The organism is Streptomyces nogalater (assembly GCF_039532885.1).
Taxonomy (GTDB): Bacteria; Actinomycetota; Actinomycetes; order Streptomycetales; family Streptomycetaceae; genus Streptomyces; species Streptomyces nogalater.
Genome location: NZ_BAAASM010000031.1, coordinates 115,344 through 172,169 on the forward strand (window position 1 = coordinate 115,344; position 56,826 = coordinate 172,169).

At 72.3% G+C, this 56,826-nt stretch carries 51 protein-coding genes (2 of these 51 running past the window's edge); 25 read left to right on the plus strand and 26 right to left on the minus strand.

What is annotated here, in order from left to right:
- From ABD350_RS21120 to ABD350_RS21130, 3 genes are all read right to left on the minus strand, one after another.
- Nucleotides 1–660 carry the 5' portion of a transcriptional regulator gene (locus ABD350_RS21120; protein WP_344349793.1) on the minus strand. 156 nt of this gene lie to the left of the window's left edge, so 660 of the gene's 816 nt are visible here — the first part of the coding sequence; it begins with the start codon at nt 658–660; its stop codon lies off the left edge, out of view.
- Nucleotides 657–1,040: a hypothetical protein gene (locus ABD350_RS21125; RefSeq protein ID WP_344349794.1), complete on the minus strand. Its 384-nt coding sequence runs from the start codon at nt 1,038–1,040 to the stop codon at nt 657–659. Before ABD350_RS21125 ends, ABD350_RS21120 begins: the two co-directional genes overlap by 4 nt.
- A 188-nt stretch (nt 1,041–1,228) precedes the next feature.
- Entirely contained in the window at nt 1,229–2,587 is a 1,359-nt protein-coding gene (locus tag ABD350_RS21130; protein WP_344349857.1) for a type III PLP-dependent enzyme domain-containing protein, read from the minus strand.
- Between the two features lie 258 nt (nt 2,588–2,845).
- Here ABD350_RS21130 and hutU point away from each other — a divergent pair, with 258 nt between their 5' ends.
- The 4 genes from hutU to hutI are packed head-to-tail and all read left to right on the plus strand — an operon-like array spanning nt 2,846 to nt 8,386.
- Nucleotides 2,846–4,510 (plus strand): urocanate hydratase, encoded by a 1,665-nt coding sequence (gene hutU / locus ABD350_RS21135; protein WP_344349795.1) that lies wholly within the window; start codon nt 2,846–2,848, stop codon nt 4,508–4,510.
- Entirely contained in the window at nt 4,507–5,856 is a 1,350-nt protein-coding gene (locus tag ABD350_RS21140) for an allantoate amidohydrolase (RefSeq protein ID WP_382466657.1), read from the plus strand. Before hutU ends, ABD350_RS21140 begins: the two co-directional genes overlap by 4 nt.
- On the plus strand, nt 5,853–7,190 hold the full coding sequence (locus tag ABD350_RS21145; RefSeq protein WP_344349797.1) for a formimidoylglutamate deiminase: 1,338 nt from the start codon (nt 5,853–5,855) through the stop codon (nt 7,188–7,190). Before ABD350_RS21140 ends, ABD350_RS21145 begins: the two co-directional genes overlap by 4 nt.
- A gap of 20 nt (nt 7,191–7,210) precedes the next feature.
- Nucleotides 7,211–8,386 carry an imidazolonepropionase gene (gene hutI, locus ABD350_RS21150; protein ID WP_344349798.1) on the plus strand — a complete coding sequence of 392 codons (1,176 nt, stop codon included), beginning with the start codon at nt 7,211–7,213 and terminating at the stop codon, nt 8,384–8,386.
- Nucleotides 8,387–8,492: 106 nt separating this feature from the next.
- Here the strand turns inward: hutI and ABD350_RS21155 are convergent, their stop codons facing one another.
- The gene (locus tag ABD350_RS21155) at nt 8,493–9,389 is read right to left on the minus strand and encodes an RNA polymerase sigma factor SigF (protein WP_344349799.1); all 897 of its coding nucleotides are present in this window, start codon (nt 9,387–9,389) and stop codon (nt 8,493–8,495) included.
- Nucleotides 9,390–9,637: 248 nt separating this feature from the next.
- Between ABD350_RS21155 and ABD350_RS21160 the strand changes: the two genes are divergently transcribed.
- Nucleotides 9,638–10,015: an STAS domain-containing protein gene (locus ABD350_RS21160; RefSeq protein WP_344349800.1), complete on the plus strand. Its 378-nt coding sequence runs from the start codon at nt 9,638–9,640 to the stop codon at nt 10,013–10,015.
- Between the two features lie 321 nt (nt 10,016–10,336).
- Nucleotides 10,337–10,906 (plus strand): ATP-binding protein, encoded by a 570-nt coding sequence (locus tag ABD350_RS21165; protein ID WP_344349801.1) that lies wholly within the window; start codon nt 10,337–10,339, stop codon nt 10,904–10,906.
- A gap of 971 nt (nt 10,907–11,877) precedes the next feature.
- On the opposite strand, the gene ABD350_RS21170 is transcribed toward ABD350_RS21165, so the two are convergent.
- On the minus strand, nt 11,878–13,383 hold the full coding sequence (locus ABD350_RS21170) for a peptide MFS transporter (protein ID WP_344349802.1): 1,506 nt from the start codon (nt 13,381–13,383) through the stop codon (nt 11,878–11,880).
- 491 nt (nt 13,384–13,874) lie between these two features.
- Between ABD350_RS21170 and ABD350_RS21175 the strand changes: the two genes are divergently transcribed.
- Nucleotides 13,875–14,552, plus strand: a complete 678-nt coding sequence (locus ABD350_RS21175) for a response regulator transcription factor (protein WP_030615631.1) — start codon at nt 13,875–13,877, stop codon at nt 14,550–14,552.
- Between the two features lie 181 nt (nt 14,553–14,733).
- A complete protein-coding gene (locus ABD350_RS21180; RefSeq protein ID WP_344349804.1) occupies nt 14,734–16,008 on the plus strand; it encodes an ATP-binding protein in 1,275 nt (424 codons plus the stop codon).
- A gap of 90 nt (nt 16,009–16,098) precedes the next feature.
- On the opposite strand, the gene ABD350_RS21185 is transcribed toward ABD350_RS21180, so the two are convergent.
- Nucleotides 16,099–16,602 carry a GtrA family protein gene (locus tag ABD350_RS21185; protein WP_344349805.1) on the minus strand — a complete coding sequence of 168 codons (504 nt, stop codon included), beginning with the start codon at nt 16,600–16,602 and terminating at the stop codon, nt 16,099–16,101.
- Between the two features lie 194 nt (nt 16,603–16,796).
- Here ABD350_RS21185 and ABD350_RS21190 point away from each other — a divergent pair, with 194 nt between their 5' ends.
- The 4 genes from ABD350_RS21190 to ABD350_RS21205 all read left to right on the plus strand — a co-directional run bounded on the left by ABD350_RS21190 (nt 16,797) and on the right by ABD350_RS21205 (nt 20,881).
- Nucleotides 16,797–17,936: a 5-(carboxyamino)imidazole ribonucleotide synthase gene (locus tag ABD350_RS21190; protein WP_344349806.1), complete on the plus strand. Its 1,140-nt coding sequence runs from the start codon at nt 16,797–16,799 to the stop codon at nt 17,934–17,936.
- A complete protein-coding gene (gene purE / locus ABD350_RS21195; protein ID WP_344349807.1) occupies nt 17,933–18,454 on the plus strand; it encodes a 5-(carboxyamino)imidazole ribonucleotide mutase in 522 nt (173 codons plus the stop codon). Before ABD350_RS21190 ends, purE begins: the two co-directional genes overlap by 4 nt.
- A gap of 5 nt (nt 18,455–18,459) precedes the next feature.
- The gene (locus tag ABD350_RS21200; protein ID WP_344349808.1) at nt 18,460–19,653 is read left to right on the plus strand and encodes a dipeptidase; all 1,194 of its coding nucleotides are present in this window, start codon (nt 18,460–18,462) and stop codon (nt 19,651–19,653) included.
- 127 nt (nt 19,654–19,780) lie between these two features.
- Nucleotides 19,781–20,881: a dipeptidase gene (locus tag ABD350_RS21205; RefSeq protein ID WP_344349809.1), complete on the plus strand. Its 1,101-nt coding sequence runs from the start codon at nt 19,781–19,783 to the stop codon at nt 20,879–20,881.
- Nucleotides 20,882–20,885: 4 nt separating this feature from the next.
- On the opposite strand, the gene ABD350_RS21210 is transcribed toward ABD350_RS21205, so the two are convergent.
- Together ABD350_RS21210 and ABD350_RS21215 are read right to left on the minus strand one after the other, a co-directional pair.
- Complete coding sequence (locus tag ABD350_RS21210; protein WP_344349810.1) at nt 20,886–21,278, minus strand: VOC family protein; 393 nt, start codon at nt 21,276–21,278, stop codon at nt 20,886–20,888.
- Between the two features lie 29 nt (nt 21,279–21,307).
- Entirely contained in the window at nt 21,308–21,667 is a 360-nt protein-coding gene (locus tag ABD350_RS21215) for a VOC family protein (RefSeq protein WP_344349811.1), read from the minus strand.
- An 84-nt stretch (nt 21,668–21,751) separates the two neighbouring features.
- On the opposite strand from ABD350_RS21215, the gene ABD350_RS21220 reads away from it, so the two are divergent.
- Complete coding sequence (locus ABD350_RS21220) at nt 21,752–22,258, plus strand: CGNR zinc finger domain-containing protein (protein WP_344349812.1); 507 nt, start codon at nt 21,752–21,754, stop codon at nt 22,256–22,258.
- A gap of 95 nt (nt 22,259–22,353) precedes the next feature.
- On the opposite strand, the gene ABD350_RS21225 is transcribed toward ABD350_RS21220, so the two are convergent.
- Nucleotides 22,354–23,697: a UDP-glucose dehydrogenase family protein gene (locus ABD350_RS21225; RefSeq protein WP_344349813.1), complete on the minus strand. Its 1,344-nt coding sequence runs from the start codon at nt 23,695–23,697 to the stop codon at nt 22,354–22,356.
- Between the two features lie 188 nt (nt 23,698–23,885).
- On the opposite strand from ABD350_RS21225, the gene ABD350_RS21230 reads away from it, so the two are divergent.
- Nucleotides 23,886–25,043, plus strand: a complete 1,158-nt coding sequence (locus ABD350_RS21230; protein WP_289971978.1) for an acyl-CoA dehydrogenase — start codon at nt 23,886–23,888, stop codon at nt 25,041–25,043.
- 201 nt (nt 25,044–25,244) lie between these two features.
- Here the strand turns inward: ABD350_RS21230 and ABD350_RS21235 are convergent, their stop codons facing one another.
- Nucleotides 25,245–26,336 (minus strand): tyrosine-type recombinase/integrase, encoded by a 1,092-nt coding sequence (locus ABD350_RS21235; RefSeq protein ID WP_344349859.1) that lies wholly within the window; start codon nt 26,334–26,336, stop codon nt 25,245–25,247.
- Here ABD350_RS21235 and ABD350_RS21240 point away from each other — a divergent pair.
- The gene (locus ABD350_RS21240; protein WP_425584194.1) at nt 26,307–26,432 is read left to right on the plus strand and encodes an Lsr2 family DNA-binding protein; all 126 of its coding nucleotides are present in this window, start codon (nt 26,307–26,309) and stop codon (nt 26,430–26,432) included. The genes ABD350_RS21235 and ABD350_RS21240 overlap by 30 nt on opposite strands.
- A gap of 88 nt (nt 26,433–26,520) precedes the next feature.
- A complete protein-coding gene (locus ABD350_RS21245) occupies nt 26,521–27,780 on the plus strand; it encodes a DUF3987 domain-containing protein (RefSeq protein WP_344349815.1) in 1,260 nt (419 codons plus the stop codon).
- Nucleotides 27,781–27,985: 205 nt separating this feature from the next.
- On the opposite strand, the gene ABD350_RS21250 is transcribed toward ABD350_RS21245, so the two are convergent.
- From ABD350_RS21250 to ABD350_RS21270, 5 genes are all read right to left on the minus strand, one after another.
- Nucleotides 27,986–28,456 (minus strand): hypothetical protein, encoded by a 471-nt coding sequence (locus ABD350_RS21250; RefSeq protein ID WP_344349817.1) that lies wholly within the window; start codon nt 28,454–28,456, stop codon nt 27,986–27,988.
- A gap of 93 nt (nt 28,457–28,549) precedes the next feature.
- Nucleotides 28,550–28,774 carry a DUF397 domain-containing protein gene (locus ABD350_RS21255; RefSeq protein WP_344349818.1) on the minus strand — a complete coding sequence of 75 codons (225 nt, stop codon included), beginning with the start codon at nt 28,772–28,774 and terminating at the stop codon, nt 28,550–28,552.
- A gap of 523 nt (nt 28,775–29,297) precedes the next feature.
- Nucleotides 29,298–30,128 (minus strand): helix-turn-helix domain-containing protein, encoded by an 831-nt coding sequence (locus tag ABD350_RS21260; protein WP_344349819.1) that lies wholly within the window; start codon nt 30,126–30,128, stop codon nt 29,298–29,300.
- The gene (locus tag ABD350_RS21265; RefSeq protein WP_344349821.1) at nt 30,125–30,649 is read right to left on the minus strand and encodes a DUF6879 family protein; all 525 of its coding nucleotides are present in this window, start codon (nt 30,647–30,649) and stop codon (nt 30,125–30,127) included. The genes ABD350_RS21260 and ABD350_RS21265 overlap by 4 nt, the downstream gene beginning before the upstream one ends.
- Nucleotides 30,633–30,824, minus strand: coding sequence for a hypothetical protein (locus ABD350_RS21270; RefSeq protein ID WP_344015933.1), 192 nt, complete (start codon nt 30,822–30,824; stop codon nt 30,633–30,635). The genes ABD350_RS21265 and ABD350_RS21270 overlap by 17 nt, the downstream gene beginning before the upstream one ends.
- Nucleotides 30,825–31,369: 545 nt before the next feature.
- Between ABD350_RS21270 and ABD350_RS21275 the strand changes: the two genes are divergently transcribed.
- Entirely contained in the window at nt 31,370–31,735 is a 366-nt protein-coding gene (locus ABD350_RS21275; RefSeq protein WP_344349822.1) for a four-helix bundle copper-binding protein, read from the plus strand.
- 73 nt (nt 31,736–31,808) lie between these two features.
- Here ABD350_RS21275 and ABD350_RS21280 read toward each other — a convergent pair whose 3' ends face one another.
- Nucleotides 31,809–33,131, minus strand: a complete 1,323-nt coding sequence (locus tag ABD350_RS21280) for an LCP family protein (protein ID WP_344349823.1) — start codon at nt 33,129–33,131, stop codon at nt 31,809–31,811.
- 118 nt (nt 33,132–33,249) lie between these two features.
- Here ABD350_RS21280 and ABD350_RS21285 point away from each other — a divergent pair, with 118 nt between their 5' ends.
- The gene (locus ABD350_RS21285) at nt 33,250–33,798 is read left to right on the plus strand and encodes a hotdog domain-containing protein (protein ID WP_030788039.1); all 549 of its coding nucleotides are present in this window, start codon (nt 33,250–33,252) and stop codon (nt 33,796–33,798) included.
- Nucleotides 33,799–33,913: 115 nt separating this feature from the next.
- Here ABD350_RS21285 and ABD350_RS21290 read toward each other — a convergent pair whose 3' ends face one another.
- Nucleotides 33,914–35,404 (minus strand): LCP family protein, encoded by a 1,491-nt coding sequence (locus ABD350_RS21290; protein ID WP_465270407.1) that lies wholly within the window; start codon nt 35,402–35,404, stop codon nt 33,914–33,916.
- Between the two features lie 129 nt (nt 35,405–35,533).
- On the opposite strand from ABD350_RS21290, the gene ABD350_RS21295 reads away from it, so the two are divergent.
- The gene (locus ABD350_RS21295; protein WP_344349825.1) at nt 35,534–36,556 is read left to right on the plus strand and encodes a glycosyltransferase family 2 protein; all 1,023 of its coding nucleotides are present in this window, start codon (nt 35,534–35,536) and stop codon (nt 36,554–36,556) included.
- Between the two features lie 44 nt (nt 36,557–36,600).
- Here ABD350_RS21295 and ABD350_RS21300 read toward each other — a convergent pair whose 3' ends face one another.
- The 4 genes from ABD350_RS21300 to ABD350_RS21315 all read right to left on the minus strand — a co-directional run bounded on the left by ABD350_RS21300 (nt 36,601) and on the right by ABD350_RS21315 (nt 42,447).
- The gene (locus ABD350_RS21300; RefSeq protein ID WP_344349827.1) at nt 36,601–38,247 is read right to left on the minus strand and encodes an LCP family protein; all 1,647 of its coding nucleotides are present in this window, start codon (nt 38,245–38,247) and stop codon (nt 36,601–36,603) included.
- Nucleotides 38,248–38,327: 80 nt separating this feature from the next.
- The gene (locus tag ABD350_RS21305) at nt 38,328–40,103 is read right to left on the minus strand and encodes an LCP family protein (protein ID WP_344349828.1); all 1,776 of its coding nucleotides are present in this window, start codon (nt 40,101–40,103) and stop codon (nt 38,328–38,330) included.
- A 239-nt stretch (nt 40,104–40,342) separates the two neighbouring features.
- On the minus strand, nt 40,343–41,530 hold the full coding sequence (locus tag ABD350_RS21310; RefSeq protein ID WP_382466655.1) for an LCP family protein: 1,188 nt from the start codon (nt 41,528–41,530) through the stop codon (nt 40,343–40,345).
- Nucleotides 41,531–41,691: 161 nt separating this feature from the next.
- Nucleotides 41,692–42,447 (minus strand): TIGR03089 family protein, encoded by a 756-nt coding sequence (locus ABD350_RS21315; protein ID WP_344349831.1) that lies wholly within the window; start codon nt 42,445–42,447, stop codon nt 41,692–41,694.
- Nucleotides 42,448–42,558: 111 nt separating this feature from the next.
- On the opposite strand from ABD350_RS21315, the gene ABD350_RS21320 reads away from it, so the two are divergent.
- Nucleotides 42,559–44,013, plus strand: a complete 1,455-nt coding sequence (locus ABD350_RS21320) for a peptidoglycan recognition protein family protein (RefSeq protein WP_382466654.1) — start codon at nt 42,559–42,561, stop codon at nt 44,011–44,013.
- Between the two features lie 148 nt (nt 44,014–44,161).
- Complete coding sequence (gene manB / locus ABD350_RS21325) at nt 44,162–45,244, plus strand: mannose-1-phosphate guanylyltransferase (RefSeq protein WP_344349833.1); 1,083 nt, start codon at nt 44,162–44,164, stop codon at nt 45,242–45,244.
- 153 nt (nt 45,245–45,397) lie between these two features.
- Here the strand turns inward: manB and ABD350_RS21330 are convergent, their stop codons facing one another.
- The 4 genes from ABD350_RS21330 to ABD350_RS21345 all read right to left on the minus strand — a co-directional run bounded on the left by ABD350_RS21330 (nt 45,398) and on the right by ABD350_RS21345 (nt 49,317).
- Nucleotides 45,398–46,411: a DNA-3-methyladenine glycosylase family protein gene (locus ABD350_RS21330; RefSeq protein WP_344349834.1), complete on the minus strand. Its 1,014-nt coding sequence runs from the start codon at nt 46,409–46,411 to the stop codon at nt 45,398–45,400.
- Nucleotides 46,412–46,491: 80 nt separating this feature from the next.
- A complete protein-coding gene (locus ABD350_RS21335) occupies nt 46,492–47,832 on the minus strand; it encodes a coenzyme F420-0:L-glutamate ligase (RefSeq protein ID WP_344349836.1) in 1,341 nt (446 codons plus the stop codon).
- The gene (gene cofD, locus ABD350_RS21340) at nt 47,829–48,788 is read right to left on the minus strand and encodes a 2-phospho-L-lactate transferase (protein WP_344349837.1); all 960 of its coding nucleotides are present in this window, start codon (nt 48,786–48,788) and stop codon (nt 47,829–47,831) included. The genes ABD350_RS21335 and cofD overlap by 4 nt, the downstream gene beginning before the upstream one ends.
- A 34-nt stretch (nt 48,789–48,822) precedes the next feature.
- Nucleotides 48,823–49,317: a cysteine dioxygenase gene (locus tag ABD350_RS21345; RefSeq protein ID WP_344349838.1), complete on the minus strand. Its 495-nt coding sequence runs from the start codon at nt 49,315–49,317 to the stop codon at nt 48,823–48,825.
- Nucleotides 49,318–50,007: 690 nt separating this feature from the next.
- Here ABD350_RS21345 and ABD350_RS21350 point away from each other — a divergent pair.
- The 3 genes from ABD350_RS21350 to ABD350_RS21360 all read left to right on the plus strand — a co-directional run bounded on the left by ABD350_RS21350 (nt 50,008) and on the right by ABD350_RS21360 (nt 55,619).
- Entirely contained in the window at nt 50,008–50,271 is a 264-nt protein-coding gene (locus ABD350_RS21350; RefSeq protein ID WP_003975777.1) for a WhiB family transcriptional regulator, read from the plus strand.
- A gap of 180 nt (nt 50,272–50,451) precedes the next feature.
- Nucleotides 50,452–54,087: a glycosyltransferase gene (locus ABD350_RS21355; protein ID WP_344349839.1), complete on the plus strand. Its 3,636-nt coding sequence runs from the start codon at nt 50,452–50,454 to the stop codon at nt 54,085–54,087.
- The gene (locus ABD350_RS21360; RefSeq protein ID WP_344349840.1) at nt 54,084–55,619 is read left to right on the plus strand and encodes a DUF5719 family protein; all 1,536 of its coding nucleotides are present in this window, start codon (nt 54,084–54,086) and stop codon (nt 55,617–55,619) included. Before ABD350_RS21355 ends, ABD350_RS21360 begins: the two co-directional genes overlap by 4 nt.
- Nucleotides 55,620–55,677: 58 nt before the next feature.
- On the opposite strand, the gene ABD350_RS21365 is transcribed toward ABD350_RS21360, so the two are convergent.
- Nucleotides 55,678–56,064, minus strand: a complete 387-nt coding sequence (locus tag ABD350_RS21365) for a metallopeptidase family protein (protein WP_344349841.1) — start codon at nt 56,062–56,064, stop codon at nt 55,678–55,680.
- Between the two features lie 350 nt (nt 56,065–56,414).
- Here ABD350_RS21365 and ABD350_RS21370 point away from each other — a divergent pair, with 350 nt between their 5' ends.
- Nucleotides 56,415–56,826, plus strand: partial view of a DUF3499 domain-containing protein gene (locus ABD350_RS21370; protein ID WP_344349842.1) — the 5' portion only. Its footprint extends 14 nt past the window's final position; 412 of the gene's 426 nt are visible here — the first part of the coding sequence; the start codon lies at nt 56,415–56,417; its stop codon lies beyond the right edge, outside the window.

Sequence of the window (56,826 nt, forward strand, 5' to 3'; positions counted from 1 at the left end):
GTGGAAGGCCTGCCGGCCCAGGTCCCGGGCCAGGCCGGCGGCCGTGCGGACGCCGTCCACGCGGTCCAGGACGGCCCGCTGCCGGGGGGTGACCGGCGCGGCGGGGGCGGGGCCGGGCGCCGGGTCGGCGCGGATCAGCGGGGCGCTGTCGGCGGCCGGGTCCGGCCACAGCCGGTGCAGCAGCAGCCGGCGGCGCAGCGTCTCGTGCTCCAGCGCGACCACCGGCACCGAGGGCAGCGGGCCGAGCCGGGGCCCGGGGCCGTACCGGAACCGGCCCGGGGTGCCGCTCGGCGCCAGCGCGAAGTACCCGGCGTCGTACAGCGCGTCGAGATGGCACAGTTCCAGCGCGCCGGTGGGCAGCACCCCGGAGCGCAGCAGCAGCTCCGCCGCGTGCGCGGGGTCCGGTGCCCGGGCGGCGGCCCGCTGCCAGGCGGCGGCCGCGAGGGTGCCGTGGGCCGTGAGGAGCACGCCGAGATCCGGGGCGAGGGGGCTCTCGGCGTGCACCACCCGGCCCTCGGCGAGGTGCAGGACGCCGTGTTCGCGGACCAGGACGCCGGTGGCCCGTTCCTCGGCGAGCCGGGTCAGCATCGGGGACAGGGCGCGCGCGGCCCGCCTGTCCCGCACCGGCAGGGCCGGCGGAGGGATCCGGACCATGGTCATCCCAGCACCAGGCGGGCGGCCATGTCGCCGAGCCGGATCCGGGCGAGCGCGAGGTTGCCCTCCTCGCGGCCGAGCCACAGGTGCAGGAACACGCTGCTGTCGAAGGAGGTGTCCACGAACCGCAGCAGGTGGTAGCTGTCACCGTTGCTGACGATCAGGTCCTCCACGGGCGGCAGCCCCTCGCGGGCCGTGGCGAAGGTGCCGTGCTCGGCGGCCAGCCGGGCCAGTTCGGCGGCCTCCGCGGCACTCGTCTCGTGGTCGCCGCCGGGGGCCTCGCCGACCGTGCCGAGGGCCAGCCCGCTCGTCCAGTCCACCAGCGCGGCCCCCCGGGCACCGGGCAGGCGCATCGCTTCCAGTAAGCACTCGTCGATTCCGGGCACCGTGGCTTCCTCCCGCCTGGGACTCCGGCTGAGTGACGCCGACACTACGCAACGTGTGTGCGGGAGGTGGGGCCTTTGGCATTTTCCGATGGAACATGCGTCCTACGTACTAGTGTTGGTCAACTGGCCTGTGTTCCACGGCCGTTGATCCACGTGTTCGACCGACGGCCCACCGGCGGCCGGGCGCGTCAACGGCTCCGGGGGGCGTGGAGGGTGGTGAGCGCGGACGCGTGCGCTCCGCCGGACTCGGCCACCACCTCGGCGACGGTCTGGGCACGCCGCACGGTCGCGAAGGCCGTGCCGCCGTACCCGTCGGGGGCGTAGCCGTAGATCCCCGGCCGGACGAGGGAGTTGTAGGCGTAGTGGTGGGCGAAGCAGTACGCCCCCGTGTCCAGCGCCACCGCGTAGTCGCCCTGCTCCAGCGGGGGCAGCGCGCGCCCCTCGGCGAGCAGGTCGCCCGCGAAGCAGGCCGGTCCCGCGATGTCCTGCACGGCCCCCGGACCCGTCTTCGGCCGCCCTTCGGCGTCGTACGCGGCGATCCTGAGCGGCCACGCGTCCGGCGCGTACACCGTCCGCGCCGCCACCTGCGCGCCCGCGTGCGTCACCGCGATCCGCCGCCCGCCGGCGTGCTTGGTGTACTCCACCCGGGCCACCACCGCCCCGTGCCGGGCCAGCAGCGACCGCCCGAACTCGGTCACCAGCCCGTACCGCCCGTCGAACAGCCCCGGCACCCGCGCGGCCAGCAGCCGCGCGTACTGCGCGTACGTCGGCGCCGTCTCCTCCGAGGCGGGGTCCACCGGCAGCCCGCCGCCGATGTCGACGGTGTCCACCTGGCGGCGCCCGGCGGCGGCGTTGATCTCCTCGGCGAGCGCGTAGACCTCCGCCACCCCCTGGGCCAGCAGCGGCAGCGGGATGCCCTGCGAGCCGGTGTGCGTGTGCAGCCGGGTCAGCCACGGCCGCCGCGTGTACGCCTCCACGACCCAGGCGCGCGCCCCCTCGTCCCGCAGGGCCACCCCGAACTTCGAGGTCCGGGTCGCCGTCGAGGTCGCTCCGATGGTGCCGTTGCCGATCTGAGGATTGACCCGGAGGCCGAGCGGGGACCGGGAGGGGAAGGCGCGCACCAGCGCGTCGAGCCGGTCCAGCTCCTGCGGGTTGTCCGCGTTGACGGCGACACCGAGGGCGAGGGCCTCGCGCAGCTCCGCCGGGGTCTTCGCCGGCGAGTCCAGCACCGTCCGCGCGGCCGGCACCCCCGCCGCCCGGGCCAGCGCCAGCTCCCCGGGGCTCGCCACCTCCGCGCCCAGACCCGCCGTGTGCAGCAGCCGCACCACCGGCACCAGCGGGCACGCCTTCACCGCGAAGGCGTGCAGCACCGGCGTCCCCGGCGCCACGACCGCCCCGAACGCCGCCCGCAGCGCCGCCGCCGACTCCCGGATGCCGGTGACGTCCAGCAGCCCCACCACGGCCGCGTCCGGCCCCAGCAGCCCCTGCTCCACGGCCGCCCGCACCGCCCGGTCCCGCCGGGCCGCCCGCACCCGGGCCTCGTGCACGGGCTGCCGTACGCCCCCGGGCTGCCGTACGACCCCGTGGCCCTGTACGGCGGCCCCCTGCTCCTGTGTGCCCCGGATGTTCCGCGCGGCCCCGGCGTCCTTCACGCGCCTCTCCGTCCTGTCCCGGCCTGCTGTCCCCGGCTTTCCGGTGTCACCAGCGGGATACCCGCCACGCCCGGACCGGACCGCGCCATGTATTGACTAGCTCTATTCAGACCTACAGGATGTGAATAGTCGTAGGCATAGGAGGAGACAGAGATGTCGGGACCCCGCCCCGTACGAGCACCGCGCGGCACGGAACTCAGCGCCCTGGGATGGCAGCAGGAAGCCGCCCTGCGCATGCTGCAGAACAACCTCGACCCCGAGGTCGCCGAGCACCCCGACAAGCTCGTCGTCTACGGCGGCACCGGCAAGGCCGCCCGCGACTGGCGCTCCTTCGACGCCATGGTCCGCACCCTGAAGACCCTCAAGCAGGACGAGACCATGCTGGTCCAGTCCGGCCGCCCGGTCGGTGTGATGCGGACCCACGAGTGGGCCCCGCGCGTCCTCATCGCCAACTCCAACCTCGTCGGCGACTGGGCCAACTGGGAGGAGTTCCGCCGCCTGGAGGCCCTCGGCCTGACCATGTACGGCCAGATGACCGCCGGCTCCTGGATCTACATCGGCACCCAGGGCATCCTCCAGGGCACCTACGAGACCTTCTCCGCCGTCGCCGCGAAGAAGTTCGGCGGCACGCTCGCCGGGACCATCACGCTGACCGCCGGCCTCGGCGGCATGGGCGGCGCCCAGCCGCTCGCCGTCACCATGAACGACGGCGTCGCGATCTGTATCGACTGCGACCCGCGCGCCATCGAGCGCCGCATCGAGCACCGTTACCTCGACGTCAGGGCCGACTCCCTCGACCACGCGCTCCAGCTGGCGGTTCAGGCCCGCGACGCCCGCCGCCCGCTGTCCATCGGCGTCCTCGGCAACGCGGCCGAGCTGGTCCCGCAGCTGCTCGCCATGAACGCCCCCATCGACATCGTCACCGACCAGACCTCCGCCCACGATCCGCTGTCGTACCTCCCGGCCGGCGTGGCCTTCGAGGACATGGCCGACGAGGCGGCGAAGGACCCGGCCGGCTTCACCACCCGTGCCCGCGAGTCCATGGCCCGGCACGTGGAGGCCATGGTCGGCTTCCTGGACGCCGGCGCCGAGGTCTTCGACTACGGCAACTCCATCCGGGGCGAGGCCGAACTCGCCGGCTACGACCGGGCGTTCGCCTTCCCCGGCTTCGTCCCCGCCTACATCCGCCCGCTGTTCTGCGAGGGCAAGGGCCCCTTCCGCTGGGCCGCGCTGTCCGGCGACCCGGCCGACATCGCCAAGACCGACAAGGCGATCCTGGACCTGTTCCCGGAGAACGAGTCCCTGGCCCGCTGGATCAGGATGGCCGGCGAACGCGTCCACTTCCAGGGCCTGCCCGCGCGCATCTGCTGGCTCGGCTACGGCGAGCGGGACAAGGCCGGCGAGCGGTTCAACGACATGGTCGCGAGCGGGGAGCTGGCCGCGCCGCTGGCCATCGGGCGGGACCACCTGGACTGCGGGTCGGTCGCCTCGCCGTACCGCGAGACCGAGGCCATGCTCGACGGGTCCGACGCGATCGCCGACTGGCCGCTGCTGAACGCCATGGTCAACGTGGCCTCGGGCGCGTCCTGGGTGTCCATCCACCACGGTGGCGGCGTGGGGATGGGGCGGTCCATCCACGCGGGTCAGGTGACGGTGGCCGACGGCACCAGGCTGGGCGGCGAGAAGATCCGGCGCGTTCTCACCAACGACCCCGGCATGGGCGTCATCCGGCATGTGGACGCCGGGTACGACATCGCCGAGTCCGTCGCGGGGGAGCGGGGGGTCCGGGTGCCCATGCGTGAGGGTGACGAGGCGTGACGGCGGGTCAGGGCGGGCGCGGCGGCCCTCCGGTGGGGGCCGGCCTCTCGTCGCCGCCCGCGGGTGCCGCTGCGCCGGGCGACGGCCCGCGGCCCGGGCGGGGAGAGGACCCACAGCCGGTACGCGGCGCCTCCTTCCAGGAGATGTGGCGCGAACTGCTGCCCATCGGGCGGCACCCGGACTCCGGTGGCTACCGGCGCTACGCCTGGACCGGGGCCGATGCCGAGTGCCGGGACTGGTTCAGGGAGCAGGCCGCGGCGCGCGGGCTGGCGTACGAGGTCGACCGGAACGGGAACCAGTGGGCCTGGCTGGGGGACCCGGCCGCCGGGAACGCCGTCGTCACCGGCTCGCACCTGGACTCGGTGCCGGACGGCGGGGCCTTCGACGGGCCCCTCGGCGTGGTCTCCTCCTTCGCCGCGCTGGACGAACTGCGCGGCCGGGGTGTGGAGTTCGCCAAGCCGCTCGCCATCGTCAACTTCGGTGACGAGGAGGGGGCCCGGTTCGGGCTCGCCTGTGTCGGGTCACGGCTCACCGCCGGGCAGCTGACCGTCGAGCAGGCGCACCGGCTCACCGACGGCGACGGGGTCCGCCTGCCCCACGCCATGGAGGCGGCCGGATACGACCCCGAGGCCATCGGGCCCGACCCCGGACGGCTGGCCCGGATCGGCGCCTTCGTGGAGCTGCACGTCGAACAGGGGCGGGCGCTGGACCTGTCCGGCGACCAGGTGGGCGTCGCCAGCGCCATCTGGCCGCACGGACGGTGGCGGTTCGACTTCCGGGGCGAGGCCAACCACGCCGGCACCACCCGGCTGGCGGACCGGCGCGACCCCATGCTGTCGTACGCCGAGACCGTGCTCGCCGCCCGCCGCGAGGCCGGACTCGCCGGTGCCGTCGCCACCTTCGGCAAGATCGTGGTGGAACCGAACGGCGTCAACGCGATCCCCTCGCTGGTGCGCGGCTGGCTCGACTCCCGCGCCGCCGACCAGGACACCCTGGACACGGTGGTGGGCGGCATCGAGAAGGCGGCCCGGGAGTACGCCGACGCCCACGGCATCGATCTCGACGTGGTCCGGGAGTCCTTCACCCCGGTGGTCGAGTTCGACCACGCCCTGCGCGACGAACTCGCCCGCATCCTCGGCAAGGACACCGGCCTGACCGTGCCCGTCCTCGGCACCGGAGCGGGACACGACGCCGGGATCCTCTCCGGGAGCGTCCCGACCGCCATGCTGTTCGTGCGCAACCCCACGGGTGTCTCGCACTCCCCGGCCGAGTCCGCCGCCGAGGACGACTGCGTGGCCGGGGTGCGCGCGCTCGCCGACGTACTGGAAGGGCTGGCCTGCCGGTGACCAAGGGAACCTACTGGCTGGAGCACGCCTGGCTCGGCGACCGCGTCGAGCCGGGCGTGGCCGTGGACGTGGCCGACGGCCGCATCAGCGCCGTGCGCACGGACGTGGACGCCCCGCCGCCGGGCGCGGAGGTGCTGCGCGGGCTGACCCTGCCGGGGCTCGCCAACGCCCACTCGCACGCTTTCCACCGCGCCCTGCGCGGCACCGTTCAGGTCGGTTCCGGCACTTTCTGGACCTGGCGCGAGGTGATGTACTCCGTCGCCGACCGCCTGACCCCGGACGGCTACCACGCCCTGGCCCGCGCGGTGTACGCCGAGATGGCCCTCGCCGGCATCACCTGTGTCGGCGAGTTCCACTACGTGCACCACGCCCCGGGCGGCACCCGCTACGCCGACCCCAACGCCATGGGCGAGGCGCTGATCGAGGCCGCCGCCGAGGCCGGCATCCGGATCACCCTCCTCGACACCTGCTACCTCTCCGCCGGCTTCGGGGAGCCGCCCAACGCGCACCAGAGGCGGTTCTCCGACGGCAGTGCCGCGGACTGGGCCGAACGCTGTGCAGTTCTCAAGGAACGGGATCACGCGCGGATCGGGGCGGCGATCCACTCCGTACGGGCCGTGCCCGCCGGGCAGTTGGCGACCGTGGCCCAGTGGGCCGGGGAGCGGCGGGCCCCGCTGCACGTGCACCTGTCGGAGCAGACCGCCGAGAACGAGGCCTGCCTGGCCGCGCACGGCCGTACCCCCACCCGGCTGCTCGCCGACCACGGTGTCCTCGGGCCGCGCACCACCGGCGTGCACAACACCCACCTCACCGAGGAGGACATCGCCCTGCTCGGCGGCTCGGGCACCGGCACCTGCATGTGCCCCACCACCGAGCGGGACCTGGCCGACGGCATCGGCCCGGCCGTCGCCCTCCAGCGGGCCGGCTCCCCGCTCTCCCTCGGCTCCGACAGCCACGCCGTGATCGACCTGTTCGAAGAGGCGCGCGCGATGGAGCTGAACGAGCGGCTGCGCACCCGCACCCGGGGCCACTGGACGGCCGCCGCCCTGCTGCGGGCCGCCACCGCCGACGGCCACGCCGCCCTCGGCTGGGACGAGGCCGGCACCATCGAGCCCGGCGCGCTCGCCGACCTGACGACGATCGCCCTGGACTCGGTCAGGACGGCCGGACCACTGCCCCGGCTGGGCGCCGAGACGGCCGTATTCGCGGCGGGCGCGGCGGACGTGCGGCATACGGTCGTGGGCGGCCGGCAGGTCGTACGCGACGGGGCGCACACGCTCGTCCCCGATGTGCCGCAAGCCCTGGCGCGGGCCGTCGAAGCCCTCCGCGCCTGACGACCACCCACGAGGACACCATGAGCAGCAGCACCGTCATCACCAACATCGCCACGCTGGTCACCAACGATCCCTCCCTCGGTGACGGCTCCCCTCTCGGTCTGGTCCGGGACGCGGCCGTCGTCATCGACGGCGACCGGATCGTGTGGACCGGTGAGTCAAGCAAAGCACCCGCCACTGACAACCGGGTCGACGCGGGCGGCCGGGCGGTGCTGCCGGGCTTCGTGGACTCCCACTCCCACCTGGTCTTCGCCGGTGACCGGACGCAGGAGTTCAACGCCCGCATGTCCGGCCGCCCCTACACCGCGGGCGGCATCCGCACCACGGTCGCGGCCACCCGCGCCGCGAGCGACGCGGAACTGGAGGCGAACCTCACCCGCCACCTCGCCGAGGCCCTGCGCCAGGGCACGACCACGTTCGAGACCAAGTCGGGCTACGGCCTCACGGTCGAGGACGAGGCCCGCGCCCTGCGCCTCGCCGCCCAGCACACCGAGGAGGTGACGTACCTCGGGGCGCACGTCGTCAGCCCCGACTACGCCGACGACCCGGCGGCCTATGTCGCCCTGGTCACCGGCGAGATGCTGGACGCCTGCGCGCCGCACGCCCGCTGGATCGACGTGTTCTGCGAGAAGGGCGCCTTCGACGGCGACCAGGCCCGCGCCATCCTCACGGCGGGCAAGGCGAAGGGCCTGCACCCGCGCGTCCACGCCAACCAGCTCTCCTATGGCCCCGGCGTCCAGCTGGCCGTGGAACTGGACGCGGCCAGCGCCGACCACTGCACCCACCTGACGGACGCGGACGTCGACGCCCTGGCGCACAGCCGTACGGTCGCCACGCTGCTGCCCGGCGCCGAGTTCTCCACCCGCGCCGAGTGGCCGGACGCCCGTCGGCTACTGGACGCGGGCGTGACGGTCGCCCTGTCCACCGACTGCAACCCGGGCTCGTCCTACACCTCGTCCGTGCCCTTCTGCGTCGCCCTGGCCGTCCGCGACATGCGGATGACCCCGGACGAGGCGGTCTGGTCGGCGACGGCGGGCGGCGCCGCCGCCCTGCGCCGCACCGACATCGGCCGGCTCTCCCCGGGCGCCCGCGCGGACCTGCTCCTGCTCGACGCCCCGAGCCATGTCCACCTGGCCTACCGCCCGGGCGTGCCGCTGGTCGACGCGGTGTGGCGCGCGGGCGTACGCGTGATCTGACCGGCCACCGACCACCGGACGATCCGGCCCGTGCCGGACGGCCCCGAGGAGCGGTCCGGCCGGAGGGGCCGGGCCGCTCACCGCGGTGCGCGCGGTGCCGCGCGGATCACTCCTCCAGGGTCAGCCCCTTGCGCAGCCGTACCAGCGTGCGCGACAGCAGCCGGGACACGTGCATCTGGGAGATGCCCAGTTCCTCGCCGATCTCGGACTGGGTCATGTTCGCCACGAAGCGCAGGGAGAGGATCTTCCGGTCCCGGGGCGGGAGCGAGGCGATCAGGGGCTTGAGGGACTCGATGTACTCGATGCCTTCGAGCCCGTGGTCCTCGTAGCCGATGCGGTCCGCCAGCGCGCCCTCGGTGTCGTCCTCCTCGGGCTGGGCGTCCAGCGAGGAGGCGGTGTAGGCGTTCGAGGCGGCCATGCCCTCGACGACCTCCTCGCTGGAGATGCCGAGGCGTTCGGCGAGTTCCGCGACCGTGGGCGCGCGGTCCAGCTGCTGCGCCAGCTCGTCGCCCGCCTTGGCGAGGTCGAGACGCAGCTCCTGGAGCCGGCGCGGGACCCGCACGGACCACGAGGTGTCACGGAAGAACCGCTTGATCTCGCCGATGATGGTGGGCATCGCGAAAGTGGGGAACTCGACACCGCGGGAGAGTTCGAAGCGGTCGATGGCTTTGATCAGGCCGATGGTGCCGACCTGGATGATGTCCTCCATCGGCTCGCTGCGGGAGCGGAAGCGGGAGGCGGCGAACTTGACGAGCGCGAGGTTGAGCTCGACGAGGGTGTTGCGGACGTACGCGTGCTCGTACGTCCCTTCCTCCAGCGACTCCAGCCGCTCGAAGAGGGTCTTGGACAGGGCCCGCGCGTCGACCGGGCCGATCTCGTCGTAAGGGGGGATCTCCGGGAGTCCCTCGAAGGGGTCCAGGGGATCGATGGGATGGTCCAGTTGTACCGGTGGGGGTGTCGACGTCGCGATCGGGGTATGCGATGCGTCGAGCCGGGGTGACATGGGTGTCCTCCATCGTTCTCGGCATATGGCTGCCGAAGCCAGTACGTGCACTGCGGTGTGCGGCGCCTCCAAAGCCGGCGTGTAGGGGTGTGTGTCCTTACTAGCCCTACCCGGTGCACCGAGCGAGTCGCAAGTGCGTTCTGTTGCGGTATGTCCGATTGTGTGCGGATGTTCGGGTGTCGGAGTGCGCAGGGAAGGCGTAATGTTCGAGGGCATCAGCAGCCACGACCTCGGGAGAGAGAGACGGCATGGACCACGGGACGGTCGGCAGCGCACAGTCGGGCCGGCTTCTGGTGGAGGTGCGGGAAGAGGGCTCCAGCGCCGTTGTGACACCGGCGGGCGAGCTCGACCACCACACCGCCGATCTTCTGCGTGAGCCCCTCGACGACCTGCTCGGCAAGGGCTTCACACGGCTCGTCGTGGACTGCTCCCGCCTGGAGTTCTGCGACTCCACGGGGCTGAACGTCCTGCTCGGCGCCCGGCTGAAGGCGGACGCCGCCGGCGGCGGGGTCCACCTGGCCGGCATGCTGCCGGTGGTGGCCCGGGTGTTCGAAATCACCGGGGCCGAGACGGTCTTCACCGTCCACGACTCCGTGGAGGCCGCCCTGGCCGACGGTGCCGACTGAGCCGCCGTGTCCTGCCGTACGGACCGGTCCGTGCCCGGCCCCCGCGGGCGTCGCGCGGGTCACCCCGAACACGGGGGTGTTCCCCGGGATCGGTCGGGCAGGAGAGGGCAGAAGAAGGCGGGGACGGCCCAGCCGCTACGCGGGGGGCGCGCACGGGACGCGCGTCCGGCGGACGAGCGGCCGGCCCCCGGGTGGTGCGACGGCCGACGCGGCCGGTCCCGTCGTCCGGTCCCTCGACCGGATCATGGGCAGCGGTGCCGTCCGGACCGCTGACCGGACTTTTGTAATCGTGAACTGGTGAATCGGTGAGGTGAAGCGCTGATGAGCACCACCCGGCCTTACTCGCCGGGCGAGCGCGGCCCGGAGCCCAGCGGCGCTTCCGGGGCGTCCGAGGGGGTCGCGCCGGCCGTTGGCGCGGCCGCGGGGGCAGCCGTGCCGTCCGTGCCGTCCGTGCCGACCGACGGCACTCCGCGGAGCCGCGAGCGGCAGGTGCGCAGACTCCGCCTCGAAGGCGAGAGCGGGGTCGTCCCGCTCGCCCGCGACTTCACCCGCCAGGCGCTGTACGCGTGGGGCTGGCTGCCCGCCGCCACCGCCGACCGGCGGGCCGCCGCCGAGGATGTGCTGCTCGTCGTCTCCGAACTGGTCACCAACGCCTGCCTGCACGCCGAGGGCCCCGACGAACTGCGGCTCACCTGCGACAACAAGGTGATCCGGATAGAGGTCTCCGACCGGGGCGCCGGCCAGCCGGCCCCACGCACCCCGCACCGGGCCGGACGGCCCGGCGGCCACGGCATGTTCATCGTGCAGCGGCTGTGCCTGGACTGGGGCGTCATCCGGGTCACCGGCACGCCGGGCAAGACGGTGTGGGCAGAACTGGGCGCCCCGGCCTGACGGCAGCCGACGGCCACCCCGCCCCCCCGCCGCAGCCGGTACGGGCCCGGGCCCGACCGGAGGCGGCGTCCCCTCCTGCCCGACAGGCAGCCGGTGGACACCCGGCCCCGGCGGCAGCCGGTGCGCACCCAGGCCCAACCCGAAGGTGGCGTCTCCTCCGCCCGACAGGCTGCCGGTGGACACCTGGTCCGGCGGTATCCGGTGCGTGCCCGGGCCCGACCGGAGGTGGCGTCCTCTCCGGTCCGACAGGTAGCCGGTGGACACCCTGTCCGGCGGTATCCGGTGCGTGCCCAGGCCCGACCGGAGGTGGCGTCTCCTCCGCCCGACAGGCAGCCGGTGGACCCCCGGCCCGGCCGTATCCGGCACGCGCCCTGCCCCGGCGGTTCCGGTACGCGTCCCCGCCCGGCAGGCGTCCGTACGCCCTCTGGCCCGGCCCTACCCCAGGGCCCCCCGGCCCGGCCGTACCCGCAGGGCGCCCCGGCCCGGCCGTACCCGCAGGGCGCCCCGGCCCGGCCGTATCCCATGGTGTACGGCCCCGGCCGTGCCGGATGGCGCACGCCCCCCCGGGCCGCCACTCCGGCGTCCCGCCGCAACTCCGGACCTCGACGGCCGAACCTGACGCTCCATCACCAACCGGCCTGGCCGGCGCGGCGGTGTCGGTGGGTCCGCCGGCGGCACCCGCCGCCGTGACCGACGTTCGACTACCGCTGCCGGACCCCGATCGGCGACAAGAGCGCGACCTCGCCGGTGCGGACCGGTGCGCGGAAGGCCGGCGTGAGCTGCGGCCTCACCGGCACTTACCAGCACGGCGCTCCGCGGGCCCTGGCCTGGTGGCCGGCGCGGTGATCCTGCCGGGCGGCGCGGCCGCTCGTGCTCGCGCCCCGGGGAAGGGCGCGCCGGGCACGCCGCCGAAACGCGGAGGGCCGCCGCACCCACCCGGGTGCGGCGGCCCTCACGGCCTGGGCCGACGACTAGTTGACGTTGCCCATCAGCTTCTTGACCTTGCTGCGGTACATCCACACCGCCACACCCGCGACCACGGCGAGCACGGCCTCCAGGGCGACGAAGCCCTTCTTGTCGAGGTTGACACCACCGACGGCCGGGTTCGACAACAGGGCGGTGACGGAGTCGCCCGCGGTCACCGCGAGGAACCAGACACCCATCATCTGGGAGGCGTACTTCTGCGGCGCCATCTTCGTCGTCACCGACAGACCCACCGGCGACAGCGTCAGCTCACCGACGGTCTGCACGAAGTAGATCGCGACCAGCCACAGCGCCGCGGCCTTGTGACCGCCCTCCGCGACCGACAGCGGGGCGAGGAAGACGAAGAACGACACACCGACCAGCACCAGGCCGGAGGCGAACTTCACGATGGTGCTCGGCTCCTTGCCGCGCTTGTTCAGCCACAGCCACAGCCAGGCGAAGACCGGCGCCAGCGCCATGATCAGGACCGGGTTGACCGACTGGTACCAGGAGACCGGGAAGTCCCAGCCGAGGACCGAGTTCTCGGCGCTGTCCTTCGCGAACAGCGACAGCGTCGAGCCACCCTGGTCGTAGATCATCCAGAAGACGGCGGCGGCGACGAAGAACCAGATGTACGCCGACACCTTCGAGCGCTCGCCCGCGTCCAGGTCCTTGTCCCGCAGGATCCGGGCGATGACCAGGATCGGCACGATCAGGCCGATGAGGGTGAGCGGGATCAGCGCCCAGTTCAGGGTGAAGTGACCGGTGCCGCCGACGACGCCGTAGAACACCGCGGCGACGGCCAGCCAGATCAGGCCCTTGCGCAGCGTGGCGGCCTTCTCCTCGGCGGACAGCGGGGTCGGGACCTCGCTGCTCTTCGGGTTCAGGTGGCGGCCGCCCAGCAGGTACTGGACCAGGCCCAGCGCCATGCCGAGCGCGGCCAGCGCGAAGCCCAGGTGCCAGTTGACGTTCTCGCCGATGGTGCCGATGACCAGCGGGGCGACGAAGGCGCCGAGGTTGATGCCGATGTAGAAGAGCGTGAAGCCACCGTCCCGGCGCGGGTCCTCCGGGCCGTTGTAGAGGTGGCCGACCATCGTGGAGATGTTGGCCTTCAGCAGACCCGAACCGATGGCGACGAGCACCAGGCCGACGTAGAAGCTCGCGGCGAAGGGGACCGCCAGGCACAGGTGACCCAGCATGATGACAGCGCCCGCGACGGCGACCGTCTTGCGGGGGCCGAGCAGGCGGTCGGCGAACCAGCCGCCGGGCAGGGCGAGCAGGTACACGAGCGACAGGTACACCGCGTAGATCGCGCTCGCCGTGCCGCCGTTGAGGTGCAGGCCACCCGGAGCCACCAGGTACAGCGGGAGCAGGGCCCTCATGCCGTAGTAGGAGAAACGCTCCCACATCTCGGTCATGAAGAGAGTGGCCAGTCCGCGGGGGTGGCCGAAGAAGGTCTTCTCGGAACCGGGGGTGCCCGGTCGGACCGAGTCCTTCGTCAGGCTGGACGCCATGGTCGTTCCTTGCTGGTCGGGACGCGCGATTGAGCGTGCGCGCCCGGTGGGGGTGTGGCCGGCACCGGCGGGTCGGTCGTCCACCCCCACGCCCAGGGGGAGCCCGCCTCCGGATCACGGAAGCGGCGGACGGCGACCACCGGGATCCACGCCCCACACGCGTCGCTGCGCCCGGAGCCCGGCCAGAGGTCATTCCTTTCAAGGCTGATCGATCAGCCCGTACACAAAAGAGACCTTCAGCGTCGACTGCTCGCCAAAGGTCCCCGGTGCGTACTACAGGCGTTCAGGTCACCATACGGCAGGACACCGCCGGAAATGGAAGGACTTGAGACGCGGATCACAGGTGTCGCGGGAACCACACAACCGGTTTCGAAGGTCTCTTCCACGATCCCATCCCCAGTGCAATGGTTCGTACCAGCAGCGTACGAAGGTAAGAAGCCGGGAAGGCGATCACGCCCCGGCACCGTGGACGGGCGGACTACCATCACCTCATGACCCGTGTACTGCTCGCCGAGGACGACGCGTCCATCTCGGAGCCGCTGGCCCGCGCCCTGCGCCGGGAAGGTTACGAGGTCGAGGTGCGCGAGGACGGACCCGCCGCGCTCGACGCCGGAATGCAGGGCGGCGTCGACCTGGTCGTGCTGGACCTGGGCCTGCCCGGCATGGACGGCCTGGAGGTCGCCCGCCGGCTGCGGGCGGACGGTCACACCGTGCCGATCCTCATCCTCACCGCGCGGGCCGACGAGGTGGACACCGTCGTCGGCCTCGACGCGGGCGCCGACGACTACGTCACCAAGCCCTTCCGGCTCGCCGAACTGCTCGCCCGGGTGCGGGCGCTGCTGCGGCGCGGATCCGCCGAGCCGCAGCAGCCGCCGGCCACGCACGGGGTGCGCATCGACGTCGAGTCGCACCGCGCGTGGATGGGCGACGAGGAGCTCCAGCTGACCGCCAAGGAGTTCGACCTGCTGCGGGTCCTGGTGCGCGACGCCGGCCGCGTGGTCACCCGCGACCAGCTGATGCGCGAGGTCTGGGACACCACCTGGTGGTCGTCCACCAAGACCCTCGACATGCACATCTCCTGGCTGCGCAAGAAACTCGGAGACGACGCGGCGAACCCCCGGTACATCGCGACGGTGCGCGGCGTGGGCTTCCGCTTCGAGAAGAGCTGAGGGCTGCCGCTGGGGCCCGGCCGGCACGACGGATCGCGCCGCGGGGGCTCGGGCGGACGTCCGGCCGCCGGTCCGCCGTGACCGGCCGCGTCCGCGCGGCGGAGCCGCGTATCGATACGGCCCGCGCCCCCTTGGGCCGTCGCCCCGCTGGTACCGATAAAGCCGCCCCCCGGAGAATCCCGTGCGCCGACGTCTCATCCAGTCCACCCTCGCCGTCGTGCTGGTGGTGATCGCCGTCTTCGGTGTCTCGCTCGTCGCCGTCGAGACCCGCACCATCAGCGACAGCGCCCAGGAGCGGGTGGAGTCGGAGGCGGTTCGGCTCGCCAGCATCGTGGACAGCCGGCTCCTGGCCGCGGAGAACGTCAACGCGGACGTGCTGCGCAATCCGGTCAGCAAGGACCAGTACGCGGTCATCCGCATGCCCGGCCAGCCGCCCATAGAGATCGGCAGCAAGCCCGAGGGCGACACCATCCACTTCACGCAGCGGGGCGAGGAGGGCGAGACGGTCACCGTGCAGGAGCCCCGCTCCGCGGTGACCCGCGAGGTCGGCCGGACGCTGCTGATCATCGGGCTGGTCGCACTCCTCGCGGTGATCGCGGCCGTGCTGCTCGCCCTCAGGCAGGCGGGCCGGCTCGCCTCCCCGCTGACCGACCTCGCCGAGACCGCCGAGCGCCTCGGCTCCGGCGACCCGCGCCCGCGGCACAAGCGGTACGGCGTGCCCGAGCTGGACCGGGTCGCCGATGTGCTGGACGCCTCCGCCGAGCGGATCGCGCGCATGCTGACCGCCGAGCGGCGCCTCGCGGCCGACGCCTCGCACCAGCTGCGCACCCCGCTCACCGCCCTGTCCATGCGGCTGGAGGAGATCACCCTCACCGACGACCCGGAGACGGTGAAGGAGGAGGCCACCATCGCGCTGACGCAGGTGGAGCGGCTGACCGATGTGGTGGAGCGGCTGCTGACCAACTCGCGCGATCCGCGCACCGGCTCCGCGGTCGCCTTCGACCTGGACGAGGTCATCCAGCAGCAGCTCGCCGAGTGGCGGCCCGCCTACCGCAGCGCCGGCCGGGCCATCGTCAGCTCCGGCAAGCGGCACCTGACGGCGGTGGGCACGCCGGGAGCGGTCGCCCAGGTGCTGGCCGCGCTGATCGAGAACTCACTGATGCACGGCGGCGGCACGGTGGCCCTGCGCACCCGGGTCACCGGCAACCAGGCCGTGATCGAGGTGACGGACGAGGGGCCGGGGGTGCCGGCCGACCTCGGCGCGCGGATCTTCGAGCGGACGATCAGCGGGCGGAACTCCACGGGCATCGGCCTGGCCGTCGCGCGGGACCTCGCGGAGGCCGACGGCGGCCGGCTGGAGCTGCTCCAGGCGCAGCCCCCGGTCTTCGGCCTGTTCCTCTCCCGCACGCCCCCGGAGCGCCAGGCGCAGGAGGAGCACCGCACGACGGTCCGCTGAGGGCCGGGCGCGGCGCCGCACGTGACCCGGCCCGGAGGCCGCGGCCGCAGACCGCCGGGAAAGGTCCCCTCCGGGACCGCTCAGGGACCGTTACGGAACCCGCTGGCGCGGCGCGGACCGCCGCGGCTCCTGCTTCAGAATCGATTCCGCACTCGCCACGGCCTCCCCGGCCGGCAGCGCCCGGAACACCCAGGTGCGGTAGGACCAGAACCGGAACAGCGTCGCCACGCCGATGCCGACGAACTTGAAGATGTTGCTCTGCAGCGGGGTGTCCCACCCGAAGCTGTACGTCGCCAGGTACAGCAGACCGTTCTCGATCACCAGGCCGGCCGCGCTGAACAGCAGGAACAGCACCAGTTCCCGGGTGCGCCGGCCCTTGTCGCGGTCGCGGTAGGTCCAGTACCGGAAGCCGACGTAGTTGAAGACGATGGCGACGACGGTCGCGACGACGCTCGCCCGGACCACCGGCAGGTCGGAGAGGTTCCGGACCAGGTTGAACACACCGAGGTTGACGAGGACCCCGGCGCCGCCGACGGCGCCGAATTTGACCAACTCGCGTACGAGCCGTTGCAGCCTCGCGGAACGAGGTTCCATGGCTGGGCAGCTCCCGTCGGTAGGGTTCGTCAACCCCGTCATGCTAGCCGTGCGGGCCCCCTCGTGCCCATGGACCGGCCCACACCCGGGGAACCGGTCGGAAAACAGGCCGGGAAGAGGCGGGAAAGCGTCGGGTAAGAGTTCGGGTGAGGGATGCGATCCGGCCGCCCCCGTGTGGCCGATACGCTAGGGGGGTGACGTTCCCGGTAGTCGGCATGGTCGGCGGGGGGCAGCTCGCGCGTATGACGCACGAGGCGGGCATCCCGTTGGGCATCAGGTTCAAGCTTCTCAGTGACACCCCTCAGGATTCCGCGGCGCAGGTCGTGAGCGATGTCGTCATCGGCGACTACCGCGACCTGGACACGCTGCGCGAGTTCGCGCGCGGATGTGACGTGATCACCTTCGATCACGAGCACGTCCCCACCGAGCATCTACGGGCCCTGGAGGCGGACGGCATTCCCGTGCGTCCGGGGCCCGAGGCGCTGGTGCACGCCCAGGACAAGGGCGTGATGCGCGCGAAGCTCGACGCGATCGGCATCCCGTGCCCCCGGCACCGGATCGTGGCCGACCCGCAGGACGTGGTGCGGTTCGCGGCCGAGGGCGACGGCTTCCCCGTCGTCCTCAAGACCGTCCGCGGCGGCTACGACGGCAAGGGCGTGTGGGTCGTGGAGAGTGCCGAGGAGGCGGCCGAGCCGTTCCGCGCCGGCGTCCCCGTCCTCGCCGAGGAGAAGGTCGACTACGTCCGCGAGCTGGCCGCCAACGTCGTCCGCTCCCCGCACGGCCAGGCCGTCGCCTACCCGGTGGTGGAGTCCCGGCAGGTGAACGGCGTCTGCGACACCGTGATCGCGCCCGCCCCCGACCTGCCCGAGGAGCTGGCCCTGCACGCCGAGCGGCTGGCCCTGACCATCGCCAAGGAACTGGGCGTAGTCGGACACCTCGCCGTCGAGCTGTTCCAGACCCGCGACGGCCGCATCCTGGTCAACGAGCTGGCGATGCGCCCGCACAACTCCGGCCACTGGTCCATGGACGGCGCGATCACCTCGCAGTTCGCCAACCACGTCCGCGCGGTCCTGGACCTGCCGCTGGGCGACCCCCGTCCGCGCGCCAAGTGGACGGTCATGGTCAACGTCCTGGGCGGCGACTTCCCGGACATGTACTCCGCCTACTTGCACTGCATGGCCCGCGACCCCAAGCTCAAGATCCACATGTACGGCAAGGACGTGAAGCCCGGCCGCAAGGTCGGACACGTCAACACCTACGGCGACGACCTGGACGACGTGCTGGAGCGCGCCCGTCACGCAGCCGGCTACCTGAGAGGCACGATCACCGAATGAGCCCCGTTGTTGGCATCGTCATGGGGTCGGACTCGGACTGGCCCGTCATGGAGGGCGCCGCCAAGGCCCTGGACGAGTTCGAGATCGCCTACGAGGTCGACGTCGTCTCCGCGCACCGCATGCCCCGCGAGATGATCACCTACGGCGAGCAGGCCGCCGACCGCGGACTGAAGGCGATCATCGCGGGCGCGGGCGGCGCCGCCCACCTGCCCGGCATGCTCGCCTCCGTCACCCCGCTGCCGGTCATCGGCGTGCCCGTGCCGCTGAAGTACCTGGACGGCATGGACTCGCTGCTGTCCATCGTGCAGATGCCGGCCGGTGTCCCGGTCGCCACGGTCTCCGTCGCCGGCGCCCGCAACGCCGGTCTGCTCGCGGCCCGGATGCTCGCCGCGCACGACGAGGAGCTGCTGCACCGGATGCGCGACTTCCAGCAGGACCTCAACGACCAGGCCACCGAGAAGGGCAAGCGGCTGCGCGCCAAGGTCGAGGGCACGAGCGGCTTCGGCTTCGGGAAGTGACCGGCATGGGCGCGCTGGAGGAGGCCCGGGAGCTGCTGCGCGAGTTCCCGGTCGTCGACGGGCACAACGACCTGCCGTGGGCGCTGCGCGAGCAGGTCCGCTACGACCTCGACGCCCTGGACATCGCCGGGGACCAGCGCGACCGGCTGCACACCGACCTGCCGCGGCTGCGCGCCGGCGGGGTCGGCGCCCAGTACTGGTCGGTGTACGTGCCGGCCGAGCAGCCGGACCCGGTCGCGGCCACCCTGGAGCAGATCGACTGCGTCCACCGGATGCTCCGGCGCTACCCGGCGGACCTGGCGCCCGCGCGGGCCGCCGCCGACCTGGAGACGGCCCGTGCCGAGGGCCGGATCGCCTCCCTCATGGGTGCCGAGGGCGGCCACTCCATCGCCAACTCCCTGGGCACCCTGCGCGCCCTGTACGCGCTCGGCGTGCGCTACATGACGCTCACCCACAACTCCAACGTGGACTGGGCGGACTCCGCGACCGACGAGCCCAGGGCGGGCGGCCTGACCGCCTTCGGCCGCGAGGTGGTCCGCGAGATGAACCGGCTCGGCATGCTGGTCGACCTCTCCCATGTGGCCGCCACCACCATGCGGGACGCGCTGGACGCCTCCGCCGCGCCGGTGATCTTCTCGCACTCCTCGTCCCGCGCGGTCTGCGACCACCCGCGCAACATCCCCGACGACGTCCTGGAGCGGCTGCCCGCCAACGGGGGCGTGGCGATGGTGACGTTCGTGCCCAAGTTCGTGCTCCAGGCCGCCGTCGACTGGACGGCCGCCGCCGACGACAACCTGCGCGCCCACGGTCTGCACCACCTGGACACCGGCCCGGAGGCGATGCGGCTGCACCGCGCCTTCGAGGAGCGCCACCCGCGCCCGGTCGCCACGGTGTCCACGGTGGCCGACCACCTGGACCACATGCGCGAGGTGGCCGGCATCGACCACCTGGGCATCGGCGGCGACTACGACGGCACCGCGTTCACCCCGGACGGCCTGGACGACGTGTCCGGTTACCCGAACCTCCTCGCCGAGCTGCTGGACCGCGGCTGGTCCCGGACCGACCTGGCCAAGCTGACCTGGCGGAACGCGGTACGGGTACTGGGCGCGGCGGAGGACGTGGCCCGCGATCTCCAGACCGCCCGCGGCCCCTCCCTCGCCACCATCGAGGAGCTGGACGGCACACCCGGCGGGAGCTGACCGGGGTACCCCGAACGCCCCACTCACCAGGAGGTCCCGCGCGCTCCGTGCGACCGTGTCGGTACGCCGGCCACAGCCCGCCGTAGCTCGCGACCGGCGTTGCCGCCGCCGACGTACGGAGCCCGCCATGGCCGACCTCCAGGACGACATCCCCCGCACGACCGAGGTGGGCGAGGACGACGGCCTGCCGGACGACCCCTTCCGCCTCCCGCCGGCCGGGGACCTGCTGGAGCGGGCCCGCGCCCTGCTCGCCGGGCACCCGGTCGCCGACGGCTACAGCGGCCTGCCCTGGGCCCTGCGCCATCTGCCCGGCTACGACCTCCAGCTGGGCGAGGCCGCCGTCGACACGGACGTGCCCCGGATGCGCGCCGGGCACGTCGGCGCGCTGTTCTGGTCGCTGCACCTGCCCGAACGGCCGGCCGGCGAGCGCCCGGTGGCGGCGACCCTGGAACAGCTGGACCTGGTGCGCTCGGTCGTCGAGGCGCACCCCGAGGGCCTGCGCCTGGTGCGCACCGCCGGGCAGGTCATCGACGCCCGCAACCGGGGCCGGGTCGCGGTGCTGCTCGGCCCCGCGCACGGCGCCGCGCTGGACGGCTCCCTCGCCGTCCTGCGCGTCCTGCACGCCCTCGGCCTGCGCGTCCTCACCCTCGCCGGCACCGCCTGGGCGGGGCCGTCCGGGCTCACCCGGTTCGGGGAGGAGGTGGTGCGCGAGATGAACCGGCTCGGGGTGCTCGCCGATGTCACCGGCGCCTGCCCGGCCACCGTCCAGCGCGCCCTCGCCCTGTCCAAGACCCCGGTGCTGTGGACCCGCTCGGCCGCCCGCGCCCTGCGCCCGCACCCCGCCAATCTGCCCGACGAGCTGCTGGCCGCCCTGGGCCGGGCCAAGGGCCTGTGCATGGTGCCGCTGACCGCCGAGCAGACCGGCCCGGCCGTCCCGGACGTCGCCGACCACCTCGACCACATCCGTGACGTGGCAGGCCCCGAGTGCGTCGGCCTGTCCGGTACCTACGACTCCGGGGCCGTCCACCCCCGCGAACTCGCCGATGCCTCCCGCTACCCGCACCTGATCGCCGAACTGCTCCGGCGCGGCTGGTCCGAGACCGAACTGGCCCTGCTGACCTGGGGAAACGTCCAGCGGGTCCTGCGCAGCGCGGACTTCACGGCCCGCGCCGCCCAGCACCGCCGGGAGGCCCCGACCCTGCGGTTCACCGACCTGGACGTGCCTTAGGCGGCTACGACCGCTCGATCCGGCACAGGCAGAACGGATGCCCGGCCGGGTCGGCGTACACCTGGAAGTGCTTCTTCTCGCGCTCCTCCAGGTCCAGCGGACGGGCGCCGAGCGCGAGCACCCGCTCGTGGGCGGCGTCGACATCGGCCCAGGTCGGGCCCGCGTCGAAGTCGAGGTGGAGCTGCTGGCCGTTGTGGTCGGCGCGCGGCCACTCCGGCGGGGTGTGGCCCTCGGCCCGCTGGAAGGCCAGCCGGGGCCCGCCAGGCACCTGGAGGACGACCCAGTCGTCGTCCTCCGGCTCCGGGGTGCCCCCGGCCACCGCCGCGTAGAAGGCGGCCAGGGCGTGCGGGTCGGGGCAGTCGAGCACGATGTTGCGGAAACGGGCCACGGTTGCCATGTGTCCTCCGGTTTCTTGTCCAGGACGTCTCAGCCGGCACAGAGGCAGAACGGGTGCCCCGCCGGGTCGGCGTAGACACGGAAGCTGCGGGACCGGTCGGCGGTGTCCAGCGGCCTGGCGCCCAGCTCCAGCGCCTCCTTCTCGGCCGCGTCCAGGTCCGGCACGGTCAGGTCCAGGTGGAACTGCTGGGAGTGGTCGGCCGCGGGCCACTCGGGCGGCACGAACCCGGGCGCCCGCTGGAAGGCCAGCGTCGGGCCACCGGGCACCTTCAGGTCCACCCACTCGTCGTCCCCCTCCAGCGTGCCGCCCAGCACACCGGCGTAGAAGCCGGCCAGGGCACGGGGGTCGGGACAGTCCAGGACCACGGCTTCGAGCTTGGCGAGAGCCATGACTACCTCCTCGGAGTTACCTGCAATGCCGAGTAACCGGTAACGGTTACTGCATGCTCCCCCAGAAGCGGTAACGTCGCAAGCATGAGCGAGAGATCCGCCGCTCCGGGCGGCTTGGCGCTGGTCGAGTCGCTGGTGAACACGCTCGACATCGCCGCGGGCACCGACGCGCTGGACACGCGGGAGGGCCGCGCCGGGCTGGGCATCACCAAGGACGGCGTCGCCGAGGCCCGCGAGCTGCGCGAGTCGCTGCGGGCCGCGCTGCTCGCCCACGCCGGCCATCCGCCGCACCGCGCCGTCACCCCGCTCGGCACCCTCCTCGCCCGGGCCCCGCTGTACGTCGCCGTGGACGACCACGACGGCTCCGCCCGCCTGGCGCCCGCCACGGCGGGCCCGCTGCTCTCCCGCGTCGCCGCCGCCGTCGCCGAGGCGCTCGTCGCCGGCACCTGGACCAGACTCAAGGCGTGCGAGTCCGACACCTGCCACTGGGCGTACTACGACCGCAGCCCCGCCCGGCGCGGACGCTGGTGCTCGATGCAGGTCTGCGGGGCCCGCGCCAAGATGCGCCGCTACCGCGCGAAGAGCCCCTGACCCCCGGCACGTTGGTGCACAATGCGCACAGCCCCCGGTTCGGCCGACTGAGCCTCGGCCGAACCGGGGGCGCTTCCCCCTCGGGTCCGCGGGTGTTACGCCGTCGGCCGCCCCATGGCCCGGTACGTCCAGCCCGCCCGGCGCCACAGCTCCGGGTCGAGGGTGTTGCGGCCGTCGAGCAGCACCCGGGCCGCCGCCACCTCGCCCAGCGCCTCCGGGTCCAGCTCGCGGAACTCCCGCCACTCGGTCAGGTGCAGGACGACATGGGCGCCCCGGACGGCCTCCTCCGCGGTGTCGGCGTAGCCCAGGGTCGGGAAGACCTTGCGGGCGTTGGCCATGCCCTTCGGGTCGTACACCGTCACCTGGCCGCCCTGGAGGTGGATCTGCCCGGCCACGTTCAGCGCGGGCGAGTCGCGTACGTCGTCCGAGTCCGGCTTGAAGGTGGCGCCGAGCACCGCGACCCGCTTGCCGAGGAAGGAGTCGCCACCCAACGCCTCCCGGGCCATCTCCACCATCTGGCCGCGCCGGCGCATGTTGATGGAGTCGATCTCGCGCAGGAAGGTCAGCGCCTGGTCGGCGCCCAGCTCGCCGGCGCGGGCCATGAACGCCCGGATGTCCTTGGGCAGGCAGCCGCCGCCGAAACCGATCCCCGCGCGCAGGAACTTGCGGCCGATCCGATCGTCGTGGCCGATGGCCTCCGCGAGCTTCGCCACGTCACCGCCGGCCGCCTCGCACACCTCCGCCATCGCGTTGATGAAGGAGATCTTGGTGGCGAGGAAGGAGTTCGCGGCCGTCTTCACCAGCTCGGCGGTCGGGAAGTCGGTGACGACGAACGGCGTGCCCTCGGCCACCGGCGTCGCGTACACCTCGCGCAGCAGCTTCTCGGCGCGCTCGCCGCGGACACCGACCACGATCCGGTCCGGGTGCAGGGTGTCCTGGACGGCGAAGCCCTCACGCAGGAACTCCGGGTTCCAGGCCAGCTCGGCGTCCGCGCCCGCCGGGGCGTGCTCGGCGAGGTAGGCCGCCAGCCGCTCGGCGGAGCCCACCGGCACGGTCGACTTGCCCACGACCAGGGCCGGGCCGTGCAGATGCGGGGCGAGGGAGGCGATCGCGGAGTCCACGTACGACATGTCGCAGGCGTACTCGCCGTGCTTCTGGGGGGTGTTGACGCACACGAAGTGCACATCGCCGAAGGCGCCGGCCTCGGCCCAGTCCGTGGTGAACCGCAGCCGCCCGGTCGATCCCTCGATCCCGGCGACGTGCTTGCGCAGCAGTTCCGTGAGCCCCGGCTCGTACATCGGGGTCTCGCCGCGCTCCAGCAGGGCGATCTTCTCGGGTACGACGTCCAGACCCAGCACCTCGAAGCCCAGCTCGGCCATGGCCGCGGCGTGTGTGGCGCCGAGGTAGCCGGTGCCGATCACGGTGATCTTCAGGCTCATGGGTGCTCCAGCTCGGGTCCGTCGGTCGTGCGCGGTCATGCGGGCCCGAGCATATCCGGGCCTCTGGCCGGGCACTTTTCCCGCTGTCGCGTAGCTCACGTAGGCGGCTGGGGGCCGGACCTCTAAAATTTGAGTTACTTAACGGTAATTAGCGTCAGTATCACTGCGTCTTTGGAGCGTGAGTGCCCGTGGCCGGATCGGCTGACTTCGACCTGTACCGCCCGTCCGAGGAGCACGACATGCTCCGGGACGCCGTCCGTTCCCTGGTCGAGGCGAAGATCGCGCCGTACGCCGCGGCGGTGGACGAGGAGGCCCGCTTCCCGCAGGAGGCCCTCGACGCCCTGGTGGCGAACGACCTGCACGCCGTGCACGTCCCCGAGGAGTACGGCGGCTCCGGCGCCGACGCGCTCGCCACGGTGATCGTGATCGAGGAGGTAGCCCGCGCCTGTGTCTCCTCCTCGCTCATCCCGGCGGTGAACAAGCTGGGCTCGCTCCCGGTGATCCTCTCCGGCTCCGAGGAGCTGAAGAAGAAGTACCTGGGCCCGCTGGCCAAGGGCGACGCGATGTTCTCGTACTGCCTCTCCGAGCCGGACGCGGGCTCGGACGCGGCCGGCATGAAGACCAAGGCCGTCCGCGACGGCGACCACTGGGTGCTCAACGGCGTCAAGCGCTGGATCACCAACGCGGGCGTCTCCGAGTACTACACGGTGATGGCCGTGACGGACCCCTCCAAGCGCTCCAAGGGCATCTCCGCCTTCGTCGTGGAGAAGTCCGACGAAGGCGTCTCCTTCGGCGCGCCGGAGAAGAAGCTCGGCATCAAGGGCTCCCCGACCCGCGAGGTCTACTTCGACAACGTCCGCATCCCCGCCGACCGCATGATCGGCGAGGAGGGCACCGGCTTCATGACGGCCATGAAGACCCTGGACCACACCCGCATCACCATCGCCGCCCAGGCCCTCGGCGTCGCCCAGGGCGCCTTCGACTACGCCAAGGGCTACGTCCAGGAGCGCAAGCAGTTCGGCAAGCCGATCGCCGACTTCCAGGGCATCCAGTTCATGCTCGCCGACATGTCGATGAAGATCTCGGCGGCCCGCGCCCTCACCTACCAGGCCGCCGCCGCCTCCGAGCGCGGCGACGCCGACCTCACCTACCTGGGCGCCGCCGCCAAGTGCTTCGCCTCCGACGTCGCCATGGAGGTCACCACCGACGCCGTCCAGCTCCTCGGCGGCTACGGCTACACCCGCGACTACCCGGTGGAGCGCATGATGCGCGACGCCAAGATCACCCAGATTTATGAAGGTACAAATCAGGTTCAGCGGATCGTCATGGCTAGGAACCTTCCGTAGCAGGATTTTTGCAGGTCAGAGGCGGTTCTGAGGCTCCGGAGGAGCGGCTCTCGGCTTTCTGCCCGTTGCGGCCTGATCAGGGCCGTTCATGGGCGTCATGCTGGGGGAATCCTGGGGAGCTGGCGACTCGAAAACACCCGCTGACCAGCACAAACGAACGCAGCCCCCGGCGAGTTGCCGGGGGCTGTTGTCGTGTGGGGATCAGGCGACCTCTGACGCGTCTGTGGGGTCGTCGGGGTCATCGGCGCCGGGCGTCAGCATGGTTGCGATGGCAGCCCGGCCGCGCTGCTCGGCGCCTTCGAAGATGTAGTGGTAGTGCTCCCTGAGCACGTCCGTGCTGCTGTGGCCCATCCAGTCCGCCACATCGTTCTCAGGGACTCCGGCGTACAGCAGGCGAGAGCCGTAGTAGTGCCGGAGCGAGTGGGGCTTGCAGTAGGTCACTCCGCCCTTGTCCAGCGCCACCATCCAGATCTTCGGGTAGAAGTACGACGCGTACAGGTACCCCGTCCGCGTCACGTTCGGGAAGAGGAGTCGTTCCGGCCCCCATACACCGTGGTTCTTGATGTGTCGCCGCAGTTCGAAGGCGACGTTGGGCGGCAGGGGGACGATGCGCCCCGGCTCTTCCTCATCCCGCGCCTTGATGTGCCGCCGCTGAAGAGCGCTGTTCTTGCCTGACTCGGTCTCCCCGTCCTCGGTGATCTGGAAGTCCACTCGAAGGGTCTCGGCCTTGAAGTCGACCTGATCGCGGGAGACGGCCATGGCTTCGCCCAGCCGCAGGCCACACCCTGCCATCAGCCACAGCATCGCGCGGTAGCGGGGAGGGCAGGCTTCCAGCATCGCCAGCACTTCCCGCGTTGTGAGCCGACGACTCTTGCTCTTGTGCTCCCGGATCTCCTTGGCGCGGCTCCCGGCCCCCTTGACCTTCTTGCAGGGGTTCCGCCCGATGATCTCGTTTACGACAGCCCAGTCCATCATTCCGGAGAAGAACGAGAACCGCTGACGCCGCGTCCGGGCCGAGAGCTTGCGGTCCCGCTCCATCCACAAGAGCCACTGCTCAATGTCGGCGACCTTCAGAGACACGATGGAACGGGCCTTGAAGAACGGCTCAATGGTCGTGTTGAGGATGGACCGGTACTGCTTCTTGGTGCTGTTCTCCAGCTTCCGTCGGCCGTCCAGGCCGGTGAGTTGGTGGGTGGTGACCCGATTCCCGAACCGGCCAAGGTGGACCGCTCCGGGTTGAGTGAGCGGGAGCGGAACCGTGCCGTGCGGGCGTGGGCCCGAAAGAACGGCTATGCCGTGCCCACCAAGGGACGCATTCCCATGCATGTCCGTCACGCCTACGAACTCACCCACAAGGAAGCGTCGGAGGGAAAAGCGGCTGCGGCCTGAGTGCCGCCCCCGCCGTGCCGGGCGCGGAGTGCGCCCGGCCTCCCCGGCCGCTGGCCACCCAACCATCCCTCTTCGAGATTGAGGCAGCATGAGCACGCCCGTTCTGTACGGTCTCATCGGTCACGCCGTCCGCAGGATCACCCCCTTTCTGGAAGCGGACCCCTTGGGGGTGTACGTGGCCTCTCTCTCGATGTGGTCGGCCGCTATCGGCGGCACGGTCAAGGTCTCCTCCCGTGGCAGTGCCCGGCCCGTTCTGCTGTGGTCGGCACTGGTGGCCGGAACGGGCAGGGGGAAGGGGACCGCGCTGCGGGCTGCGCATCACGTCGTGGACAAGGCGCTGGGCCGTTTCATAGCCACTCACACCACGTCCGGGATCACGTCCGGGGCGAGCATGGTGAATCACCTGTGGGAGCAGCAGGAAGCGACAGCGGAAACCGAGCACGGGCGTGATGTGAGGGCGTTCGTGTGTGAGGAAGAGTGGTCGGAAGTCCTCCGCAGGGTGAAGCGGGACGCATCGTTCACGACCAAGCTGCGGACGGCGTGGGACGGGGCCACGCTGCGCAACACGACCAAGGATCAGGCCCAGGAAGTACGCGACCTCGCCATGGTCCTGCACTGCCACGTAACCCCGTCCGACTGGACCAAGTACGTGGGCGAGTCGGAGGCGGCGGGAGGGTCGTACAACCGCATCCTTCCCTTCCTGCTCGGTTCGGTCCCGCTGCTGGACGACGACCGGGTAAGCCTGCCCGAGGTGGACGGACGGGACCTTGCCGACGCCTACGGTTGGGCCACCGCCCGGCCGCGTGTGATCACACTCGCGGAGGATGCCCGGCCGCTGTGGCGGATCGTGCGCCGCTACGCCCGCATCCTGGGTGAGACCCTGCCCGAGGGACAGGCGGTTTTCATCGAGCGGACGGCAGAACAGACACTCCGAGTTGCGGCATGCCTGGCAGCGTCCGAATGCTCAGAGCACATCACGGAAGAGATGCTGTCGGCCGCCTTCACACTCGTGCGCAGGTCTGTCCAGGACGCCGTCCGCATCACCAAGGGAGCAACCTCCCCGAAGGTGAAGCGGCAGCCGCTCAGCCTTGAGGACAAGGTTCGGGCCCGGATCGAAATGCACGGGGGCCGGGCCACGTCCTCCCAGGTGCTCCCGTACGTAGGGGCGACCGCCGCTGAGGTCAAGGCACTGGCCGGAATCGTCGTCACCGTGGAACGGGCGGGGAAGACCGGCCGACCGGCCACCGTCTTCTCACTCCGTGACGACACTTCCCGTCACGCTGCGCCGCAGCCGGCCCGCACCTACAGCAACGAGAACCGGGACACTTCTCGTCACGCGGAGGCCTAGCCGGCCAGCGCGGAGCGTGAGCAGAACCGTGCTCGGGTCGTCCGCCTGGACGCCTACCGTGTGGAACCCAAGCAGGCGGCCTCTGAGCCCGAGCAGCAACCAAAGGGGTTGGAGCCGCTCGCAGACTTCAACCCCTTCCGCGCCCTGCTGTAACCAACCGCAGAAGCCCCGGCCGCGTCGGCCGGGGCTTCTTTCGTTGCTTCGACTACGCGACTGGGCAGGGCAGCTCAGGCATCGAGCGATTCGGGAAGCACGTCACCACTGCCAGGGACAGATACGAGGGGCGCTCCAGACAGAAGCCATAGGACACATCCGTACCCGAGTGCAGTTGCTCAGCAGCAGCGCTCACCAGTCGGGCCAGGCGGGTTGTGTCCCGGTCACGCTCAGAGGCGAACCGGGGCGCGAACTCAGTCAGCCGTTCCCCGATCCATCCCGCTGCTTCCTTGGCCTCGTCCCAGGTTCCACGAACTAACGAGCGGGGCTTGATGAGCCAGTACGCCGTCTCCAGCGGTGGCAGGTCAGACGTGGGGAACTCCGCTGCCACCTCTCGGTAGCGCTGGATCAGTTCGGGTTTGCTGCCGGGCGGGGGCGGCTCGGGGTGCGGGGGCCGCCGTAGGGCTTCCTGGTCGAAGCGTTCTCTCGGGCCGACCCACAGATAGCCGTGATGGTGGTGCACCAGTCGATTCCCGTTCGATGGTGGGGGGGGTTGCGGAACCAACCGGCCCGGCCTGTGTGGAGGGGAGGCCGGGCCGGTTGGCGAGGCGGAGGGTCAGACGTTCAGACCGAACCGCGCCGGGTCGATCCCGGCCGCGTCCAGTTCCTCCGTGGTGAACCGCAGCGGCTGCGCGTCCGGCCGCTTGCTGTCGCCCAGAGCCCAGGCGTCGTCACCGATCCGGGCCAGGGTCACGCACCCTTCGGTGCAGGGGCCGCCACACGCCTTCACGAACGAGGCCCCGTCGATGTCGAGCGCGTACAGGTCGGTTCCGTTCAGCATCACTGCACCTTCCTGCTAACTAATCGCGGCCAGGGCTGACCGCCGCCGCCCGTTCGGGCGGGAGTCAAAGGGGAGAGCCGCTCAGCGGTCGGAACGCTTGCCGGACTCGACGCACTGCGCGCACTTGCACGGCGGCCACGCTGAAGTCATCAGAGGTGCCAGATCGTCGCTCGCCGACACTGCCCGCTCGGGCTCCCACGTTCGCCCGGAGTCACGGGAAACGCGCATCGTCATCAGCGGTCGATCAGTGAACAGCCGCTGCGCCGCTCCCCTGCGCGTCACTCGTGCACCTCAGCTTGGTGGCGGCGGAGCCTCACGTTGCCGTCTGAAACCCCGCTGTGGTCCCCCGCGGATCGCGCGTTCTCGCGAGCGACCGAGAGTGAGAGGCAGGTACGGCAACCAGGCTTAGGAGATGGCTCACTTCGCCCCTCCATCAGGCTGATTGCCGATGCGGTCGACACTGGATCGGAAGTTCTCTCTTCGCTCCCCATGACGCCATGTTCGGCTGGCCGAGGGCGTGCCTCTAGGGTGTTTCCTGTTCTCGCAAAAAGTCGTTTCGGATGTCTTCGAGCAGGCCCCGCATTCGGTCACCTGACAGAGCTACGGCTGCGAACCCATCAAACTTACCTACGTACAGCCCAACGTCTCTGGGGTCCGTAACGACGACTTCAGCGTGCACGGTCTCTATCGTCACCATGTGGTCATCGCGAATGACGAATGCGTGATTGGCGATGTCCCGTTGTTGAATAGCCAGGGGTACGACTCGAATATCCACGTGAGACATTCGCGATATGGAGGCGATGCGGTCGAGTTGCGCCGCCATCATCTGTGGGGGGACGATTCTCCACCTCAGCACGGGTTCCGTGATGACGAACTGAAGTGATTTCGTGCTGTCATAGAGAACCGCTTGCCGTTCAAGTCTTCCGTTGATCGTGCGCGTGACGGCGTCTTCACTCAGGTTGTGCCGTTTCAGAACGGCACGGATGTACTCGGGGGTTTGAAGCAGGCCGGGGACCAGGGCCGGTTGAAAGAGCCGCAGCGTCGACATCTGGGCTTCCAGGGCCTTGGCGGCTTGCTGCCCTTTGTGGACGCCGATGCGCTTCAGTAGCCGCCACGCTGTCGCTTCCGTCGCCGATGCTCGGGCGGCCTCCGTGTACTCGGCCTTGACCTCATCTGAGACGCCGATGGCGGTCAGGATGCGTTCAACGTCCGTGGCGCTCGGTGCGAGCTTGGCATTCTCGATCTTGGACAGCTTGGACGGAGACATGAGGGCGCTGCGGGCCACTGCCTTGGCTTCCTTTCCGGATGCCATTCGCAGCGCCCGCAGCGCGGCCCCAATCTGTGCTCTGTTCACGCCCCGTACTTGGCCCACCATTCGGTGAATGGTTCTGCGTGCGCAAGTGCCGTGTCACGGTACCTGACGAACTCCGCTGCCCGGTCTGGCTCCAGCACCTGCGAACCCAGGTACTTTCCTGCCCCGTCGTAGTTCATCACGGCCACGGAATTCGAGTCGAAGCACCAGAAGTCCGGCACGCCGGGCAGGGGACTGGGTTTGTCGGTGATGTCGAGGATGAAGAACTCTTCGCCCCCGGTCATGTTTTTCCGGTAGCCCCACCCGAGTTCGAAGCAAAGATAGTCCGTGAGCGGGCGCCACAGAATGTGCACCCTATAGACCCGCTTTCCCTTTTCGGTGTGCGAGCGCAGTTCCTCCACCCACCCGGCGTTGTAGTCATCCGGCTGCGGCTCTCCGGCCAGGTAGGCGTGGTACGCGTCCACATTCCCGGACTTGCTGTAGTCGTCCAGGGTCTCCAGGCGGAAAGCCTCATACTCGAACGAGTCGAAGAGGTCACCGAGGGTCTTAGATGAGGTTGTCACGGACGGCCTTCTGGAGCAGTTCCATCGGGATCTCGACCAGGGTTTCGTGAGCGGGAATCTGAAGCCCGTGGTCGGTCGGCGTCTCGCCTTGCACCAGGAAGGTGCCACGATCCGTCGCGTAGATCGTCGGGCAGTCCTTGATGTCGCACGTGCTGACCAGCTTGGTGACCTTCATGGTCCGGGTTCCCCTCTCCCACGCTGCTGCCAGTTCCCCGCATCTGGGTTGATGCTCCCGAGGCCGGGGCGCGCGGGTCAAGCGATCACGGTTGACGGAACGGGAAACCGCGTAACCTCCCGCATGCCTGCTCGTCCACTGCCCATCCGGTTGTGCCTCTGCTGCGGCTGGTCCCACCTGGACAGACTCTTGATCATCATGGGGAAATGCTGGGGAGCCTCCCTCTGAGAGGGGTGTTCGCCCAGGTCACGGCCGTATGGTCTGTTAAGCACCCAGATCTACGAGGGCACCAACCAGGTCCAGCGGATCGTCATGGCACGGAACCTGCCGTAACCGTCCGGCGTTCCGCGGTTTTCCGGAAGGCGCCCGGCCGGGCGCCTTCCTTCTTTCGGGGCCGACGGCGAGGCGATGACCCAGGCGGTGCTGTGAGCCGCGAGCCGCAGGCCGGCGAGGGGTCGTCGGCCCGACATGCGGGGCGGCGGGAGGGGACGTAGGACGGAAGAACACGGGGTCCGCCCCGGGCCCCCGCCTCCCCAGGAGGAGCCATGACCCAGTCACCGGCGATGCCTGCCCTCACGCAGCAGATGCAGGACTGCATCGACGCCTGCATGGACTGCCACAGCGTCTGCGAGGAGACCATGAGCTCCTGCATGCAGCAGGGCGGTCAGCAGCAGATGCAGATCATGCGCGCGCTGATGGACTGCTCCGAGACCACCCGCATGTGCGCCGACATGATGATGCGCCGCTCGCCCCTCCACACCGACATGTGCGCGCTGTGCGCCAAGGCGTGCGACACGTGCGCCGAGGCGTGTACCGCCATGCCGGACGACCAGCAGCTGACGCGCTGTGCGGAGGCGTGTCGCCGCTGTGCCGAGAGCTGCCGGGCGATGGCGGGCGCCGGCCGCATGTAGTTTCACACCGACACGGCCGGGGGCACCCGGCCGGGCGCCCCCGGCCCCCGCTACCCCGCTGCCTGGTTCCCGGCTAGTTCCCGGAGACGGTGACCTTCTCGTCGTTGTTCAGCTCGTCCACCAGCGTCTTCACCTTGGCCTTGTCCCAGACCAGGTTCCCGCCCGCGGAGCCGGAGATCGGCATGTTCATCGAGGTGCCGTCACCGCCGCTGACGCCCTTCATCGCCCAGAACATCGACGCCAGGTCCCACAGCGACATGTCCTTGTCGACGATCAGGGAGTCCAGGCCCGCGCCCATGGTGGGGTAGAACTTGAACGGGTTCAGGATCGTCGACGGCGTCGCCACCTGGTGGGCCAGGGCGGCGAGGAACTTCTGCTGGTTCTTGGTCCGCTGGAGGTCGGAGGCGGCGAACGCGTGCCGGGTGCGCACGAACGCGAGGGCCTCCTGGCCGTTCAGCGTCTGCTTGCCGGCCTCGAAGTCGGCGCCCGACCACTTGTCCTTGAAGGCCTTCTCGATGTCGATCTCGACGCCGCCCACCGCGTCCACGATGCTGGCGAAGCCCTGGAAGCCGATCTCCACGTAGTGGTCGATGCGCAGCCCGGTGTTGGCCTCGATCGTGCGGACCAGCAGCGTCGGCCCGTCCTCGGCATAGGTGGCGTTCAGCTTGGTGTGCCGGCCCTGCGCCGGGAAGACCTTCCCGGACGTCGACCCCTGGTACGACGGCACCACCACGTCCGAGTCGCGCGGCAGCGAGATCAGCGTGTCGCCGTTGCCGCCGACGTGCAGGATCATCATCGAGTCGGTGCGCTTGCCCTCGGCGCCGCCGGTGTGCAGCTTCTTCTCGTCCTCCTTGGACATGCCCTCACGGCTGTCCGAGCCGACGATCAGGTAGTTCGTGCCGTCGCCGCCCTCCGGCCGGTCGATGACCTTGGACAGGTCCACCTCGCGGCGCAGCTTGGAGTCGGCCCAGAAGTAGGTCGCCACCGACGTGACGACGAGCACACCCGCCACCGTGATCGCCGTCCACTTGATCCGCCGTCGCCAGTTCGGCGCCGGGCGCGGGCCCCGGGCGGGCGCGCTCCCCGCAGACCCCGGGCCACGGCCGCCGCCGGCGCCGTAGACCCGGCCGGTGTTGTAGCCGCTGTCGTGCGGGTCGCCGGCGCCCGGTTCGTGGCCCCGGCCGTCCACGTACGACGGCTGCTGCGGCACCCCCGCCCCGTACGGCGGGGCCGCCGGGCCGGAGCCGTCGCGCCCCGAGCGCGGTCCGGGCGGTACCGCCGGGCCGCGCCGCACCTGACGCATCACACGGGCGCTCTCCGGCTGCGCGCCGGCACTGCCGCGTCCGTAGCGCGGGCCGCGGTTGTCGTCGGACCATCCCTCGGGCCAGTCATTCATGCGCACCAGTGTGCCGGGCGCCGCGGTGTGCCGGACAAGGGCTGTCGGAAAATCAGGGCGGCGCTGTTGCCAAGCCGACACAAATTCCGCGAAGCGGCGTCGGCATAAGGTGGAGGGCATGACAGACCAGGCCACGGAAGTGGAACCGGAGATCCCGGGTAAGCCCACCTCCGCCTCCCGCACCACCCTCAGCCACATCATGACCCACAACGACACCAACCTGCTGGGGACGGTGCACGGCGGGGTGATCATGAAGCTGGTCGACGACGCGGCGGGCGCCGTGGCCGGCCGGCACTCCGGCGGCCCCGCCGTCACCGCGTCCATGGACGAGATGGCGTTCCTGGAGCCGGTCCGCGTCGGCGACCTGGTCCATGTGAAGGCACAGGTGAACTGGACCGGCCGGACCTCGATGGAGGTCGGCGTCCGGGTCCTCGCCGAGCGCTGGAACGAGTCCGCCCCGCCCACCCAGGTCGGCTCCGCCTACCTGGTCTTCGCCGCGGTGGACGCCGACGGCAAGCCGCGCCGGGTGCCGCCGGTCATACCCGAGACCGACCGCGACCGCCGCCGCTACCAGGAGGCGCAGATCCGCCGCACGCACCGCCTGGCCCGCCGCCGCGCCATCCGCGAGCTGCGCGAGCAGCGGGCGGCGGAGGGCTTCGAGGACTGACCCCCGCGACCGCCCACCACACCAACCACCGAACCGCCCCGCCGCCGTCGCCAACCCGCCACCTGGCCGCTGCGCCGAGCGCCCGGCGAAGCCCCGAGCCGCCCGCGCCCACCGCTCAGCACACCACCTCGTTGCCCCGCAGGACGCTCTGTTCCGGTCGGCTCGGGTCGTCGAAGCGGACCCGGCGGACGTCCTTGAAGTCGGCGCCGGCCGTCACCTTCAGCAGCGGTCCCTGCCCCGGCACCGCGCGCAGCTCGCTGCCCGGCAGGGCCGCGGCCAGGGAGCGGGCGGAGCGGTCCCAGCGGGGGTCGTAGAAAACCAGCGTGCGCGGCACGTGGGCGGGGGCCGTCACCGGGCGGTGGGTGGTGGCGAAACCGGTCGCCGCGAGCGCCGCGTCGACCCGCTTGCCCAGCCCCACCGTGCCCGTGCCGTTCGCCACCTGCACCCGGATCGTGTCCGGCGCGACCTCCACCGGCACCGGCGCGGGCACCTTGGAGCGGCGCGCGCGGTCCTGGGCCAGCGGCTTGTCGTCGCGCACCGCCGCGAACAGCTTCTCCGCCTTCGCCGGGTCCCACTTCAGCGTCGAGCCGATGCCCTTGACCCGGTAGTTCAGCTGCCCGATGGGCACGGTGGTGAACTCGGAGGAGGACGGCGAGAAGTTCCGCATCGCCCGGCCGAGATCGAGCAGCTCGTCGGTGCCGAAGCCCGCGTCCGCGCGGACCGAGCCGAGCACCGCCCGGGTCACGTCCCGGAACCGCATCGGGTTCAGCAGCACCCCGGAGGAGGTCGTCCTGTCGATCAGCGCGGCCAGGAACCGCTGCTGCCGCTTCATCCGGCCCAGGTCGCTGGCCCCGTCGACGTGCCGGGCGCGTACGTACTGGAGTGCCTGCCCGCCCCGCAGGGTGTGGGCCCCGGCGGCGAGGTCGAGCCCGGTGTACCGGTCCTTCAGCGGGGTCGGCGTGCACACCTCGACCCCGCCGAGCACGTCCACGGTCCGCATGAAACTGGTGAAGTCGACCTCCAGATAGTGGTCGATCTTCACATGGGTCATGTTCTCCACCGTGCGGATGGTCAGCTGCGGGCCGCCCTCGGCGTAGGCCGCGTTCAGCCTGACCGGGTGCGGGTCGTGCCGCCGCCCCGAGTTCTGGTCGGTGTGCGCGGGCATCTCGGCGTAGGAGTCGCGCGGCAGGCTCACCACGGTGGCCCGCTCCCGGTCCTCGGCGATGTGCACGATCATCATCGTGTCGGTGCAGTGGCAGGGCTGGCCGCCCAGCCGGAAGGCGCGCCGGTCCCGCTCGCTGACCTTGTCCCGGCCGTCGGTGCCGACCAGCAGCACGTTCATGCCGTGGCCGCCCCGGGGCCGGTTCTTCATGTCCTTGAAGGCGTCGATCCGGGCGATGCCCGCGTCCAGGCTGCTGACCACCGCGTGGCCGATCCCGGCGGAGGCGAGCACCACGACCGACAGCGTGGTGACCGCCCGCATGGCCCAGCGCGGCCGCCTGGGCGGCCGGACGGAGCGCACGGGCCGCTCGGGCGGGCGCGGCACACGGCGGGGCGGCTGCGGGCGGCGCTGCGGACGCGCCGGGGACCGGGGCGGGCTGGGCAAGGGGGACACCTCCGGACGAGGCCGTACGTGGGATCCGGGGAGCACAGTAGGCCGATACGATCTCCAGCCCGCGCCGCGGCCCCGGTGGCGCGCATCCGTGTCCCCCGTTCGCGGTAACGTGAGGCTCCTATGAACGCCAAGCCCGACGTGCGGCTCCCCGCAGTGTCCGTGATCATGCCCGTCCTCAACGAGGAACGGCATCTGCGCGGAGCCGTCGAAGCGATCCTCGCGCAGGAGTACGCCGGCGAGATGGAGGTCGTGATCGCCCTCGGTCCGTCCACGGACCGCACGGACGAGATCGCCGCCGAGCTGGTCCGCGCGGACCCCCGCGTGCACACCGTGCCCAACCCGACCGGCCGCACCCCGGCCGCGCTGAACGCGGCGATCAAGGCGTCCCGGCATCCGATCGTGGTCCGCGTGGACGGCCACGGCATGCTCTCGCCGAACTACATCGCCACCGCCGTGCGGCTGCTGGAGGAGACCGGCGCGCAGAACGTCGGCGGCATCATGCACGCCGAGGGCGAGAACGCCTGGGAGCACGCGGTGGCCGCCGCGATGACGTCGAAGATAGGCGTCGGCAACGCCGCCTTCCACACCGGTGGCCAGGCCGGCCCCGCCGAGACCGTCTACCTCGGCGTGTTCCGGCGCGAGGCGCTGGAGCAGCAGGGCGGCTACAACGAGGAGTTCATCCGCGCCCAGGACTGGGAGCTGAACTTCCGGATCCGCGAGGCGGGCGGCCTGATCTGGTTCTCGCCCGAGCTGCGGGTGTCGTACCGGCCGCGGCCGTCGGTGCGCGCGCTGGCCCGGCAGTACAAGGACTACGGCCGCTGGCGGCACGTCGTCGCCCGCTACCACTCCGGCTCCATCAACCTGCGCTATCTCGCCCCGCCGGTGGCGGTGTGCGCGATCGCGGCGGGCCTCGTGGTCGGCGTCGCGCTGACCCCCTGGGGCCTGGTGGTCCCCGGCGGCTACCTGGCCGCGATCGTCGCGGGCTCGGTCCCGGCCGGCAAGGGGCTGCCGGCGGCGGCCCGGCTGCGCATCCCCCTCGCCCTGGCCACCATGCACATGTCCTGGGGCTGGGGCTTCCTGACCAGCCCCAAGTCGCTGGCCCGCAAGGTCATCGCCTCCCGCCGGCCCGCCGTCCACGCCTGAACCGTGCCGGGGCCCCGCCGCCGGGGCCCCGGGCGCCGATGGCGCTACCAGCGGTAGGGCGCGTACACGTCCATGCACTTGGAGGTGTCCGAGCCGTTCACGGCGTCGGAGTTCTCCGGCAGGTCGCCGGCCTTGGGCTCGGACTTCTTCGGGTAGGACGGGCCGGAGCGCCAGTCCGCGCCGACGACGACCGTGACCCCCGAGACGTCGGTCGACTTCTGCACCTGGGTCACCGGGATGCCCAGCGCCCGGGCCACCGCCTGGGCGTCGCCCTCCAGGTCCGCGCTCGGATAGCGCACCAGCGTCTTGTCCTCGGCCAGGCTGCCCGAGGTGTCGGCCTGTGCCCGGGCGTAGCCCTTGCCCACCAGCACCTGGCCGATCGCCGACGCCCGCTGCGGTACCGCGGCCTCGGCGGAGGTGCGGGTGGCGTTGCGCACCAGCACCCCGAGCCGGGCCGGGTCCAGCGAGGGCTTCCTGTCCGGCTTGCTTCCGGCCGTGTCCTTCTTCTCGCCCGAGGCCCCGCCGTTCTTGTCGAACGGCACGTCGTCCCGGAGCATCCGCCACATCCTGTCGGCGTTCTCCTTGTCGGGGATGACGTGGTTCTCGTCCTGCGGGTCCTTCAGGTTGGGCATGGTCACGGAGGTGATGCGGTCCGTCGGCACCGACTTCATCTGCATGCCGAGGTCGTAGAGCTTCTTGACCGAGGTGATCTCCTCGGACACGTGCAGCGACTTGACGGCCGCGTCCGCCAGGTCCATGAGCCGGCCGGTGTCGGTGAACACGTTCTGCTGCTTGAGCGTGCGGATCATCGAGTTCAGGTACATGTGCTGGGCGCGGGCCCGCATCAGGTCGTCACCCCAGGCGTGCCGGGTGCGCAGCCACTGCAGGGCCTGCTCGCCCTTCACCTTGTGCGTGCCCTTGGTCAGCTTCAGCCCGGACCCGCCGGGCACGGTGGCCGTCGGGTGGTCCGACACGTTCTGGTTCACGCAGACGTCGACGCCGCCGATCGCGTCGGCCATCCGCACCACGCCCGCGAAGTCGATCGTCATCCAGTGGTCGATATAGACCCCGGTGAGGTTCTCCCAGGTCAGCAGCGTGCAGCCGGCTCCGCCCCGGGCCAGGGTGACGTTGATGATGTCGTTCGTCGGCGGATATTCCTTGCCGGTGTCGGGGTCGGTGCAGGCGGGGATGTCCACCCGGGTGTCGCGCGGAATGCTGATCATCGAGGCGCTCTTGCGGTCCGCCGAGAGGTGGATGAGCATTTGCACGTCCGCCAGCGGCGGGTCGCCGACGTGGTCCCTGCTGCCGCCGAGCTTCAGGTTCTCCTTGGAGTTCCGGCTGTCGGAGCCGATCAGCAGGATGTTCAGCGGGGTCTGGCCCGCGGCGTTCGGCGCGGTGCGGTGCGCCTTGGAGTCGTCGCCGTTGGCGCGCCGCCCCTTCTGAAGGTTGTCGTTGAGATGCTGGTAGTACAGATATCCGGCGCCCGCGGTGCCGAGTATCACCACCGCCAGCACGGTCGCCGACCAGCGCAGCACCCGCCGTCTGCGCCGCCGCCGGTCGGGCTGCGTACCACCCGGCCGCCGCCCGCCCCTACGCCGGCCCGGACCGGCCGGCGCCCCCGGGGCCGCGGGCGTGCGCGCCACCGCGTCCTCGACTGCCGGAGCCTGTCCGCGCACCTCGCTCTGCGCCACTCCCTGCCCTCCCCGCCCTCGCGCCAAGCAGCGGGCCCGTCCCGCGTCCGGTTAGACGCACGACGGGCCCCATGGGTTACCTACGAAGCGCACTTCACCTTGTCCGCCGTGGACTTGTCGACCTTCGGCGCCTTCGTCGGAGGTGTCAGGGAGACCCCCGCTCCCTTGAAGTCCTCGCCCAGGGTCAGCGTCATCGCCGGCAGCCCCTGCGCGTTGGTCACGCTCTCGCCCGGTTTCAGCGCGGCCCCGGACAGGCCCATGATCGCGGCCAGCCGGCGGGCCTGGGCCGCCTGGTCGGGCGCGTACTCCAGCGTGGTCTTGGCCAGCTTCTCGGGTGCGTTGCCGCCGTTCTCCGACTTGGTCACGCCCTGGCCGTTCTGCAGCCAGCCGAGCACCGCCTGCGCGCTGCCGGCCTGGGCGCCGCCGTTGAGGACGCGCACCCGCACCTCGGAGGCGGGCGCCTGGGTGCCCTTCAGCCGGGCGGCCTGGGCGTCCTTCGCCGCCTTCTCCTTCTTCTTCACGTCGGTGAAGGAGACGTCGTTCTGGATGGCCTGGAACACCTGCGGGGCCAGCGCCTGATCCAGGATCACCGTCTTGTGCACGGTGCCGTCGGCCGGATTGTCCTTGACCGGCAGCGTGGTGAAGGTCAGGTTCTTCGGGTCGAGCTTGCCCAGCTCCAGCCCCAGGTCCTTCAGCCTGTTGATGTCGTCCAGCTTGTCGTCCACGGTCAGCGCCTTGGTGCCGGCCTCCGCCAGTTTCACCATCTTCGTCGGGCTGGTCAGCGTGGAGTTGCCCTTCAGCTTGCGCATCAGCGCGCCCAGGAACTGCTGCTGGAGGCCGATCCGGCTCAGGTCGCCGCCGAAGCCGACGGAGTGCCGGGTGCGCACGAACGCCAGCGCCTGCTCACCGGAGATCTTGTGGTTGCCCTTGGGCAGCTTCAGATGCGAGTCCGGGTCGTCGATGTCCTTGGCCAGGCAGACCTCGACCCCGTCGACCGCCTCGGTCAGCGTCTTGACCGCGTTGAAGTCGGCCACCATGAAGTCGTCCGGCTTGATCCCGGTCAGCTCGGTCACCGTGCGCATGGTGCAGCTCGGCGTACGGCCGTCCTGCCCGAGGCTGGTGTTGAAGCGGACGCCCGTCGAGCCCGGGATGATCTTCTGGGTGCCGTCCTCCTGCTGGGTCGGGCAGTCCGGGATGTCGACGATCAGGTCACGCGGGATGCTCAGCGCGGTGGCGTTGGACCGGTCCTTCGACACGTGCAGCAGGATCGTGGTGTCCGCGTGCCCGGCGCTGCCCGCGTCGCCGTAGCCCTCGTTGCCCTTGCCGGTGCGCTTGTCGGTGCCGATCAGCAGGATGTTGATCGCCTCGTCCTTGCGGAAGCCGCCCGTACTGGCGCCGTCGTCGGACACGGAGGTGATGTTGTCGTTCAGGTGCTTGATGTAGAGGTAGCCGGCGGTCGTCACGGCGACCAGCACGAACGCCATGGACCCGCCGGTCCACAGCAGCGCCTTCTTCGCCCGTGACGTCTTCTTCACCGGCCGCCGCGACGCGCGCCGGCCCTGCGGCGCCTCCGGCTCCGCGCCCCGGCGCCGGGCCGAGCGCGGCGCCGGCACCTCGGTGCCGCGCGCCCGGGACGGCTGACTCTTCTCCCCGCCCTGCCGTTTCTCCGCGCCCTGCCGCCGGGCACGGCCGCCCGCCGCGCCGCCACCCGGGGCGGACGGTCTGCGCGGTCCGGGCACCGGCGGCTGCGCTGCGGAAGGGCTCAGTCGCAGTTCGTATTCGCCGGTGTTCGGATTGAGCACCCACTGGTCTGCGGGGTCGATGTTCTCCGCCCGCCCACGGCCTTGCGCGTCCACGGTTGTCCGAATCCTCCGTCGGGGCCACGCGGCGCCTTCCCCCTCCAAGGCGCTCGGGTCTCGGTAAAACAGTGCACGCCCCGACAAAGCCCGTCGGACCTCGCGGCCAGGTGCACCGGATCGCTCACACTATCCGCCCAGTTCAGCGTCGGACGACGCCGATGACAAATTCCATGTGCCTACAACCGGGCAATCCACCGCATTTTCAAAACGCACGTCCGCAGTTTTTGGTAGGCGCCCTACTCGCAGGTGTGTTCGGCGGCGGTGTACCCGCGAAACGTCGGGGCGGGCGAGGGGCCGTCCGGGCCGCCCGCGCCTGTGACTTCCCGGGGAACTTTCTGTGAATTCTCCCGCGACACCACCACCGGCTGATCGGCCCGCAGCCGCCCGAACAGTTTCTCGGCCTCCGGCTCCACGAGCTGGTCACGATTGGCGTCGTAGACATACGACCGCCTCGGCACGGTCAGGAACCGCACCTGTTCGGTGGGGATGTCGCGCAGCCCGCGCGCCAGCTGGTACAGGCCGCGCAGGCTCGCCAGCTCCGGGTCGGTGGTGAGCGCGGAGGTCGCCGCGTCCAGCAGCGGGTACAGCTTCACCGGGTTGAGCAGGATGTCGTCGTCGCGCACCTTGTCGACGAGCGCCCCGAGGAACCGCTGCTGGCGTTCCATCCGTTCGGTGTCGCTGCCGTTGCCGAGCGACTTGCGGGCGCGCACGTACCCGAGCGCCTGTTCCCCGTCGAGCGTGACCCGTCCGGCGGGCAGCCGGAGTTTCGCCGCCTTGTCGTCCACCGGCTCCTCCAGGCACACCTCGACGCCGTCGACGGCGTCCACGATCTCCTTGAACCCGGCGAAGTCCAGCACCATGTGGTGGTCGACGCGGATGCCGGTGAGCTTCTCCACGGTCCGGATCGTGCACGCCGAACCGCCCACCTCGAAGGCGTGGTTGAACATCGCGAACACCGGGTCGCCGCGCGTGCCGTCCTCCCGCCGGCAGGAGGGGATGTCCACCATCAGGTCGCGGGGCAGCGACACGGCGGTGGCGCTGGTCCGGTCGGCGGCCAGGTGCAGCAGGATCGTGGTGTCCGACCGCTGGCCGTCGACGCCCTTGCCGTACTCGCGGTTGGCCTCGCCGGCCCGGGTGTCGGACCCGATCAGCAGGATGTTCTGCGCGTCCCTGACCAGTGCGGTGGGCCGCTCCCGTTCGTAGCGCGCCAGTTCGGCGGCGGCGGCCTCGTCGGAGGTGATGTTGGCGCTGAGCCGGGCGTAACCGGCCCAGCCGGCGCCGGCGGCGGCGAGGAGGAGGACGGCCGCCCCCAGCGCCGCCTTCCGCAGCCGGCGCCGCCGCCGGCGCCGTATCAGTCCGTCTCCGGTGGCCGAGGCCCCCGGCCCGCGACCGGTACCGAGGGACTTGCCTGCGGTGTCGGTCACGATGGGCCATCCCCTCATGGCGTACGAGCGTCACGTGCTGCTCTTACGACGATGGCGGGGGAGCGTCCGGGCAGCGCCCTTTGCTGCTCCGACCGGGTGAGGCGCGGGGTCTCGGGGCGCCGGGGCGGCGGCTCTGCCGTGGGGTGGCCGCCGTACGCGTCTCAGCGGCGTACCGCGGTCACCCGCTCGCTCTCCACGCGCTTGGCGAGGGCCTCCTCGTCCAGCCGGTCCAGATGCCGGCACAGCACCACGGACCCGCCGACGGCCAGCGGCGAGAACAGCCCCGCGGCGAGCCCCTCCCAGGTGTCGTACGACAGCCCGGACAGCAGCCGGGAACCGGGCCCGGTCAGCTCCAGCGAGGGTGCCTGGGCCGCGGCGCGCTCGGCCACCTCCGCCCCGCTGAACTCCCGCCCGGCGACGACGAGCGCCGGCTCCCGCGGGACCACCGGCGCGAACGGGACGAACCGGTCGCTCTGCCCCGGCACTTCCACGGCGTAGTCGAGGAACCCGGCCGGCGGCTGCGGGAACCGCCCGCCCAGGGGCCGCAGGGCCAGCGCCACCCGCTCTCCGGGGCAGGCCCGCGCGGCCTCCAGGGCGTCGGGGCCGCTCACCACGACGTCGGCCGCCGCCGGGTCCCCGGCGACGTCCGCGACCGCGCCCACCGAGGAGCAGGCCAGCAGCCACACGGCCGTCTGCCAGTGCGCGGGCAGCAGCAGCGCGACGCGGTCGCCGGGGCCGGCGGCCAGGTCGCCCTGGAGGAGGTTGGCGGTCTTGGCCACCCAATTGGCGAAGGTGGCCACGGACAGTTCGACGCGTTCGCCCGTGGCGTCGTCGTAGAAGGTCACCAGTGGGCGGCCGGGGTCCGCGGCGAGCGCGGAAGCCAGCAGGTCGGCGGGGGTGCGATCGGTGGCGTTCACCCGGCACAGGGTACGCGCGGGCGGGCGGGCGCACGGGGGAACGGGCCACCGGTTCGGCGGATGCCCCGCCCGACGGCCCGTCAGTTGACCTATGGACAGATTTGTACGCTTATGTCCAAGATCGTGCGCATGCGTGGATTCCTTACTTCCTCTTCCGGTGTCCTTCCGCTCACCGTCCGCTCGCTCGGCGCCGCCTGCGCGGCGGTCCTCGCCCTCGCGCCGGCCCCGCCCGCGTTCGGATCCGCGTCCACCGCGACCGGGCCCGGGCGGGACGGGGGCGCGGACCTCGGGCGCGCGGTGTCCGAGGGCGCGGTCCCGGGGAGCACCCGCTCGCTGCCGCTCGTCCCGCTGTCCCGGGAGGGCGTTCCCGGCGCGGCCCCGGAACAGGGGGTGCGCCGCACCGGCCTCGGCCGCTTCGCGCTGCTCGGCGTGGTGTGGGACGACCCCGGCACCGAACTGCGCGGCCGGGTGCGGGTGCGTACCCGGTCCGCCGTGACGGGGCGGTGGACCGGCTGGCAGGACGTCGAGACACACGCCGACCACGGCGCCGACCCGTCCTCGGCGGAACGCACCGCCCGCCGGGTGCGCGGGGCGACCGCGCCGCTGTGGGTGGGCGCCTCGGACGGCGTGGACGTACGGGTACGGGCCGGGAAGACGGACGCCGGGGACGGGCGGGGGCCGTTGCCGGCGGGGCTGCGTCTGGAGCTGGTCGACCCCGGGGAGGACCCCGGGGAGACGGCGGCGGAGCCGGGGACGGCGGGGCAGGCGGACGAGGCGCCGGCCGCGGGGGCGCCCGTCGACGAACCGCCGCGCACCACGCTGGACACGGAGGCCGCGATCGCCGCCTCGGGTGCCAATGCCGACATCGCCGCCTTCGGCACCACCGAGATCCCGGAACTCGACGGCCCGGCCACCGAGGAGGAACTGACGAAGCTTCAGGGGCCGGTGCGGGCCAAGCCCTACATCGGACCGCGCCCGAAGATCGTCACGCGCCGGGGCTGGGGCGCCGACGAGTCACTGCGTGGACGCGGGTTCGTCTACACGAAGAAGATCAAGGCGGCCTTCGTGCACCACACCGCCTCGGGCAACAACTACACCTGCGCCCAGGCCCCCTCCGTCATCCGCGGCATCTACCGCTACCACGTCAAGAGCATGGGCTGGCGGGACATCGGCTACAACTTCCTCGTCGACAAGTGCGGAACCCTCTACGAGGGCCGGGCCGGAGGCGTGGCGAAGCCGGTGCTCGGCGCGCACACCCTCGGGTTCAACACCGACAGCATGGGCGTCGCCGTGATCGGCAGCTACGGCACGGTCCAGCCGCCGGGCGCCGCGGTCACGGCCGTCGCCCGGCTCGCCGCGTGGAAGCTCGGGCTCCACGGGGCCGATCCGAGGGCGAAGACGTACCTCACGTCGGGCGGCGGCAACCTCTACCCCAAGGGCAAGAAGGTGCGGCTGAACGTGATGTCCGGTCACCGGGACGGATACGCCACCGAGTGCCCCGGAAAGCGGCTCTACGCCAAACTGGGCACGGCCCGCACCAGCGCGGCGCGCTACCAGGGGCGTTGAGGCCGGGCGGGCGAGGGAAAGCGCGTGCCCATCCGGCCGGACACCGCGCGGCCGCCGCGGGAGTCGTCGGCCGGTCTGCATACACTGACCGGCCGAAACGAATGAGACGAGCGGCTCGGCCGGTCCCGGCTGGAAGCGGAGACAACAGGTGACGGAAGCGATCCTTCTGGTCGGTGGCAAGGGCACCCGGCTGCGACCGCTCACGGTGTACACGCCCAAGCCGATGGTCCGGGCCGCCGGGGTGCCGTTCCTCACCCACCAGCTGGCGCGGGCGCGGGCGGCGGGCGTGGAGCACATCGTCCTCGCGACCAGCTATCTGGCCGAGGTCTTCGAGCCGTACTTCGGCGACGGCTCCGCGCTGGGCCTGCACATCGAGTACGTCACGGAGGAGGAGCCCCTCGGCACGGGCGGCGCGATCCGCAACGTCGCCGACCGGCTGCACTCCGGCCCCGACGACCCGGTGCTGGTCTTCAACGGCGACATCCTGACCGGCCTGGACATCAGGGCCCTGGTGGACACCCACGAGACGACGGGCGCGGACGTCTCGCTGCACCTGACGAAAGTGGTGGACCCGCGCGCCTACGGGCTCGTGCCCACGGACGGCACCGGGCGCGTCCTGGCGTTCCTGGAGAAGCCGCAGACGCCGGAGGAGATCGTCACCGACCAGATCAACGCGGGGGCGTACGTCTTCCGCCGCTCCATCATCGACACCATCCCGGCGGACCGGCCGGTCTCGGTCGAACGCGAGACCTTCCCCGGCCTCCTGGCGGCCGGCGCCCATCTCCAGGGCATGGTCGACTCCACGTACTGGCTGGACCTCGGCACCCCGGCCGCCTTCGTGCGCGGCTCGGCCGACCTGGTCCTCGGCCGCGCGCCCTCCCCGGCGGTCCCCGGCCGCTGCGGCGACCGACTCGTGCTGCCCACGGCCACGGTGGCGCCGGACGCCAAGGTGACCGGCGGCACGGTGGTGGGCGAGGGCGCGTTCGTGGCCGAGGGGGCGCGGGTCACCGGCTCCACCATCCTGCCCGGCGCCGTCATCGAGCCGGGCGCCGTCGTCACCGACTCCCTCATCGGCACCCGCGCCCGGGTCGGCGAACGCTCCGTCCTCACCGGCACGGTCATCGGCGACGGCGCGGTCGTGGGCGCCGACAACGAACTGCGCGAGGGAGTACGGGTGTGGTGCGACGCCCGCATCCCCGCGGGGGCGCTCCGCTTCTCCTCCGACCAGTAGTGGGTTCCGGTTCGCTCCAGCCCTGCTTGGCGCACCGCCAGGTACATGGGCGCCGCCGCTGCGGGCAGTCGTGCCGCTGGGGCGGCACGGGTGGGCGCGGCGGCACCTGCCAGCGCCGGTAAGCGACCCCACCCCCCCCACAGCCCCCGCGCCTCACAGCACCCCGATGTCCACCCAGGGCATCTTCGGCTTGCGTCTGGCCGGTATGTGGCCGCTCAGCAGGATCAACCGGGCCGCCCGATGCCGCTGGCCGGCATACGGCTGGAGCAGGCGCAGCATCTCCGTGTCGTCGGCGTCGCGGTCACCGGCCAGCGCCCATCCCACGATCCCGGGCAGGTGCACATCCCCGACGGTCACCTCGTCCGCCGCCCCGTGACTGCGCTGCACCACTTCCGCCGACGTCCACGGCCCCACGCCCGGCACGACCTCCAGCCGTGCCCGCGCCCGGTCCGCCGGCATCCCCACCGCCTGCTCCAGCCGCTCGGCGACCCGTACGGCCCTGAGAATTGTGGACGCCCGCTTGTCGTCCACCCCCGCCCGGTGCCACTCCCAGGAGGGAACCAGCGCCCAGGTCCGCGCCGCGGGCATGACGAACATCGGCCGTTCGCCCACCCCCGCGGGCCCGGGCGCCGGCTCCCCGAACCGGCGTACCAGCAGCCGCCACGCCCGGTACGCCTCGTCGGTCGTGACCTTCTGCTCCAGCACGGACGGGATCAACGACTCCAGCACCAGTCCGGTCCGGGTCAGCCGGAGCCCCGGCCGCCGGTGCCGGGCCAGCGCCACCACCCGGTGCCGGGGCACGAACGCCTCGGGATCGTCGGCGGCACCGAGCAGCTCCGGCAACCGCTCCAGCAGCCACTCGGCCCCCGGCCCCCAGGCCTCGCCGGTCACCTCACCGCCGTACGCGCGCACGCGCACCGTGCCCGGTCCGGCGGGCGTACGGCTGGCCCGCCACACGGACCCGTCCGCGGTGGCCCGGAAGGTCGGGTCGGCGGGCCCGCGCCGCAGCGGTCCGAGGGTCAGCCCGAGGTCCAGCGGCCCGTCCGGCACCCAGCGGCGCACCCGCGCGGGCGCGGTCTGCCGGGGTATCCCGGCCGCTCCGGGTACGGCGGCATGCCCGCCGCGCACGGTCGTACGCGTGGGCCGCTGGGGAAAGCGTCCTGCCACGGGGGAGTCCTAGAGGGGCCGGCCGGGATGTTCCGGAAGTCGTGGTTCCGCTTTACGAGGGTAGGCGCTCACCGCAGCGCTCACCGCACCTCCACGAACGCCTCCACGTTCCGCTCCGGTCGCGGCCGGGGATCCTCCGCCGGGCGGCCGACCGCCACCGCGCCCATCGGATCCCAGTCCGCGGGCAGCCCGAGCACCTCGCGCACCACGTCCCGGCAGAACATCGTGGACGACACCCACGCCGAACCCAGCCGCTCCCCGGCCAGCGCGACCAGCAGGTTCTGCACGCCCGCGCCCATCGCGACCACGAACATCTCCCGCTCGGCGCCGTCGCGCCGGGGGTCGCCGTAGGTGTGCGAGCCGTCCATGACGAGGCAGGGCACGATCAGATACGGCGCGTGGCGCAGGACGTCGCCGCGCCGGATCCGCTTCGCGATGGCCTCCTCGCCCTTGCCGTCCCGGCGCAGGTCGGCGATCCAGGCGTCCCGCATCGCGTCGAGCAGCCGTACCCGCGACTCCTCCGACTCCAGCAGCACGAACCGCCAGGGCGTGGTGTGGTGCGGAGCGGGTGCGGTGAGAGCCGCGGCCACCGCGCGCCGCACGGCGCCCGGGTCCACGGGGGCGTCGGTGAAGTCCCGCACGGTGCGGCGCTGGGTGACGGCCTCCCGGACCGCCTCCGAGGTGCCGAGCCGGAACATGTCGTCCCGCGCCCGGCGCACCAGCGCCCGCGCGCCCTCCTCCGTGCCGTCGGCGCCACCGGGATCCACGACGTGGGGCAGTCCGCGTACGACGGCCACCGGGCGGCCCGCCGCCTTGCCCTTGACCAGGTCGCCGGCGGCGGCCAGCTCGTCCGCCGTGGCGACGATGGTGGCGTTCAGCGGGTTGCCGTACGCGTCCGTGCCCCCGCGCAGATCGTCCAGCACGCGCACCCCGGCGGCGCCGATCGCCACGTCCGTGAGCCCCGAGCGCCAGGGTCGCCCGAAGGTGTCGGTGACGAGCACCCCGACGTTGACGCCGAGGGCCTCGCGCAGGCCCGCCCGGATGGCGCGGGCGGAGGCGTCCGGGTCCTCGGGCAGCAACAGCACCGTCCCGGCCGGGGTGTTGGAGGCGTCGACCCCGGCGGCGGCCATCACCAGGCCCTGCCGGTTCTCCACGATGCGCAGCGTGCCGCGCCGGGCCACCACCCGGACCGTCTCGGCGTCGATCGCCGCCTCCCGGTCGTCGGCCCGCGTCAGCCGGCCCTCCGCCTTGGAGACGATCTTGGAGGTCACGATCACCACATCGCCGTCGGCCAGACCGGGCTCGGCCGAGACGATCAGCTTGGCGATGTCGTCGCCAGGCCGCACCTCGGGGATGCCGGACAGGGCCCAGACCCGGTATTCCGGCCGCTCACCGGCCGCGGCGGCCTCCGTCGCGCTCACGCTCCCCGCACCTCCTCGGCCAGCGCCAGCGCCTCCCGCGCCATCTGCGCGGCGGCCTCCACGTCGGTCATCATCAGCGGCACGGCCCGGCAGCGGATGCCGTCCGCCTCGACCCGCTCGACCGCGCCCGCGTCCACGGAGTCGACCAGCCAGCCGTCCAGCAGCCCGGAGCCGTAGTGCTCGGCGACCGCGGCGGCCGTGGACTCCACGCCGACCGCGGCGAGCACCTTGTCGGCCATCCCGCGCACGGGCGCGTCCCCGACGATCGGGGAGAGGCCGATCACCGGCACGCCCGCCTCCGCGATGGCCTCGCGGATCCCGGGCACGGCGAGGATCGTGCCGATGGACACCACCGGATTGGACGGCGGGAAGAGGATCACGTCCGCCTCGGCGACGGCCTCCAGGACGCCCGGGGCCGGCTTGGCCTGCTCGGCGCCGACCGGGACGATCGCCTGGGCCGGGACGGAGGCGCGCAGCTTCACCCAGTACTCCTGGAAGTGGACCGCCTTGCGCTCGCCGTCCAGCTCGACGGCCACGTGCGTCTCCACGCGGTCGTCGGTCATCGGGATCAGCTTCACGCCCGGCTGCCAGCGGGCGCACAGCGCCTCGGTGACCGCGCTGAGCGGATAGCCGGCACCGAGCATCTGCGTCCGCACGATGTGCGTGGCGAAGTCCCGGTCGCCGAGCCCGAACCACTCCGGCCCGACGCCGTAGGCCGCCAGCTCCTCCTTGACGTGGAAGCTCTCGTCGGCCCGCCCCCAGCCCTGTTCCTCGTTGATGCCGCCGCCCAGCGTGTACATCACCGTGTCCAGGTCCGGGCAGACCTTCAGACCGAAGAGGTGGATGTCGTCGCCGGTGTTGCCGATGACCGTGATGTCCGCGTCCGGCGCGGCCCGCTTCAGACCACGCAGGAAACGGGCACCGCCGATGCCGCCTGCCAGAACCACAATGCGCATGGGGGCAAGTCTTGCAGGCGGATACGACAACGCGTCAGGCGGTCACCGCGCGTGCCTCGCAGTGCGGGGAGGTGTGCATGGGCATTTCGGTCAGCCCCGGGTGGTAGACGTGCAGGCTGACCGCCGGCTCCAGCGCGTCGTTGACGACCTCGTGGACGTACCCCGGCGCGAACACCCGCTGCGCGCCCGCCCCCAGCGCGCGCGTGCCGCGCGCGGTGTGCTCCGTGAGCGTCCCCTCCACCACGGTGAGCACACCGGAGGAGCGCCCGTGGTCGTGCCGTCCGCTGCCCTGCCCGGGCAGCCAGGACAGCAGCCACACCTCGTAGCCGGGGCCGGTGCGCAGCCGGTGGTACCAGCGGGTGGTGGCGTCGAAGCGGACCAGGTGCGCCCACTGGTCCCGGTCGGCGGCGATCGAGCGGGCGAGCCCCACGAACTCGGCGACGGTGGCCGGGTGCTCGCGCGGCGGCTGGAGCAGGTGCGGGACTTCGAGGATGTCGCCGGCGATCTGGAGGTCGTTGTCGCTGTTCATGGGGGTGCGGTGGTCCTCGGCGGAAGAGTGGGGCCGGAGCTGGAGGGCGGAGCTGGGGTGACGCGTGCGGTCCGCCCGGGTCGCGGGCGGGCGGGATGCCCCGGATGAGGGGGCTCAGGAAAGACGGAACGCGGCCGAGCCGGGATGGACTCGGAAACAGCCGGAGCGGGCTTGGCTCAACAGCTGGGACAGCAGCAACAGCTACAGCGCGCGCGGGCGGCACCGAGGGACCCGGCGGTGCGGGTCGAGGCGGGTGCCAAGTTCGCGAGCATGCCCACTAGGACAGCGGTTCACACGCGCAGTGTCAACTCGCCGCCCGGTATGTGGGACATGTTTCACCTCATCCGGTTTATTTCGCAGGCGAAAGGTTTGCTCATCGGGGTCTCGGGACACATGGGGCACATCCGAGTGCGCGAGCCTCGCGGAACGGGATCGAACACGGAGGCGTCCTTCTCCGTACAGAGGATCTGTACGGGGTCGGGCCGTCCCCGGGGGCCCGCCTGCGTGCCAAGGTTTATGGCGATTTGAACACTTTCAGCACGGCCTTGGTTCCGCAGAGTGAATAACGGGCCCAATAGCAGATCCCGGCTTGACTCGCCCGGAGCAGCACACTTGTAATTTCACTCGTGTCGTTCAGCCGCCATCGGTAACGGCCACGCACGGGGACGCGAAGACAGACGAGGGGCGCACATGACCGAGCTGGTGCAGCAACTGCTGGTCGACGACGCGGACGAGGAACTCGGCTGGCAGGAGCGCGCACTCTGCGCCCAGACCGACCCCGAGTCCTTCTTCCCCGAGAAGGGCGGCTCCACCAGAGAGGCCAAGAAGGTCTGCCTCGCCTGCGAGGTCCGCTCCGAGTGCCTCGAATACGCCCTCGCCAACGACGAGCGCTTCGGCATCTGGGGCGGCCTGTCCGAGCGCGAACGCCGCCGCCTGAAGAAGGCCGCCGTGTGACCATACGCGCGACCGCGAAGGGTCCGAACGGCCCGTCAGCCGTGGGTTGTCCACAGGCGGCGGGCCGTCGTCATGCCCAGCCGATAGTGTGGACGCTCGTCCGAGACGCCCCGCTGTCCCTCGATCCGCGAGAAGACACAGGCGTCCACCGCAGTCCATCGAACCGGGGCCCGTACCTCGATGTCCGTGCACAGCCATGCGGCAGCCCAACCAGAAGCTGCCATCCCTGAGTTCCCGCGCCACGTCGTGACCGCGGTCCTCGTCTCCCACGACGGCGCCCGCTGGCTGCCCGACGCGCTCGCCGGGCTGCTCGGCCAGGAGCGTCCCGTCCAGTACGCGGTGGCCGCCGACACCGGTAGCGCGGACGACTCCGCCCGGTTGCTCACCGACGCCCTCGGCGAGGCCAACGTCCTGCACCTCGCCCGCCGCACCGGCTTCGGCCAGGCCGTGGAGGAGGCGAGCCGCACCGCACCCCTCCTCACCGCCGAGGACCTGCCGTACCTCAAGCGCCCCAGCGGCTGGGACCCCGCCACCCGCACCTGGCGCGACGACGCCTACGACCTGCCCGAACTGCCGCACGGCGAACCCGTCCAGTGGCTGTGGCTGCTGCACGACGACTGCGCCCCCGAACCCGACGCCCTCGCGCAGCTGCTGCGGGTCGTCGACAACGAACTCGAACTCGGCCGCGACGACGTCGCGATCGTCGGCCCCAAGCTGCGCGGCTGGTACGACCGCCGCCAACTGCTGGAGGTCGGCGTCTCCATCGCCAACTCCGGCCGCCGCTGGACCGGTCTGGACCGCCGCGAACAGGACCAGGGCCAGCACGACCACGTCCGCACCGTGCTGTCCGTGTCCACCGCCGGCATGCTCGTGCGCCGCGACGTCTTCGAACAGCTCGGCGGCTTCGACCGCCTGCTGCCCCTCATGCGCGACGACGTCGACCTGTGCTGGCGCGCCCACACCGCCGGCCACCGGGTCCTGGTCGCCCCCGACGCCGTCGTCCGGCACGCCGAGGCCGCCTCCCGCGAACGCCGCGCCGTCGACTGCGCCGGCCGCACCACCGCCTCCCCGCACAAGGTCGACAAGGCCGGCGCCGTCTACACCCTGCTCGTCAACACCCGTACGGCCGCCCTGCCCTGGGTGCTGTTCCGGCTCGTCCTCGGCACCCTCCTGCGCACCCTCGCCTACCTCGTCGGCAAGGTCCCGGGACAGGCCCTCGACGAGATCCGCGGTCTGCTGAGCACCCTGCTGCGGCCGGAGCGGATCATCGCCGCCCGGCGCCGCCGCGGCCCCTCCCGCATCGACAAGGGGGAACTGCGCTCCCTCTTCCCGCCGCCCGGCGCCACCATCCGGGCCACCGTGGAACAGATCGCCGGCAACCTCACCGGCGGCACCGACACCGACACCTCCGCGGCCGGCCGGCACGGCGGCGCAGTGGAATCCGGGCCCGGCGGCGACGACGCCGACTTCCTGGAGGTCGAGCAGTTCGCCCGGCTCAAGCGGATCGCCCGCAGACCCGCCCCCGTCCTCTTCCTCGCCCTGCTGCTCGTCTCCCTCGCCGCCTGCCGCGCCCTGCTCGGCGGCGGCGCCCTCGCCGGCGGCGCCCTGCTGCCCGCCCCGGCCGGCGCGACCGACCTGTGGTCGCGCTACCTGGACGCCTGGCACCCGGTGGGCACCGGCGGCACCCCGTCCGCACCGCCGTACCTGGCCCTCGTCGCCACCCTCGCCTCGCTCCTGTTCGGCTCCACCGGCCTCGCCGTCACCGTCCTGCTGATCTGCTCGGTGCCGCTCGCCGGATGCACCGCCTACCTCGCCTCCCGGCCGCTGGTTGCCTCCCGGCTGCTGCGCGCCTGGGCCGCCATCGCCTACGCCTTCCTGCCCGCCACCACCGGCGCGCTGGCCGGCGGACGCGTCGGCACCGCCGTCCTCGCCGTGCTGCTGCCGCTCATCGCGCGTGCGGGCATCGCCGCCAGCGGCCTGGCGAACCGCGCCGGCACCCGCGGCAGCTGGCGCGCCACCTGGGCGTACGGGCTGCTGCTGACCATCGCCACCGCCTTCACACCGATCGTGTGGCCCCTCGCGCTGCTGCTCGGCCTCGGCGTCCTGGCGCTGCGCCGCCGCGACCTCCTCGGCTACGGGCCGCGCTTCCTCGCCCAGCTCGGCACCCCGCTGCTGGTCCTCGCGCCCTGGTCGCTGACCCTGCTCCCGACCGGCTTCTTCCAGGAGGCCGGCCTGGACTACGGCCCCTCGGCCGCCTCCGCGCTCGACCTGCTCGGCGCCGCTCCCGGTGGCCCCGGCACCATGAACGGCCTGCTGCTCATCGGCATCGTGCCGGCCGCGCTCGCCGCCCTGCTGCGCTCCGAACGGCAGCTCGGCATCCGCACCGCCTGGGCCGTCGCCCTGGCCGGCCTCGTCTTCGCGGTGCTGTCCAACAGGTCCGCCTGGGCCGGACCGGCCACCCTCGTCTACGGCATCGCCCTGCTGGCCGCCGCCGCACTCGGCGCCGACGGCGCGCGCGCCCGCGTGGCCGAGCAGAGCTTCGGCTGGCGCCAGCCCGTCGCCGCTCTGATCGCCTTCGCCTCGGCCGCCGGGCCGCTCCTCATCGCCGCCGGCTGGATGATCCGCGGCGCCGACGGCCCGCTGGAGCGCCGCGACCCGGCCCAGGTCCCCGCGTTCGTCGCCGAGGACTCCGCCGGCGGCGCCCAGGCCCGCACCCTGGTCCTGGACAGCGACTCCACCGCGCGGGTGCGCTACAGCCTGGTCCGCGGCTCCGGCGCCCGCATGGGAGACGCCGAACTCACCGCCGCCGACGGCACCGACACCCGCCTGGACCAGACCGTCGCCCACCTGGTGGCCGGCTCCGGCGCCGACCAGGCCGCCGAACTCGGCGGCTTCGCCGTGCGCTACGTCCTCGTCCACCAGGGCGCCCCCCGCGAGATCACCCGCGTGCTGGACGCCACCCCCGGCCTGACCCGGCTCAGCCAGCAGAACGGCGGCGCCCTGTGGCGCGTCGACCAGGACGTCTCCCGCGCGGCCATCGTGCCCGCCGACGGCTCCGGCGAGAGCCGGCCGGTCACCGCCGGACCGGTGGAGATCCACACCACGGTCCCCGCCGGCCCCGACGGCCGCGTCCTGCGCCTGGCCGACAGCGCCGACGACGGCTGGACGGCCACCCTCGACGGCAAACCGCTCACCCGCACCACGGTCGACGGCTGGGCCCAGGGCTTCCGGCTCCCCGCCCAGGGCGGCAGGCTCGACGTCACCTACGACACCCCGCTCGCCCACACCGCCTGGCTCTGGACGCAGGGCCTGCTCGCCGTCGTCCTGGTCGTCCTCGCCCTGCCCGGCCGCCGCCGCGACGTCGACGACGACCTGCCCGAGGAGCAGCCGGTGCCCGCCCAGGCCACCGCCGGCGAGGGCCGCCGCGCCCGCCGCCTGCGCGCCCAGGCCGAGGAACCGCCCGCCGGGGACCGGCCCGGCACCCCCCCGCCCCCGGCCACCGTCCCCGACCCGGGGCCCTACGAGGCCTACGACCCGGCCGCGTACGCCACCACCGGGTACACCGGCTACGGCACGGACCAGTACCAGACGCCGACCGGCTACGACCAGCAGCCGTACCAGCAGCCCGACCCCTACCAGACGGCCCCCTACGACCCGTACGGCTACGGCGGCACCGGTGACCAGCCGTCCTACGACCCGACGGCCTACGGGCACCAGGGCTACGAGACGGCGTACGACCCCGCCCCGCAGGGCTACGACCCGGCCCAGCACCCCCACGGCACCGGCAGCCAGCGTCCCGACGGGAGCCAGCAGTGAACCGCACCACCCTGTCCCTGTTCGCCGGCACGGCCGCGCTGGCCGCCGTCACCGCGTTCGCCGCGGTCGACCCGCCGTCCGCGTCCGGCGCCGCCCCCAAGGCCGCCGCCCGGCTGCCCGTGGAACGCACCAGCCTGGTGTGCCCGGCGCCGAGCGCCTCGGACCTCGCCGAGACGACGTACACCTCGTTCACACCCGTCACCAAGGGTGCCGCGAGCGGCGGCCACGCCCGGCTCCAGGCGGCCGCCGAGCAGTCGGCGGACGGCGGCTCCGGCGAGGACGGCAAGGACGGCGAGGACGGCAAGGAGAAGGACGGTGGGAAGAAGGGCGCCGGCAAGGCGGCCGGGCAGCCGGTGCTCACGCCGAAGGCGCCGGGCACACCGGCCACCGGCGAGACCTCCGGCGGGGACACGCCCGCGCTCGTCGGCACCGCGGACGGCTCCTTCGCGCCCGGCTGGACCGTCCAGGAGACCACCGAGGTCGCCGCCGGCACCGGCCGCGGCCTCCTCGGCGTCAACTGCGCCGGCGCCGACACCGACTTCTGGTTCCCGGGCGCGAGCACGGCCGCCGGCCGCACCGACTACGTCCACCTGACCAACCCCGACGACTCCGCCGCCGTGGTCGACATCGAGCTGTACGGCAAGGACGGCGCGATCAAGGCCCCGCTGGGCGAGAACCTCACCATCGGCCCCGGCGCGAGCGACGCGATCCTGCTCTCCACGCTCACCGAGGAACGGCAGGCCGACCTCACCGTGCACGTCAGCGTGCGCGGCGGCCGGGTCGGCGCCGCCGTGCGGGCCCTGGACGACAAGGCGGGCGGCGACTGGCTGGCCCCTGCCGCCGACCCGGCCGGCAGCCTGGTCCTGCCCGGCATCCCGAAGGACGCCACCGACGTCCGTCTGATCGCGTTCGCCCCCGGCGACGACGACGCCGACCTGAAGATCCGCCTGGCCTCGCCCGACGGCCTGATCACCCCGGCCGGGAGCGAGACCACCCACGTCAAGTCCGGTATGACGACGGCGACCGACCTCGGGGACGTCACCCGCGGCGAGCCCGGTTCCCTGGTCCTCACCCCGACCGACCAGGCGGTCCCGGTCGTCGCGGCGCTCCAGGTGGTGCGGGGCAAGGGCGACAAGCGGGAGACGGCGTTCATCCCGGCCACCGCCGCCGTCGGCGCGCGCGCGACCTCGGCCGGCAACACCGCCAAGGGCACGACGCTCGCCCTGACCGCGCCCGAGGGCGCGGCCACGGTCAAGGTCACCGCCTCGGCGGGCAGCGAGGGCGGCACCCCGGCGACCAGGACGTACACGATCAAGGCCGGCACCACGCAGAACGTCGACGCCCCCGTCCCGGCGGGCCTGAAGGGCACCTACGCCCTCACCGTCGAACCCGCCTCCGGTGCCCCCCTCTACGCCTCCCGCACCCTCACCACCCCCGACACCCCCGCCTTCACCATCCAGACCCTCCCCACCGACCACGGCCTGGTATCGGTACCGCAGACGAAGGAGGACCTGTCGATCCTGCAGAAGTGACGACGGGTCCGGGACGCGGCGGGAAGGGACGCGCGGGCGCCGGGGGCGTCCGCGCCGCCTAGTCCTCCCCGTACCGGGGATCCACCGTCTCCGGCGTCAGCCCCAGCAACTCCGCGACCTGCTCCACGACCACCTCGTGCACCAGCGCGGCCCGCTCGTCCCGCCCCTTGGTCCGGATCTCCACCGGCCGCCGGTACACGACCACCCGCGCCCGCCGCCCGTCCCGCGCGGGCACGACCCCGCCGAGCGGCACGGCCTCGTCCTCCCACACCGGTCCGTCCCCCCGGCCGTCCAGCCGGGGGACCTCCAGTACCAGGAAATCGATGTCGGCCAGCTGCGGCCACCGCCGCTCAAGACGGTCCACGGAGTCCTGCACCAGATCCGCGAACACCTCGGCACGGCTGGCGGCCAACGGCACCTGCGGCGGCGCGATCGGCCCCCGCATGCCCCGCCCGTGACGATCACGGCGACGGGGCCCGGGGCCGCTGGCACGGGGCGGTACACGGTTGTCCATCACCGGTGAAGCGTAGTCCCCGCGTCCTCCGCCCGTCCGGCTCCACACGGCAACCGGCCCCCGCTTCCCCTGTCACAGGATGACCATTCCGGCCAACGTCTGGCTCGTTTCCGTAACTTTCCGAGACCACCGAACTCAAGGCAATTGGCGGTGTTTGTATCGACTCCTGACCGGACGCGCCCCCTCCCCGCCCTCGCCGCCGGCCCGTCCACGCAGGTCAGCGGGGTCCCCCCGAAAGGGTGTGTGGGGCGTTTCACAGCCCGACACGGTGGAGTGACCTGATGGAGAGTCGTCGCGGCCCGCTCAAGAGTGCGGTACCGTCCAACATCGTGAGCCCTGTACGTCGCTGTTCGCGCACCGCCTGCGGCCGACCCGCCGTCGCGACGCTGACGTACGTCTACGCCGACTCGACCGCGGTCCTCGGCCCCCTCGCCACCTACGCCGAACCCCACTGCTACGACCTGTGCGCCGAGCACTCCGAGCGCCTCACCGCCCCGCGCGGCTGGGAGGTCGTACGGCTCCTCGACGGCTCCGCACCCCCGCGGCCCAGCGGAGACGACCTCGAAGCGCTGGCCAACGCCGTACGCGAGGCGGCCCGCCCCCAGGAGCGCGTGGCCGAGGCGGGCGGCGGCGGATCCCGCGCCGCGGACCCCATGGAGGTCGCCCGCCGCGGCCACCTGAGGGTCCTGCGCT

Excerpts from the sequence above, each read along its gene's own strand:
- ABD350_RS21280 (WP_344349823.1), bottom strand. The coding sequence starts at position 33,131 with ATGAATGACTGGCCCGAGGGATGGTCCGACGACAACCGCGGCCCGCGC.
- ABD350_RS21185 (WP_344349805.1), bottom strand. The coding sequence starts at position 16,602 with ATGGAACCTCGTTCCGCGAGGCTGCAACGGCTCGTACGCGAGTTGGTC.
- ABD350_RS21160 (WP_344349800.1), top strand. The coding sequence starts at position 9,638 with ATGGACCACGGGACGGTCGGCAGCGCACAGTCGGGCCGGCTTCTGGTG.
- ABD350_RS21365 (WP_344349841.1), bottom strand. The coding sequence starts at position 56,064 with ATGCGGGGGCCGATCGCGCCGCCGCAGGTGCCGTTGGCCGCCAGCCGT.
- ABD350_RS21295 (WP_344349825.1), top strand. The coding sequence starts at position 35,534 with ATGAACGCCAAGCCCGACGTGCGGCTCCCCGCAGTGTCCGTGATCATG.
- ABD350_RS21175 (WP_030615631.1), top strand. The coding sequence starts at position 13,875 with ATGACCCGTGTACTGCTCGCCGAGGACGACGCGTCCATCTCGGAGCCG.
- ABD350_RS21270 (WP_344015933.1), bottom strand. The coding sequence starts at position 30,824 with ATGAAGGTCACCAAGCTGGTCAGCACGTGCGACATCAAGGACTGCCCG.
- ABD350_RS21200 (WP_344349808.1), top strand. The coding sequence starts at position 18,460 with ATGGGCGCGCTGGAGGAGGCCCGGGAGCTGCTGCGCGAGTTCCCGGTC.
- ABD350_RS21320 (WP_382466654.1), top strand. The coding sequence starts at position 42,559 with ATGTCCAAGATCGTGCGCATGCGTGGATTCCTTACTTCCTCTTCCGGT.
- ABD350_RS21205 (WP_344349809.1), top strand. The coding sequence starts at position 19,781 with ATGGCCGACCTCCAGGACGACATCCCCCGCACGACCGAGGTGGGCGAG.
- ABD350_RS21275 (WP_344349822.1), top strand. The coding sequence starts at position 31,370 with ATGACCCAGTCACCGGCGATGCCTGCCCTCACGCAGCAGATGCAGGAC.
- cofD (WP_344349837.1), bottom strand. The coding sequence starts at position 48,788 with ATGCGCATTGTGGTTCTGGCAGGCGGCATCGGCGGTGCCCGTTTCCTG.
- ABD350_RS21255 (WP_344349818.1), bottom strand. The coding sequence starts at position 28,774 with ATGCTGAACGGAACCGACCTGTACGCGCTCGACATCGACGGGGCCTCG.
- ABD350_RS21165 (WP_344349801.1), top strand. The coding sequence starts at position 10,337 with ATGAGCACCACCCGGCCTTACTCGCCGGGCGAGCGCGGCCCGGAGCCC.
- hutI (WP_344349798.1), top strand. The coding sequence starts at position 7,211 with ATGAGCAGCAGCACCGTCATCACCAACATCGCCACGCTGGTCACCAAC.
- ABD350_RS21155 (WP_344349799.1), bottom strand. The coding sequence starts at position 9,389 with ATGTCACCCCGGCTCGACGCATCGCATACCCCGATCGCGACGTCGACA.
- ABD350_RS21170 (WP_344349802.1), bottom strand. The coding sequence starts at position 13,383 with ATGGCGTCCAGCCTGACGAAGGACTCGGTCCGACCGGGCACCCCCGGT.
- ABD350_RS21285 (WP_030788039.1), top strand. The coding sequence starts at position 33,250 with ATGACAGACCAGGCCACGGAAGTGGAACCGGAGATCCCGGGTAAGCCC.
- ABD350_RS21345 (WP_344349838.1), bottom strand. The coding sequence starts at position 49,317 with ATGAACAGCGACAACGACCTCCAGATCGCCGGCGACATCCTCGAAGTC.
- hutU (WP_344349795.1), top strand. The coding sequence starts at position 2,846 with ATGTCGGGACCCCGCCCCGTACGAGCACCGCGCGGCACGGAACTCAGC.
- ABD350_RS21225 (WP_344349813.1), bottom strand. The coding sequence starts at position 23,697 with ATGAGCCTGAAGATCACCGTGATCGGCACCGGCTACCTCGGCGCCACA.
- ABD350_RS21350 (WP_003975777.1), top strand. The coding sequence starts at position 50,008 with ATGACCGAGCTGGTGCAGCAACTGCTGGTCGACGACGCGGACGAGGAA.
- ABD350_RS21210 (WP_344349810.1), bottom strand. The coding sequence starts at position 21,278 with ATGGCAACCGTGGCCCGTTTCCGCAACATCGTGCTCGACTGCCCCGAC.
- ABD350_RS21245 (WP_344349815.1), top strand. The coding sequence starts at position 26,521 with ATGAGCACGCCCGTTCTGTACGGTCTCATCGGTCACGCCGTCCGCAGG.
- purE (WP_344349807.1), top strand. The coding sequence starts at position 17,933 with ATGAGCCCCGTTGTTGGCATCGTCATGGGGTCGGACTCGGACTGGCCC.
- ABD350_RS21215 (WP_344349811.1), bottom strand. The coding sequence starts at position 21,667 with ATGGCTCTCGCCAAGCTCGAAGCCGTGGTCCTGGACTGTCCCGACCCC.
- ABD350_RS21355 (WP_344349839.1), top strand. The coding sequence starts at position 50,452 with ATGTCCGTGCACAGCCATGCGGCAGCCCAACCAGAAGCTGCCATCCCT.
- ABD350_RS21220 (WP_344349812.1), top strand. The coding sequence starts at position 21,752 with ATGAGCGAGAGATCCGCCGCTCCGGGCGGCTTGGCGCTGGTCGAGTCG.